The organism is Nocardiopsis codii (assembly GCF_036327455.1).
Lineage (GTDB): Bacteria > Actinomycetota > Actinomycetes > Streptosporangiales > Streptosporangiaceae > Nocardiopsis > Nocardiopsis codii.
Genome location: NZ_JAUZMY010000040.1, coordinates 1 through 49,694, shown reverse-complemented (window position 1 = coordinate 49,694; position 49,694 = coordinate 1). Strand labels below are relative to the sequence as shown.

The 49,694-nt window shown below is 72.7% G+C and carries 47 protein-coding genes and 1 pseudogene; 15 read left to right on the top strand and 33 right to left on the bottom strand.

Features of this window, described 5'->3' with window-relative positions:
* Positions 1 to 157 precede the first annotated feature (157 nt).
* Complete coding sequence (gene wecB / locus Q8791_RS28080) at positions 158 to 1,270, bottom strand: non-hydrolyzing UDP-N-acetylglucosamine 2-epimerase (RefSeq protein ID WP_330094845.1); 1,113 nt, start codon at positions 1,268 to 1,270, stop codon at positions 158 to 160.
* A gap of 232 nt (positions 1,271 to 1,502) precedes the next feature.
* Here wecB and Q8791_RS28075 point away from each other — a divergent pair, with 232 nt between their 5' ends.
* From Q8791_RS28075 to Q8791_RS28060, 4 genes are all read left to right on the top strand, one after another.
* Positions 1,503 to 3,254 (top strand): glycosyltransferase family 4 protein, encoded by a 1,752-nt coding sequence (locus tag Q8791_RS28075; protein WP_330094844.1) that lies wholly within the window; start codon positions 1,503 to 1,505, stop codon positions 3,252 to 3,254.
* Positions 3,255 to 3,358: 104 nt separating this feature from the next.
* Positions 3,359 to 4,726 (top strand): nucleotide sugar dehydrogenase, encoded by a 1,368-nt coding sequence (locus tag Q8791_RS28070; protein WP_330094843.1) that lies wholly within the window; start codon positions 3,359 to 3,361, stop codon positions 4,724 to 4,726.
* A 274-nt stretch (positions 4,727 to 5,000) separates the two neighbouring features.
* Positions 5,001 to 6,173, top strand: a complete 1,173-nt coding sequence (locus Q8791_RS28065) for a glycosyltransferase (protein ID WP_330094842.1) — start codon at positions 5,001 to 5,003, stop codon at positions 6,171 to 6,173.
* 90 nt (positions 6,174 to 6,263) lie between these two features.
* Positions 6,264 to 6,869 (top strand): malonic semialdehyde reductase, encoded by a 606-nt coding sequence (locus Q8791_RS28060; RefSeq protein ID WP_330094841.1) that lies wholly within the window; start codon positions 6,264 to 6,266, stop codon positions 6,867 to 6,869.
* Positions 6,870 to 6,987: 118 nt separating this feature from the next.
* Here the strand turns inward: Q8791_RS28060 and Q8791_RS28055 are convergent, their stop codons facing one another.
* From Q8791_RS28055 to Q8791_RS28030, 6 genes are all read right to left on the bottom strand, one after another.
* Positions 6,988 to 8,670, bottom strand: coding sequence for a PP2C family protein-serine/threonine phosphatase (locus Q8791_RS28055; RefSeq protein ID WP_330094840.1), 1,683 nt, complete (start codon positions 8,668 to 8,670; stop codon positions 6,988 to 6,990).
* Entirely contained in the window at positions 8,667 to 9,713 is a 1,047-nt protein-coding gene (locus Q8791_RS28050; protein ID WP_330094839.1) for a SpoIIE family protein phosphatase, read from the bottom strand. Before Q8791_RS28050 ends, Q8791_RS28055 begins: the two co-directional genes overlap by 4 nt.
* Positions 9,710 to 10,150 (bottom strand): anti-sigma regulatory factor, encoded by a 441-nt coding sequence (locus tag Q8791_RS28045; RefSeq protein ID WP_330094838.1) that lies wholly within the window; start codon positions 10,148 to 10,150, stop codon positions 9,710 to 9,712. Before Q8791_RS28045 ends, Q8791_RS28050 begins: the two co-directional genes overlap by 4 nt.
* Entirely contained in the window at positions 10,147 to 10,542 is a 396-nt protein-coding gene (locus Q8791_RS28040) for an STAS domain-containing protein (RefSeq protein WP_330094837.1), read from the bottom strand. The genes Q8791_RS28045 and Q8791_RS28040 overlap by 4 nt, the downstream gene beginning before the upstream one ends.
* On the bottom strand, positions 10,539 to 11,450 hold the full coding sequence (locus Q8791_RS28035; protein WP_330094836.1) for an STAS domain-containing protein: 912 nt from the start codon (positions 11,448 to 11,450) through the stop codon (positions 10,539 to 10,541). The genes Q8791_RS28040 and Q8791_RS28035 overlap by 4 nt, the downstream gene beginning before the upstream one ends.
* Positions 11,451 to 11,598: 148 nt before the next feature.
* Positions 11,599 to 12,768 carry a PP2C family protein-serine/threonine phosphatase gene (locus Q8791_RS28030; RefSeq protein ID WP_330094835.1) on the bottom strand — a complete coding sequence of 390 codons (1,170 nt, stop codon included), beginning with the start codon at positions 12,766 to 12,768 and terminating at the stop codon, positions 11,599 to 11,601.
* 161 nt (positions 12,769 to 12,929) lie between these two features.
* Here Q8791_RS28030 and Q8791_RS28025 point away from each other — a divergent pair, with 161 nt between their 5' ends.
* Entirely contained in the window at positions 12,930 to 13,415 is a 486-nt protein-coding gene (locus tag Q8791_RS28025) for a MarR family winged helix-turn-helix transcriptional regulator (protein WP_330094834.1), read from the top strand.
* A 192-nt stretch (positions 13,416 to 13,607) separates the two neighbouring features.
* On the opposite strand, the gene Q8791_RS28020 is transcribed toward Q8791_RS28025, so the two are convergent.
* The 8 genes from Q8791_RS28020 to Q8791_RS27985 form a co-directional block, all read right to left on the bottom strand.
* The gene (locus tag Q8791_RS28020) at positions 13,608 to 14,438 is read right to left on the bottom strand and encodes a glycosyltransferase family 2 protein (protein WP_330094848.1); all 831 of its coding nucleotides are present in this window, start codon (positions 14,436 to 14,438) and stop codon (positions 13,608 to 13,610) included.
* 314 nt (positions 14,439 to 14,752) lie between these two features.
* On the bottom strand, positions 14,753 to 15,523 hold the full coding sequence (locus Q8791_RS28015) for a CDP-alcohol phosphatidyltransferase family protein (RefSeq protein WP_330094833.1): 771 nt from the start codon (positions 15,521 to 15,523) through the stop codon (positions 14,753 to 14,755).
* Positions 15,501 to 16,550: an iron-containing alcohol dehydrogenase family protein gene (locus tag Q8791_RS28010; protein ID WP_330094847.1), complete on the bottom strand. Its 1,050-nt coding sequence runs from the start codon at positions 16,548 to 16,550 to the stop codon at positions 15,501 to 15,503. Before Q8791_RS28010 ends, Q8791_RS28015 begins: the two co-directional genes overlap by 23 nt.
* A 5-nt stretch (positions 16,551 to 16,555) precedes the next feature.
* Positions 16,556 to 17,287: a phosphocholine cytidylyltransferase family protein gene (locus Q8791_RS28005; protein ID WP_330094832.1), complete on the bottom strand. Its 732-nt coding sequence runs from the start codon at positions 17,285 to 17,287 to the stop codon at positions 16,556 to 16,558.
* Between the two features lie 33 nt (positions 17,288 to 17,320).
* A complete protein-coding gene (locus Q8791_RS28000; protein ID WP_330094831.1) occupies positions 17,321 to 18,064 on the bottom strand; it encodes a DUF5941 domain-containing protein in 744 nt (247 codons plus the stop codon).
* On the bottom strand, positions 18,061 to 18,993 hold the full coding sequence (locus Q8791_RS27995) for a hypothetical protein (protein WP_407942065.1): 933 nt from the start codon (positions 18,991 to 18,993) through the stop codon (positions 18,061 to 18,063). Before Q8791_RS27995 ends, Q8791_RS28000 begins: the two co-directional genes overlap by 4 nt.
* 213 nt (positions 18,994 to 19,206) lie before the next feature.
* On the bottom strand, positions 19,207 to 20,103 hold the full coding sequence (locus Q8791_RS27990; protein ID WP_330094829.1) for an ABC transporter ATP-binding protein: 897 nt from the start codon (positions 20,101 to 20,103) through the stop codon (positions 19,207 to 19,209).
* Positions 20,103 to 20,948: an ABC transporter permease gene (locus Q8791_RS27985; protein WP_330094828.1), complete on the bottom strand. Its 846-nt coding sequence runs from the start codon at positions 20,946 to 20,948 to the stop codon at positions 20,103 to 20,105. Before Q8791_RS27985 ends, Q8791_RS27990 begins: the two co-directional genes overlap by 1 nt.
* Positions 20,949 to 21,445: 497 nt before the next feature.
* Between Q8791_RS27985 and Q8791_RS27980 the strand changes: the two genes are divergently transcribed.
* On the top strand, positions 21,446 to 22,195 hold the full coding sequence (locus tag Q8791_RS27980; RefSeq protein ID WP_330094827.1) for an IspD/TarI family cytidylyltransferase: 750 nt from the start codon (positions 21,446 to 21,448) through the stop codon (positions 22,193 to 22,195).
* Entirely contained in the window at positions 22,192 to 22,974 is a 783-nt protein-coding gene (locus Q8791_RS27975) for a glycerophosphodiester phosphodiesterase (protein ID WP_330094826.1), read from the top strand. The genes Q8791_RS27980 and Q8791_RS27975 overlap by 4 nt, the downstream gene beginning before the upstream one ends.
* Positions 22,975 to 23,021: 47 nt before the next feature.
* Here the strand turns inward: Q8791_RS27975 and Q8791_RS27970 are convergent, their stop codons facing one another.
* The 3 genes from Q8791_RS27970 to Q8791_RS27960 form a co-directional block, all read right to left on the bottom strand.
* Positions 23,022 to 24,089: a DUF4429 domain-containing protein gene (locus Q8791_RS27970; protein ID WP_330094825.1), complete on the bottom strand. Its 1,068-nt coding sequence runs from the start codon at positions 24,087 to 24,089 to the stop codon at positions 23,022 to 23,024.
* 118 nt (positions 24,090 to 24,207) lie between these two features.
* Positions 24,208 to 25,203, bottom strand: a complete 996-nt coding sequence (locus Q8791_RS27965) for a glycosyltransferase family 2 protein (protein ID WP_330094824.1) — start codon at positions 25,201 to 25,203, stop codon at positions 24,208 to 24,210.
* A gap of 137 nt (positions 25,204 to 25,340) precedes the next feature.
* Complete coding sequence (locus tag Q8791_RS27960) at positions 25,341 to 25,580, bottom strand: TM2 domain-containing protein (RefSeq protein ID WP_330094823.1); 240 nt, start codon at positions 25,578 to 25,580, stop codon at positions 25,341 to 25,343.
* Positions 25,581 to 25,915: 335 nt separating this feature from the next.
* Between Q8791_RS27960 and Q8791_RS27955 the strand changes: the two genes are divergently transcribed.
* From Q8791_RS27955 to Q8791_RS27940, 4 genes are all read left to right on the top strand, one after another.
* The gene (locus tag Q8791_RS27955) at positions 25,916 to 27,427 is read left to right on the top strand and encodes an LCP family protein (RefSeq protein WP_330094822.1); all 1,512 of its coding nucleotides are present in this window, start codon (positions 25,916 to 25,918) and stop codon (positions 27,425 to 27,427) included.
* A 22-nt stretch (positions 27,428 to 27,449) separates the two neighbouring features.
* Complete coding sequence (locus tag Q8791_RS27950) at positions 27,450 to 28,145, top strand: YIP1 family protein (protein ID WP_330094821.1); 696 nt, start codon at positions 27,450 to 27,452, stop codon at positions 28,143 to 28,145.
* A gap of 234 nt (positions 28,146 to 28,379) precedes the next feature.
* Positions 28,380 to 29,711 carry a UDP-glucose dehydrogenase family protein gene (locus Q8791_RS27945; RefSeq protein WP_330094820.1) on the top strand — a complete coding sequence of 444 codons (1,332 nt, stop codon included), beginning with the start codon at positions 28,380 to 28,382 and terminating at the stop codon, positions 29,709 to 29,711.
* A 359-nt stretch (positions 29,712 to 30,070) separates the two neighbouring features.
* Complete coding sequence (locus tag Q8791_RS27940) at positions 30,071 to 30,802, top strand: TNT domain-containing protein (RefSeq protein WP_330094819.1); 732 nt, start codon at positions 30,071 to 30,073, stop codon at positions 30,800 to 30,802.
* On the opposite strand, the gene Q8791_RS27935 is transcribed toward Q8791_RS27940, so the two are convergent.
* Positions 30,784 to 32,394, bottom strand: a complete 1,611-nt coding sequence (locus Q8791_RS27935; protein ID WP_330094818.1) for an MFS transporter — start codon at positions 32,392 to 32,394, stop codon at positions 30,784 to 30,786. The genes Q8791_RS27940 and Q8791_RS27935 overlap by 19 nt on opposite strands.
* A gap of 70 nt (positions 32,395 to 32,464) precedes the next feature.
* Between Q8791_RS27935 and Q8791_RS27930 the strand changes: the two genes are divergently transcribed.
* On the top strand, positions 32,465 to 33,037 hold the full coding sequence (locus Q8791_RS27930) for a TetR/AcrR family transcriptional regulator (RefSeq protein WP_330094817.1): 573 nt from the start codon (positions 32,465 to 32,467) through the stop codon (positions 33,035 to 33,037).
* Between the two features lie 213 nt (positions 33,038 to 33,250).
* Here Q8791_RS27930 and purE read toward each other — a convergent pair whose 3' ends face one another.
* Positions 33,251 to 33,751 (bottom strand): 5-(carboxyamino)imidazole ribonucleotide mutase, encoded by a 501-nt coding sequence (purE, locus tag Q8791_RS27925; protein WP_407942064.1) that lies wholly within the window; start codon positions 33,749 to 33,751, stop codon positions 33,251 to 33,253.
* A 29-nt stretch (positions 33,752 to 33,780) separates the two neighbouring features.
* On the bottom strand, positions 33,781 to 34,956 hold the full coding sequence (locus Q8791_RS27920; protein WP_330094815.1) for a 5-(carboxyamino)imidazole ribonucleotide synthase: 1,176 nt from the start codon (positions 34,954 to 34,956) through the stop codon (positions 33,781 to 33,783).
* A gap of 215 nt (positions 34,957 to 35,171) precedes the next feature.
* Between Q8791_RS27920 and Q8791_RS27915 the strand changes: the two genes are divergently transcribed.
* A complete protein-coding gene (locus Q8791_RS27915) occupies positions 35,172 to 35,642 on the top strand; it encodes a GtrA family protein (RefSeq protein WP_330094814.1) in 471 nt (156 codons plus the stop codon).
* Positions 35,643 to 35,675: 33 nt separating this feature from the next.
* On the opposite strand, the gene Q8791_RS27910 is transcribed toward Q8791_RS27915, so the two are convergent.
* A complete protein-coding gene (locus tag Q8791_RS27910; RefSeq protein WP_330094813.1) occupies positions 35,676 to 36,686 on the bottom strand; it encodes a CPBP family intramembrane glutamic endopeptidase in 1,011 nt (336 codons plus the stop codon).
* A 396-nt stretch (positions 36,687 to 37,082) separates the two neighbouring features.
* Here Q8791_RS27910 and Q8791_RS27905 point away from each other — a divergent pair, with 396 nt between their 5' ends.
* The gene (locus tag Q8791_RS27905; RefSeq protein WP_330094812.1) at positions 37,083 to 38,222 is read left to right on the top strand and encodes an Mrp/NBP35 family ATP-binding protein; all 1,140 of its coding nucleotides are present in this window, start codon (positions 37,083 to 37,085) and stop codon (positions 38,220 to 38,222) included.
* 118 nt (positions 38,223 to 38,340) lie between these two features.
* On the opposite strand, the gene Q8791_RS27900 is transcribed toward Q8791_RS27905, so the two are convergent.
* The 4 genes from Q8791_RS27900 to sigE all read right to left on the bottom strand — a co-directional run bounded on the left by Q8791_RS27900 (position 38,341) and on the right by sigE (position 42,658).
* Positions 38,341 to 39,879, bottom strand: coding sequence for a trypsin-like peptidase domain-containing protein (locus Q8791_RS27900; RefSeq protein ID WP_330094811.1), 1,539 nt, complete (start codon positions 39,877 to 39,879; stop codon positions 38,341 to 38,343).
* Positions 39,880 to 40,254: 375 nt separating this feature from the next.
* Complete coding sequence (locus tag Q8791_RS27895; protein ID WP_330094810.1) at positions 40,255 to 41,319, bottom strand: transcriptional regulator; 1,065 nt, start codon at positions 41,317 to 41,319, stop codon at positions 40,255 to 40,257.
* Positions 41,316 to 42,038: a zf-HC2 domain-containing protein gene (locus tag Q8791_RS27890; protein WP_330094846.1), complete on the bottom strand. Its 723-nt coding sequence runs from the start codon at positions 42,036 to 42,038 to the stop codon at positions 41,316 to 41,318. The genes Q8791_RS27895 and Q8791_RS27890 overlap by 4 nt, the downstream gene beginning before the upstream one ends.
* A 2-nt stretch (positions 42,039 to 42,040) precedes the next feature.
* The gene (sigE, locus tag Q8791_RS27885; protein ID WP_330094809.1) at positions 42,041 to 42,658 is read right to left on the bottom strand and encodes an RNA polymerase sigma factor SigE; all 618 of its coding nucleotides are present in this window, start codon (positions 42,656 to 42,658) and stop codon (positions 42,041 to 42,043) included.
* 317 nt (positions 42,659 to 42,975) lie between these two features.
* Here sigE and Q8791_RS27880 point away from each other — a divergent pair, with 317 nt between their 5' ends.
* Positions 42,976 to 43,563, top strand: coding sequence for an O-methyltransferase (locus tag Q8791_RS27880; protein ID WP_330094808.1), 588 nt, complete (start codon positions 42,976 to 42,978; stop codon positions 43,561 to 43,563).
* A gap of 103 nt (positions 43,564 to 43,666) precedes the next feature.
* Here the strand turns inward: Q8791_RS27880 and Q8791_RS27875 are convergent, their stop codons facing one another.
* From Q8791_RS27875 to Q8791_RS27845, 7 genes and pseudogenes are all read right to left on the bottom strand, one after another.
* Positions 43,667 to 45,166: a leucyl aminopeptidase gene (locus tag Q8791_RS27875; RefSeq protein ID WP_330094807.1), complete on the bottom strand. Its 1,500-nt coding sequence runs from the start codon at positions 45,164 to 45,166 to the stop codon at positions 43,667 to 43,669.
* A gap of 92 nt (positions 45,167 to 45,258) precedes the next feature.
* Positions 45,259 to 45,426: a DUF3117 domain-containing protein gene (locus tag Q8791_RS27870; protein ID WP_267948190.1), complete on the bottom strand. Its 168-nt coding sequence runs from the start codon at positions 45,424 to 45,426 to the stop codon at positions 45,259 to 45,261.
* 385 nt (positions 45,427 to 45,811) lie between these two features.
* Positions 45,812 to 46,408 (bottom strand): hypothetical protein, encoded by a 597-nt coding sequence (locus tag Q8791_RS27865; RefSeq protein WP_330094806.1) that lies wholly within the window; start codon positions 46,406 to 46,408, stop codon positions 45,812 to 45,814.
* Between the two features lie 244 nt (positions 46,409 to 46,652).
* Positions 46,653 to 47,240, bottom strand: a complete 588-nt coding sequence (locus Q8791_RS27860) for a hypothetical protein (RefSeq protein WP_330094805.1) — start codon at positions 47,238 to 47,240, stop codon at positions 46,653 to 46,655.
* A 187-nt stretch (positions 47,241 to 47,427) separates the two neighbouring features.
* Positions 47,428 to 48,213, bottom strand: a complete 786-nt coding sequence (locus Q8791_RS27855; protein ID WP_330094804.1) for an LOG family protein — start codon at positions 48,211 to 48,213, stop codon at positions 47,428 to 47,430.
* Positions 48,214 to 48,399: 186 nt separating this feature from the next.
* Positions 48,400 to 49,464: a succinyl-diaminopimelate desuccinylase gene (gene dapE / locus Q8791_RS27850; RefSeq protein WP_330094803.1), complete on the bottom strand. Its 1,065-nt coding sequence runs from the start codon at positions 49,462 to 49,464 to the stop codon at positions 48,400 to 48,402.
* A 103-nt stretch (positions 49,465 to 49,567) separates the two neighbouring features.
* Positions 49,568 to 49,694, bottom strand: a pseudogene (locus Q8791_RS27845) (IS481 family transposase); the annotation flags it as partial.

Below are 49,694 nucleotides of genomic sequence, written 5' to 3'. Positions count from 1 at the left end.
GGTGTGTGCCATGGGGGTCACCCGGACCGCTGTGCGGGTACCCGGACGACTCGGCGGTCGTCCCGGCGGTGTCGCGGGCACGGGATCGGGGCGGCGCCCTCCCGGTGCTCCCTCGGGGAGGGGACCGGGCTCGGCTGTCGTGCGTACGGCATCGGCGTCACCTGGACCACTGGGTGAGGACGGACGCGATGCGCTCCCCGGCCCGGCCGTCCCAGAGGGGCGGGGTGTCGTCGCCGAGCCTGTCGGGGGTCTGCCCCTGCAGGACCTTGGTGACGGTGGGGAGGAGGTCGGCCTCCGTGACGAGCTGGTTGGTGCCGTGGGTGATGGTGACCGGCCGTTCGGTGTTGGGGCGCAGGGTGAGGCAGGGGACCCCGAGCATGGTGGTCTCCTCCTGCACACCGCCGGAGTCGGTGACGACGGCGGCGGCGCCGCGGGTGAGGGCGACGAAGTCGAGGTAGCCGAGGGGTTCGAGGAGGCGCACCCGCGGGTGGTCGCCGAGTCCGGCGCGGTCGAAGGCGGCCCTGCCGCGCGGGTGCACGGGCATGACCACGTCGGCGAGGTCGGCGATCTCGTGGATGCGCTCGGTGAGGCGGGCGACGCTGTCGGGGTCGTCCACGTTGGCGGGCCGGTGCAGGGTGGCGGCGACGTAGCGTTCCGGCAGGTCGAGGCGGGCGCGCAGGGCGTCGGCGTCGAAGCGGTCGAGGTTGGCCAGGAGGGTGTCGATCATCGGGTTGCCGACCAGGTGGACGCGGTCGGGTGAGATCCCCTCCGCGGCGAGGTGCCCGATGGCCTCGGGGCTGGTGGCGAAGCAGAGGTCGCTGAGCTGGTCGGTGACCCTGCGGTTGATCTCCTCGGGCATCGTGTTGTCGAAGGAGCGCAGGCCCGCCTCCACGTGGGCGACCGGGATGTGCAGCTTGGCGGCCACCAGGGCGGCGGCGACGGTGGAGTTGATGTCGCCGTAGACGACCACCATCCCGGGCTCGCGCCGGACGAACTCCTCCTCCAGGCCCACCATGAGCGCGGCGGTCTGCGCCGCGTGCGACCCGGAGCCGACGCCCAGGTCGACGTCCGGGGTGGGCAGGCCGAGGTCGCGGAAGAACACGGCCGACATGCGGTCGTCGTAGTGCTGCCCGGTGTGGACTACCGCCTGGTGGGCTCCGCGCCCGCGCAGGGCGGAGACGACGGGCGCGGCCTTGACGAAGTTGGGACGTGCGCCGACGACGTGCACGATCCCGGTGTCCTGGCTCCCAAGAGGGGCGCTCGTTGCCACGACTCTCACGTTTCCTTCTGTTGGGGTGGTGTTCTCATCGTTGCCGAAGGGGCGGTATGCCGGAACCGGTGGTGTTCCTTGCCCGAGCCGTCCCGTCCGTGTCGCCGTGGTGTCACCACGTGGTCACGTCCGCATGGTTATGTGACTGACCGTGCATGACACCCAGACTTCCGAATCCCAGGTTCCCCGTCCGCGTACCCGCTGGCCGCGGGCGGTGACGTTCACCGTGTCGTTGGCCTGGCGACACCTGCGCTCCGACCCGGCGCGTCTGCCGCTGCTGGCGCTGCGGCTGGCGCCCGGTCCGCCCCGCCGGGCGGCGCGCTCCCTGGCCACCCGCCTGGGGGGCCGGGCCCGCGCCTACGCCCTGTGGGACCAGGGACGGCGCGAGGACGCCCGTGAGGCGGTGTTCGAGGCCGCGGACGGCGCGTCGCCCCGCCGGGTGGGCCGCCTGGTGGCCGCCTGCCTGGCTGCGGGTGATGCTGATACCGCCCGTGAACTGGTCGAACGCCTCCCCCGGGGTGCGGCCCGGGAGGCCGCTGAGCACCGGACGGCGTTGGCGACGGGACGCGCTGTTCCCGTGTCTCCGTCCCCGTCGGCTGACCATCACGGGATCACGTTAACCCGAGGTGCCCGAACGCGACCCGACGACACGGTGAACGCTGGGCGACCGGAGGCGCGAACAGGTGAACCCGGGGTCCTGGCAGGTGAACGTCGGCGCGCCTCGGGCGCCCCTCCGGCGCCCGGGACCGGTCCGAGGGTGCTCCACCTGGTGACGAACGCGCTGCCGCACACCAACGCGGGCTACACCCAGCGCACCCACCGGATCGCGGTCGCCCAGCGCGAGGCCGGGATGGACGTGCACGTGGTCACCCGGGCCGGGTACCCGCTCACCAAGGGCGTCCGCGACCCGCGCACGCTGGTGCGGGTGGACGGCGTCGCCTACCACCGGCTGATCCCGTGGACGGCCCCCTCCGACCCGTCGGAGGAGCTGGCGGTGGGCGTTCGGATGGCGTCGGAGCTGGTGGAAGCCGTGCGTCCGGACGTGCTGCACGCGGCGAGCAACCACCACAACGCCCGGCTGGCGCTGGAGCTGGGCCGCAGGTTCGACCTGCCGGTGGTGTACGAGGTGCGGGGGTTCCTGGAGGAGTCGTGGCTGTCCCGCGACCCCTCCCGGAGCGTGGACGACGCCTTCTACCGGGCCGAGCGCGCCTCCGAGACGGAGTGCATGCTGGCCGCCGACCTGGTGGTGACCCTGGGCGAGGCGATGCGTGCCGACATCGAGGCGCGCGGGGTCGCGCGGGAACGCCTGCTGGTGGTGCCCAACGCCGTGGACGCGTCGTTCCTGGAGCCGCTGCCGTCGGGCGCCGGGGTGCGGGGCGGCCTGGGGATCGGGGCGGAGGAGTTCGTGGTGGGGACCACCACGAGCTGCTTCGGCTACGAGGGCCTGGACGTGCTGTTGGACGCCGTGGCGCTGATGCGGGAACGCGGGGAGCGGGCCCACGCGCTGATCGTCGGGGACGGGCCCGAACTGCCCTCCCTGCGCGCGCACGCGGCGTCACTGGGGCTGGAGGGCGTCGCCCACTTCCCCGGCCGGGTGGCCGCGTCGGAGGTGCGGTCGCACCACGCCGCACTGGACGTGTTCGCGGTACCGCGGAGGGACGACCGGGTGTGCCGTGTGGTGACGCCTCTGAAACCCGTGGAGGCCATGGCCGGCGGGCTTCCCGTTGTGGCGAGTGATCTTCCCGCGCTGCGAGAGATTGTGGAACCGGGAGTGACCGGAGAGTTAATTCCCGCGGGCGAATCGGCACGTCTAGCTGATGTCCTGACAAATCTCGCCTACAGTCATGAAAAGCGAGCCGCCTACGGCCTCGCAGGTCGCAGCCTCGTCGGTGCCGACCGCACGTGGGCCGAGGCCGCATACCGCTACAGCCAGGCGTATCGGGTTCTTATTCAGGAACTGTCCGAACCAGGCCAGAACCCGTAATCAGAGGCAACGCTTACCTACACTCAGACGTCCCGCGAACTGAGTAATGGCAGTCCTCGACAACTTGCGCCCGTTCACGAAATGAATGCGAGTGTGACCACGAAGTGGATGCCGCAGCCTCCAACCCAGCCCTTGTCCCTGAGCAGTCCGCCGCGGCGGTCAGCGATCTCGTCGTCCTCGGTCTCGGTTACGTCGGCCTGCCCCTGGCGGCCGAGGCCGTGTCCTCGGGCCTGAAGGTCACCGGCCTCGACGTGAGCGGTCGCGTCGTCGACGGTCTCAACGAGGCGGTCTCGCACGTCGACGACCTCTCGTCCGAAGACGTGCGCCGCATGCTGGAGAACGGGTTCACAGCGACCACGGACCCCGCCTGCCTGGCGGCGGCGCGCACCATCGTCATCTGCGTTCCCACTCCGCTGTCGCCCGAGGGCGGCCCCGACCTGGGCGCGGTGACCTCCGCGGCCAGGTCGATCGCGGCGCACCTGCAGCCCGGGACCCTGGTCATCCTGGAGTCCACCACCTACCCCGGCACCACCGACGAGGTGGTGCGGCCGCTGCTGGAGGAGTCCGGCCTGGTCGCGGGGGCCGACTTCCACCTGGCGTTCTCGCCCGAGCGGATCGACCCGGGCAACCCGACCTTCGGTGTGGCCAACACGCCCAAGGTCGTCGGCGGGCTCACGGAGGAGTGCGGGGAGGCCGCCGCAGTCTTCTACGGCAACTTCGTGGGCACGGTGGTGCGCACCCGCGGGACCCGCGAGGCCGAGATGGCCAAGCTGCTGGAGAACACCTACCGGCACGTCAACATCGCCCTGGTGAACGAGATGGCCATCTTCTGCCAGGAGCTGGGCGTCGACCTGTGGGACTCGATCGCGGCGGCGGCCACGAAGCCGTTCGGCTTCCAGGCGTTCTACCCGGGTCCGGGCGTCGGCGGGCACTGCATCCCGATCGACCCGAACTACCTGTCGTACAAGGTCAAGACCCTCGGCTACCCGTTCCGCTTCGTCGAGCTGGCCCAGGAGATCAACAGCCGGATGCCGTCCTACGTCATCCAGCGGGCCCAGGAACTCCTCAACGAGTCGGGGCTGGCGCTGTCACGGTCCAAGGTGCTGCTGCTGGGCGTCACCTACAAGGCCGACATCGCCGACCAGCGCGAGTCGCCGGCCCGTCCGGTGGCGCGCAAGCTGGCCGCCAAGGGCGCCACCCTCACCTACCACGACCCGCACGTGGAGTCGTGGCAGGTCGACGGGGTGGACGTGCCCCGGTCCACCGATCTGGACCAGGCCCTGGCCGAGGCCGACCTGACGATCCTGCTCACCGACCACAGCGAGTACCGGCCCAAGCGGCTGGAGGAGTACGCGCGGCTGCTCCTGGACACCCGGGGCGTGCTGCGCCGCCCGGACCCCGAGGCCGAGGCCGCCGCCGTGCCCGCCCAGGTGCGGCGCCACCCGAGGCGCGAGGGGATCCAGGTCCTGTGAGCCGACCCGGACGCGGCCGGGACGCCCGAACCGTTCCGGCCCGCCCGGGCCCCTGACCGGCACGCCGACGCGGACACCCACGGTGTCCACCGGCGTGCCTTCTCGTGTTCACACGGCCCTGGTGCAAGATTCACCTGATACACCCCGCCTGGCCACCGGGCTTTTCTCGGCACGTTTCCGCAGGTGAATACCGTGTCGAACAGCTCGTACCGCCATCCCAAAGCGGATCATCTTCGTAGATGGTCCCATCCGGTGACACAGGTAGGTGAAATCGATGCACGCACTTGTGGCCACGGTTGTGCACCACCCGGAGGACGCTCGGATTCTGCACCGGCAGATCCGCGCCCTGTTGGACGCGGGACACACAGTGACCTATGTGGCCCCGTTCCGGGAGTGTGGCGTGACCCCGTGGCCCGAGGTGCGCTCGGTGGACGTGCCGCGCGCCTCGGGGCGCGAACGCCTGTCCTCGCTGCGCGCGGCCCGGGCGGTGCTCGCCGAGCACGCGCCCGCGGCCGACCTGCTGCTCTTCCACGACCCCGAACTCCTGCTGGCGCTGCCCGCGAACCGGCCGGTGACGGTGTGGGACGTGCACGAGGACACGGCAGCCGCCCTGCTCACGAAGCCGTGGGTGCCCAAGCCGCTGCGCAGACCCCTGGGGGCCGTGGTGCGGTCCTTCGAGCGTCGGGCGGAGCGGCGCATGCGGCTGCTGCTGGCCGAGGAGGGGTACCGCTCCCGGTTCCGGTGCGGCCACCCGGTGGTGCCCAACACCACCGAGGTCCCGGAGGTCCCGCTGCGTGCGCCCGGCGACGACCGGGTCGTCTACCTCGGCCACGTCTCGATCGCGCGGGGCGCCCGCGAGCTGGTCGAACTCGGCCGGATGCTCCGCCCGCACGGGGTGCGGCTGGAGGTCATCGGCGGCGCCGACGTGGGCGTGCGGCCGATGCTGCGCGAGGCCCAGCAGGAGGACGTCCTGGACTGGTACGGGTTCGTGCCCAACGACCGGGCGCTGCGCATGTGCGCGGGCGCCATGGCCGGGATCAGCCTGCTGCACGACACCCCGAACTACCGGCACTCGATGCCGACCAAGGTCGTGGAGTACATGGCCCACGGGCTGCCCGTCGTGACGACGGCGAACCCGATGGCGGAGGGCCTGGTCACGGGTCGCCCGGAGGGCCCCGCCGGCCTGGTCGTCCCGTTCGGGGACGTGCCGGCCGCCGCGGAGGCGGTGCTCCGGCTGCGGCGCGACCAGGAGCTGCGCGAGCGCCTGGCCCGCACGGGGCACGAGATCGCGCAGTCGTCCTACCACTGGCCGGTGCAGGCCAGGGTGTTCGTGAAGCAGCTGGAGGCGTGGGTGGACGAGGCGACCGGCCCGATCCCCGTCGTCCCCCTCCCGAGAGGGGCGCAGCACACAGAGGTCCATGAGGGAAGCCACACTTACCAGTCCTAAGAAATATCTTCCCCGTCAACCATGTTTGTGCTCGTGCCGGAGCGAGTTTCGGCATTTTCCCTGATCACGAGCACGACCGAGGTATGACGTATGAGTGAGACGCTGGTTCTCGACAAGGCCGCGCAGGACCTTCTGTTCCGCGACGCCCGCACCGCCAACTCCTTCACCGACGAGCCGGTGAGCGAGGACCAGGTGCGCGCGATCCACGACCTCGTCAAGTACGGGCCGACCGCCATGAACAACCAGCCCCTCCGGGTCACCGTCGTGCGCTCGCCGGAGGCCCGTGAGCGCCTCGTCCAGCACATGGCGGGCAACAACGCCCCGAAAACCTCCTCGGCCCCGCTCGCGCTGATCCTGTCCGCGGACACCGACTTCCACGAGCACTTCCCGAAGACGTTCCCCGTGAACCCGGGCGCCCGTGACAACTTCGCCGGGATGCCCGTCGAGGCCCGCGAGACCATGGCCGCCCAGAACGCGCTCCTCCAGGTCGCGTACCTGATCATCGGGGTCCGCGCCGCGGGTCTGGCCGCCGGGCCCATGACCGGCTTCGACGCCGAGGGAGTGCGCCGGGAGTTCTTCGGCGAGGACTCCGCGCTCCGCCCGCTGGTCGTCATGAACGTCGGCCGCCCCGGACCGGACGCCTGGTTCGACCGCCTCCCCCGCCTGGACTTCGAAGACGCCGTCACCGAGATCTGATCCGTGTGGCGAGGGGCCGGACACCGTCGGGTGTCCGGCCCCTCGCCGTCGTGCTCCGCCGGCCCCCGGAACCGCGGTGCGGAAGCCCGGTGGACGCGGGCCGGAAGAGGGCCGCGGCCTAGCCCGGCGGCCCGGCGTCCGGGCCCCCGTCCGCGTCCGGTGCGAGGAAGACGAGGAGGCACACGTCGTCGTCGCAGTCCTCGTGGTCCAGCATGGTGTCCAACAGCTCGTCGGCCCCCACCTCCGGAGCGCTCGGCCAGTGGGGCGAACCGCCGAAGCTCTCCGCGAGCCGGCCGATGCCGTCGTCGATCAGCTCTCCCCGCCGCTCCACCAGGCCGTCCGTGTACAACAGCAGCGCCGTCCCCGGGGGCAGCTCGACGGCGTGGTCGGTGAAGGTGAGGTCGACGGGGAGGCCGAGCATCCCTCCGGAGCCGAGATCGACGGTGCGCACCGCGCCGGCGCCGTCGCGCCGCAGCGGGGACGGGTGTCCCGCCCCGGCCATCACCACCGCGGAGTCCCCAGGGCGGAAGCGGACGATGACGGCGGTGGCGAAGAGGTCCGGTTCCAGGTGGTCCAGGAACCGGTGGAGGCGCCCCAGCAGAACGGCCGGGCTGCGCTCCTCCAGCGCGTAGGCGCGCAGGGCCGTCCGCAACTGCCCCATCATGACCGCGGCGTGGATACCGTGGCCGGTCACGTCCCCCACCACCCCGATGAACTCGCCGTCCGGCGTCGGGAAGACGTCGTACCAGTCGCCGCCCACGTTCATGCCCCTCGTGGCGGGAAGGTAGCGGGCGGTCAGGTCCATCGCCGGTGTGGCGGGGAGTTCGGTGAGCATGGCCCGCTGGAGTGCGGTGGCGGTGTCGCGCTCCCGCTCGAAGCGGCGCGCGTTGTCCAGGGAGGCCGCCACCCTCCGGGAGAGCTCGACGAGCACGACCTCGTCGTCGGGGTACACCGGCCCCTCCCGCGAGAGCTCCAGGACGCCGAGCAGCTCCGACCCCGCCAGGAGCGGGAGTGCGAGCTCCCCCCTCCCGGCCGAATCGTCCACCGGCCGTCGGCGGGCCGAGGCCAGGAGCGCGGTCGGGGACACCGGGACGCCGTGGGCGTCGGGCCCGCCGAGGTTCCCGTCCTCACCGGAGAGCCACATGCGGACGCCGTCGGCGTGCCGGGGGATGAGGAGGCCGTGGAGCGTGGCGAGGATCTCCGTCCGCGTCAGCGACGTCATGAGCCGGGCGCCGGCCGCGGAGAGGAACGTCAACCTGTTGCGGGCCGCCTCCGCCTCGTCCCGGGCCTCGCGTTCGGCCACGAGCAGGCGCTGCTGCTCGTCGCTCGCCTCGGCGAGTTCGGCGTGGAGGGCGAGGACGCCCTGGTTGGTGTCCTCCAGTTCGCGCTGGTGCCACTCCAGTTCCCGTGAGCGCTCCGCCGCCAGCGCGGCGACGGCCCCGGCACGGCCGGAGGTACGGAGGAACTCCGCGGACAGGACCTCGACCTCGCGGCCGGGAGGCACCGCCCCCACCGGGGGCGACGACCCGGAGAGCCCGATCGAGGCGGACCACAGGGTGGCGCCGGAGCCGTCGGCGACGGTGGCCCTCAGCGCGGTCCCGTCCTCGGCGCGCTCCACCACCACCTCGGCCGTACCGTGCCCCTCGACCTCGCTCAGGGCATGGGCCGCGGCGCCCTCGAGGAACTGGAGGACGTCCTCGTCCGACGCCTCGGCGGGTTCGAGCACGCGTGCCAGGGCGGCCCGCGCCAGCGCGACGTCCACCACGGTGCCGACGCGGAATCGGAGCAGCGGTTCTGTCATGGTCCTTCTCCGTCGGCGGGCGGGCTGTGCGTGACGACCGCGACAGTGGTGTCGTCCCTCAGCGGGCGGGCCGCGCTGCTCGCGTCCCGGAACACCGTCCCGGCGACGACCGCGGCGTCGTGGCCCCGGAGGCGCTCGACGCCCTCCGGGCTCCAGCGGCTCGGCAGGCCGTCGCTGTACAGGACGAGCATGTCCCCCGGCCCCCAGTCGCGCCCGACCGGGGCCGGCGTGCGCATCGCGAAGGCCCCGACGATGCCCGGCCTGGACAGCAGGGCCTCCCACCGGCCGCCGCGGTACAGACGGGCCTCGACGTTCCCCACACCGCAGAACGTGATCCGGTGCCTCGACTCGTCGATGTCCGCGAGGGCCACGGCGGCGCCCCGGGTGTGCCGCAGCGCCCCGTGGAGTCCGCGCAGCAGCGCCGCGGGAGCCTCTCCCCCGTTCGCGCGGACGAAGCGGGCCGCCAGGGTGGAGGCCTCCGCCGCCGCGTCGCCGTGGCCGAGGCCGTCCGCGAGCATGACCGTGCGGCGGCCGGACCCGCTCCGGAAGGCGAGGGCGTCCCCGGAGTTCGCATAGCCGCCCAGGGGGATGTGGATGCCGCCGGTGACGGCCCGGCCGTCGAACAGCGCCCGATCACCGGGCGGGGCGAACCGGGCCACCGCCACGGTCCCCGCGCCGGGACGGCTGTGGACCTCGAAGAAGTCCGCCGCCCGGGCGCAGGCCCCCAGGCCGGCGCCCAGCGAGTTCCACGACGAGAACCCGTCCTCCCTCGCGCGGGGCAGGTCGGCGATGCCCGGACCGTGGTCCACCGCCAGCATCTGCACCGCACGGGCGCCTCCCCACGCTTCCTGCGCCACCTCGACCACGAACCGGCCGCCTCCGGCGTACCGGTGCATGTTGGTGGCCAGTTCGGAGGCGGTGAGGGCCGCCGCCGCCGTGCGGGAGCCGTCCAGTCCGACACTGCGCGCGGCGGCGGTGGCCGCGCGCGCCGCCTCGGGCACGCGCGTGGCGTCGCCGACCGTCAGCTCCCAGACCCTGGTCACCGCACTCCCCGGCGCGCGGCGAACGGGTCGCTCCAGGCGGTGATCGTGACCCTGGTCCCCTGCTCGGCGCTGCTGTCGATGGCGAAGTCCTGGACGAGCCGCTTGGAACCGCTCAGCCCCATGCCCAGTCCGCCCGCCGTGGAGTAGCCGTCCGTCAGTGCCATGCCCACGTCGGGGATCCCGGGCCCGGAGTCCACGAAGCTGACCGACAGCCCCGGGCCGGACTCGCCGTGCAGGACACGGATCTCGGCCTCCCCGCCGCCTCCGTGCAGGAGGGTGTTGCGGGCGAGCTCGCTGGCCGCGGTCACGACCTTCGTCTGCTGTACCAGGCCGAAACCGAGCCGTTGGGCCGCGGAGCGCACATGCTGGCGCACGACGGTCAGGTCGGTGTCCCTGCGGATGGGCAGGCGCAGCGGCTCCTCGGTGGCCCGGGTCATGGGCTGCCCTGTTCCGCCGCGTCGGCCGCCGTGAGGGTGACCCCGAAGCCGGCTGCCGCGTCGACGACCGTCCGCGCGGTCGTCATGCCCTCCAAGGCCAGACCGAGTTCGACCAGGGTGATCGCCACCGCCGGACGCATGCCGACCAGGACCGTCCGCGCGGCGAGGAGGCGTGAGGCCAGGGCCACCTCGGCGAGCACGCGGGCGAGGAACGAGTCGACGACGTCGAGCGCGCTGATGTCGATGATGAGGCCCCGTGAGCCCGTGCGTGCGACGGCGTCGGTGACGTCGGTCTGGAGGACGACGGCCTCGTCGTCCTCCAGTTCGCCCCTGACGCTGATGAGCAGCAGTCCGCCCAGGTCGATCACGGGAATGGGGGATGTCCCTGTCACGTACCGGTCCGATGCGCGCTCGACCGGGCCGCGGGAGCCGGCAGTTCACCGCGCCGGTCCCGTTCGAGAGCCCACTGGAGGGCGTCCGCGATGGTGGCCCTGGTGGTGACGGGCCCGAGGTCGAGCCCGAGCTGGACGATGGTCTGGGCGATGGCCGGGCGGATACCGGAGATCACGCACTCGGCGCCCATGAGGCGGGCGGAGGCCACGGTCTTCATCAGGTGCTGGGCGACGAGCGAGTCCACCGTCGGCACGCCCGTGATGTCCAGGATCGCCACGGTGGCGTTGTGCTCGACGATGGCCTCCAGGAGGTTCTCCATCACCACCTGGCTGCGCGCGCTGTCGAGCATGCCGATGAGCGGCACCGCGACGAGCCGGTCCCAGAGCTTGATGACCGGCGTCGCCATCTCCAGCAGCTGCTGGCGCTGCCGGGCGACGATCTCCTGGTTCTCCTGGAGCATGGTCTCGATGACGACGACCCGGAGGGTGGCCAGGAGCGTGACCATGTACACGCGGGCCTCGGCGACGTCCTCCGCGTCGAGGTCGGCGGACTCGGCTCCCAGGAGTTCGAGGACGGCGTCGCGCAGCGCGCCGACCTCCCGGTCGACTTGGCCGATGGAGAGGCCGGACCTGCCGCGCGAGGCGGTCATGGAGACGAGCTGTTCGCGGATGGGGTGGAAGCCGGGGGCCTCCAGGTCGTCGACGCGCCCGCTCTCCCCGACCTCGACCAGGGAGTCGACGACCGCGTGGCATGCCTCCACGGCCTCGTCACGGGTCACCGTGAAGACGGCCAGGAACAGGGGGAGGTCCGCCCACCGTTGCGCGATCTGCTCCCGCCGGCGCCGCAGGAGGCCGATGACGACCCGGCTCCCGGGCCTGGTCGGGTGATCGGGCGGGCCGTCGCTCATGTCTTCTCCCTGGCGCCGTGCGCGCGCCACCCGGCTGGTGGCGCGTGATGATCATTTGCCGCACGACAATTGTCTACCAGAGAAAGAGTACTTTCCCGGTCCCGGTCACGGCCTCGGAACCGGGGGCCGCGGCGGAGCGGCCACCCCGTCACGCCCTGCCGCGCCAGTCGAGGCAGACGACGAGGGCGTCGTCGATGGCCTCGTTACCCTCCTGGTGCGCGAACAGGTGGCGCAGCACCTCCTGGGGCACCGAGGCAGCCGGCAGCAGCCTGGTGGCCAGGATCGCCCGGGCCAGGGCCTTCTCCCCGAACGCCTCCCCGAGTCGCATGCCGGAGTCGAACACCCCGTCGCTGACGAAGACCAGCCGGTCCCCGGGCTCGACGTCGAAGTGCTGCGTGTCGTACACGCTGTCCTCGGCCATCCCGAGGGGGAGCTGGGCCTCGAAGGGCGTCTGGAAGACGCGGCCCCCGCGCAGGACGTAGAGGCGGGGGGAGCCCGCGTCGACCACCTCCACCCGCCCCGTCGCCAGGTCGAAGCCGAGCAGCAGGACGTCCAGGTAGCGCTCTCCGCCGTGCATGGCGTAGACCGCCTTGTCCGCGAGGGCGATCTGGTCGGCCAGGGGCACCCCTCCCCTGCGGGCGTTGCGCAGGGCGTTGACCGCCAGACTGGTGAGGAGCGACGCCTCGACCCCCTCCCCCATCCCGTTGGTGACGGCGAGGATGAGGCGGTCGGTGCCCGCCGCCCAGTCGAAGTTGTCGCCGTGGACGGCGTAGGCGGGTTCGAGCTGGGCCCCGATGCTGTACTCGGCGCACTCGTAGGCCCGCCCCGGGAGCAGGTCCCACTGCATCTCCGCCGCCAGGGTCAGGCGGTCGCTGCGTCGCAGGACGCGGTAGAGGTCGGTGTCCCGCTCGGCCACGAGGAGGGCGTGGCCGAGGATGTCCGCGATCCACCTGAGCTCGCGGAGGTCGTCCTCGGCCCGCTCGGCGTCCTCCGTCTCGACGGTCAGCACGCCGAGGCGGTCCCCGCGCACGGACACCGGAACGTGGACGGCCACGAGGCCGGGTGCCGCCCGCCTCTCGACGTAGGGTTCCTGGGACCCGAACACCCGGCCCACGACACTGTTGAACACGGAGAACTGACCGACCCCCTCCCTGTCGGAGTCGGTCACGTGGCAGAGCACGGTGAGCCCGTAGTCTGCAAGGAGGAGCTCGGCGGAGACCGCTCCGTAGTGCTCGGCGAGCGAGGCGCGAAGGACGGCCAGGAGCCGGTGCGGATCGGCTTCGCGCAGGGACCGCGCGACGGCCTCGGATCTGTTCACTGTGGTCGACCTGTGTTCTCTGTGGGGGACGCGGGATGCCCGCGAACCGTCACGGGTACGGTCGTCGGACATCGGAGGCGGGTTCCGTTATCGTCATAGGAATACCTGATTGCCGACAACGGCCAGGAATGACTCACAGACGCGATTTGTGAGAGTGGGCAGTGAGTACTGATTCGCGGCAGAACACGGTGGAGACGGCCCTGGCCGCCTCCACCGTCACCGAACTGATGGAAGTGCTCTGGGGGCGCGGACGCGCGGTCGCCTCGGCCCCGGTCTCCCCCTCACAGCTCAAGGTCCTCTTCGTCCTGGAGGAGGAGGACGGTGTGAGCCTGCGCAACGTGACCGAGCGCCTGGGATCGACGCCGCCGTCCACCAGCAGGCTATGCGACCGTTTGCAGGCGGTCGGCTTCATCAACAGGACGGCGAGCCCGAACAGCCGCCGGGAGCTGAGGCTCTGGCTGAGCGAGAGCGGCCGGCTGTTCCTCCGGGAACTCCGCAGTCGCAGGGAGTTCGAGCTCCACCGAGTCATCGACCAGATGTCCCCGCGCTCGAGGGCGATGCTCCTGGAGGGGCTGACGGCCTTCCGCGATGCGGCGGAGCACACACGGGCGGACAGCGCCGAACTGCCGCCCTCCCGCACGGCCTGAGGGCACACGCCCGGGCCGCGCCCGGCGGGGCGGGTGCTCCCGGGGGCGGCCCCGGTCGGCCGCCCGGGTGCGGGGGCGGCGCCGGCCGGCGCCGCTTCCGCGGGGGGCGCGGCGGTGAACAGCGGGACGCGGAGGACATCCGCGTCCGGGGAGCGGCACGGTCGGCCCCCGGCGCCGGGGGCCGACCCGGGGTCAGATGATCGGCGGGCGTCCGGCGCGGGTCATCCGCCAGGCGGTGGACCAGCGGATCGGGGTGCGCGGACCGGCGTCCTCGCGCCAGCCCTCGCGGAACCCGGCGAACCACGAGCGCAGCGCGGCGCGGTCGCGCTCGCGCAGCACCGTCAGCCCCACCCAGGTGCCGAGGTAGGCGAAGGCGAGGGGCCACGGCAGGTTGCGGCGGGCCAGCCACACCCGGTTGCGGGCGTTGAGCCGGTAGAAGTTCTCGTGCCGGGTCGGCGCCACGGCCGGGTGGTACATGACCGCGTCGGCGTCGTACTCGATCGTGTAGCCGGAGTCCATGATGCGCCAGGCGAGGTCGGTCTCCTCGTGGGCGTAGAAGAAGTCGCCGGGCAGCCCGCCCCCTGCCTCGAAGGCGGTGCGGCGGATGGCGCAGGCCCCGCCGAGGAACGTGGTGACCACGCTCGACTCGCGGGAGTCGCCCACCCTCAGGCGCGGCACGTGGCGCCGCTGGTCGGGGCCGCCGTCGGGGTCCGCGATGCGGAAGGACAGGGCGCCCAGCGACGTGTCCGCGGCGAAGCGCTCGCGCACGTGGCGGGCCAGGTCGGTGGAGCGGTACCAGCCGTCGTCGTCCAGGAAGAGGATGACGTCGCCCTCGGTGGCCCTGACCCCGTGGTTGCGCCCCTCGGGGATGCCGACGTTCTCCGGGAGGAGCACGGTGGTCACGCCCTCGGGCAGCTCGGGCAGCTCCGCGCCGTTGCTGACGACCACGACCTCGACGTCCGCGTCCTCCTGCTCGAACACGCTGGTGATCGCGCGGCGCAGCTCGGCGGGGCGGGTGCCCATCGTCAGCAGGACGCAGGACAGTGTGGGCTTGCTGCTACCGGACACCTGGGAGCGGCTCCGTTCGGCTCTGGGCGCTCGGGAGACCTCGGCCGCGGACGTCGCGGTGTCCGACGCGGGTGGAATCACGGGTGTGGCCATGGTTGCGACCGTTCAGTGGACGACAGGCTGCTGGCAGGTTGACATTCGCCAACATTCGCAGAAACAGACTAACGAAAGAATAAAAGAGAGGTGTACGGGGCCGTGGACGGGGTAGCGCCCCCGGCCCCGTGGGCAGAGGTGGTGTCCCCGGCGCGTCGACCGCGCCGGGGAGCGGGTCACTCCAGGCGCCGGGAGGCGAGAACGCTCACGAAGTGGGCGAAGCTCATCAGCACGGCGACGGCCGCGCACGCGACCACCAGGAAGCGGGTCGCCGCCAGGTCGCCGAGGAAGGCGTCCACCACGGCGACCACCACGATGATCAGGGACAGCTCCACCGCCTGGATGAGGCGGTGGACCTTGAGGGCGGAGGCCAGGCGGCGCGCCAGGCTCAGCCCGGAGGACTTCGGGCGCATCGCCTCGTCCGAGACCTTCTCGGGCAGCCCCGCCTTGGCGCGGGCGACCACCACGTTGTCGGTCTCGGCCTTGATCAGCGCGACGCCGATCGCCGCGGCCATGCCCAGGACCACCCAGCCGCCCGCCTCCCACTCGCCCTGGGCACGGATGCCCAGGCCGATGAGGAGCGCGATCTCGGACACGTAGTGCCCGATCCGGTCCAGGTAGATCCCCGCGACGCTGGTACGCCCCGTGTACCGGGCCACCTCGCCGTCGGAGCAGTCCAACAGCAGGTAGACCTGGATGAACACGGCCGCGACGATCGCCGACCACAGGCCGCCGAACGCGACGACGACGCCGGCCAGCACCCCGAACACCATCATGAGGTAGGTGATGGGGTTGGGCGGGACGCGGAGCCGGACGAAGAACGTCGTCAGGTACGGGGAGACGTCCCGCATGTAGAGGCGGCCCGCCCAGTGCTCCTCGTTGGTCCGCTCCTTGATACCGGCGGGCTGGCCCCCTGCGCGGACCTCAGCGACCGACGGCTTCGACATAGTCCTTGACGCTCCGTCCGATCTCGTCCTCGGAGAGGTTCAGGTGTTCCAGGATGGTGAACCGTCCCGGACGGGTGGCCGGCGCGTGCGCCACCGCCCGTGCGAACGCCGCCTCGTCGAGACCGACGTCGGAGGGCACGACGGGCAGCTCGTGGCGGACCAGGCAGTCGCGGATCTCGTTCATCCGCGACTCGGACCAGCCCAGGTGCCGCACCCGCAGGAAGGACGCGTACAGCGCGCCCAGCCCGGCCAGCTCGCCGTGGTTGCTGACGCCCGGGTGGAACTGGGTGACCGCGTGCAGGATCTCGTGGCACGCGCCGCTGGCCGGACGGCTGGACCCTGCCACCGACATGGCCATCCCGGAGAGCACCAGGCCCTCGGCGAGGACGGTGACGAACGCGTCGGACTCCACGGAGTCGGGGCGGTGCAGGACCGCCTCCGCCGCGACGCGGGCGAAGGTGACGGCCATGCCGTCCACGGGCTCGCCGTTGACGCGGCCGGCCAGCTCCCAGTCCTCGATGGCCGAGATGTTGCTGACCACGTCGCCGATGCCCGAGCGCACCAGGTGCGAGGGCGCGGCGTGGACGTAGTCGACGTCGATGACGACGGCGATGGGCATGGTGACGCCGATGGACGGCTTGCCGCCCTCGTGCTCCAGGGAGCTGACCGGGGAGGCGATGCCGTCGTGGGCCAGGTTCGTGGCCACGGCCACCATGGGGATGCCCGCCATCGTCGCGGCGAACTTGGTGACGTCGATGGTCTTGCCGCCGCCGATGCCGGCGACCGCCTCGTACGCGCCGGAGCGGAGCTTCCTGCCCAGCTCGTTGGCGGCGTCGACGGTGCCCTGCTCGACGTGGAAGACCTCGCAGTTGGGCAGGTCCAGGTCAGCGGCGATCTGCGCGCCCTGCCCCGGGCCGACCGCCACGGCGATGCGGCCCTCGGTGGCGATCCGCCGGTCGGCGAGCAGTGTTCCGAGGGAGGAGACCGCCCCCCGCCGCACGTCGATCGCCAGCGGGGAGGGAAGCATGCGGGCTAGTAGTGGCACGCGATCTCCCTGGCCTTGGCGAGGTCGTCGTGGTTGTCGACCTCGACCCAGTCCACCTTGCCGATGGGCGCCACGGCGATCTTCTCGCCGCGGTTGACGAGCTCCTGGTAGCCGTCCTCGTAGTACAGCTGCGGGTCGCGCTCCCAGGTGGCCTTGAGGGCGTCGGCGAGGCGGGAGGCCAGGGTGCTCTCGATGAGGGTGGCGCCGATGTACTCGCCCGCCGCGGTGGCCGGGTCCATGAGCTTGGTGATGTTCCTGAGGTGGCCGCCCTCGTCGAGGGTCACCTTCATCTCCTCGTCGGCGAGGCTTTTCACGTTGTCCACCGCGAGGAGGAGCTCCGGTCCCCGGGCGGCGAGTAGCGTTTCCTCGACGCTCACCGGGTGGACGGTGTCGCCGTTGACCAGGAGGACGCCCTCGGAGAAGAACTCACGCGCGGTCCACAGGGAGTACGCGTTGTTCCACTCCTCGGCCTTGTCGTTGTAGCTGAGGGTGAGCTTGACGCCGTGGCGCTCCTCCAGGGCCTCCTTGCGCGCCTCGACGGCCTCCGCGCGGTAGCCGACCACGACGACGACGTCGGTGAGCCCGGCGGCGGCCAGGTTGCGCAGCGAGATGTCCATGATGGTCGTGTCGCCGTCGACTGGCACCAGGGCCTTGGGCAGGGTGTCGGTGTAAGGACGCAGCCGGCGCCCCGCGCCTGCGGCGAGAACCATTCCGAGCATGAGGGCGTGTTCCTCCTTGTGTCGAGGAGGCTGTCACGCCTCCCCGTTCGTTCCGGCGGCCGGTTGGCCCCCGTCTCCGTGGCCAGGTCGGGAGATCCGGGGATCTCCAGGGTCCGTGTCACCACCGCCGGGGGTAGCGGTGGTCCTGGCGCGCACGTCGGTCACCGGTGTCGCACTCCAGGTGCGCACGGCCTCCCGTACGAGCAGCACCGCCAGGTATCCGGCGAGTATGCCGTAGGCGGGGGTGAGCGCGTGGAGCGCGCCCCCGACGGCGACGACGAGCATGCGGCCGTCCCACCCGAGAGCCGCGCCGCGCACCCACTCCGGTCTGGCCATGCCGACCGCGGGGCGTGCCGCGTCGTCGCGGTGGTGGCAGACGACTGCCACCAAGAGTACGAACACCAGGGGACCTGGTACGCCGGACGCCAGTCCCAGCACCGCCAGGAAGGTGTACTCGGTGGCACGGAGGACGGGTGGTACGAGCCAGTCGAAACGTCCGTCGTGGGGGTGGCCCGAGGCCAGTCCGGACAGTAGCAGGGCAGCGACCGGTGCGAACAGGGTAATGCCTGCCAACTGTCCTCGCTCTGCCGCGAGGAGCGTCCCGACGACCAGCGCCCCGGTGAGCGCGGGCAGCAGGGGAGGCACGGCGCCCTGCACGATCCGGCCGAACAGGACCGCCGTGTGACCGTCATCACGAAGGAATCGCAGGTCCGGGGTGGTGGCGACTCTCTGTTCCCTCGGGTGCGGCCGGGTCCCGCCGTACCCGTTCGCGCTCACCGGCGCACCTCGCGCGCGGTGGGGTCGACGAGTTCTCCGGTGACCGCGATCGTGCAGCCGACGATGAGGGTGACGAAGGCGACCCGGGCGTCCCAGAGCGTGGCGGTCACCGCGATCACCAGGAACCGCGTCGGCTGGGAGAAGACCATGAGGCGCCGGGCCAGGGCGGGCAGGGCCGGGGCCGCCCCGGGGGTGCGGGCGGCGCCGGGCGCGCGGTGCGGCCCCGACCCGGCGGCGGGCCGGTCCCTGTCGGGTCCGGCCTCGCGCGGTCCGGGCGGGGCACCGTCGGCGCGGACCCCGGCGGGGGCCGCGCCCCCGGCCCCCGCGGCGGAGGCCACGTTCGCACCGGGTCCGCGCCGGGGGGCCTTCCCGTCCCCCGGGGCGGAGGCCCCGAGCAGCCGGCCGGTCAGCGCGGGATCGCTGTCGCGCGGATCACGGACGGGGCGGCGGGGCACCAGGCCGCCCAGGAGGCTCCCAGTGCGTTCCTGAGAGGGCGGCGGGGCGCTTTTCATGTTCTGCCCTGGGAAGGAGCCGAGCGGGGCCGCGTGGGCCACCAGGAGCGAGTCCCGCAGCGCGAGCGCGACGAGCGCGCCCGCCGCCCATCCCCACGCTCCGCCGAGGTCGGCGAGGACGGCGCCGACCGCCAGTCCGAGGTAGACGACGTACTCCCGCAACTGCGACAGCATCGCCGCGAGCCACCGGGTGAGGGCGTCCCTGCGGTCGGCCCGCATGCGCACGCGCACGGCGTCGCAGAACAGCACGGAGGCCAGGAACGCCGATCCGGCCAGGCCTCCGACCATGTCGGCCCGGGAGAACCAGACCGCGCCGCCGACGGCCCCCAGGACACTGATCCGGGTCACCCCGGCCCGGGTGACGCGCCTGCGTTCCAACATCCGCGCGGTCGACCGCGCCACCGTGCCGTAGACCATGGGTGCCCTCTCACACTTGGTGAGAGACACGGTTACTTACGGTGTGTAGTCAATCAAACACTGACACGCACCTTGTGTCCGGTGGGCCCGGGGGCGGAACCCCGCGCGGGCCTGCGGACGGACAAGGAAAAGTGCGCACCGCCGGAAGACACCGGCGGTGCGCACCACGGGGTCGCGGGGGACGGCGGCCGGGGCCGGTCCGCGTGGAGCGGCTCAGGCGGCCGGGCCGCCGTCGCCCCCGCCGTCCTCGCGCTTCTCCTCGTCGATCTTCTGCTCGGCCTGCTCCGCGCGCTTCTTCTTGGCGGCGTCGCGCTTCTTGCGCTCCTCGATCTCCGCCTTGGTGTCCTCGTCGTACGCGGCCAGTGCGGCGTCGATGTCGGTGTCCAGGGCGAGCCCGCCGCCCTTGACGTACAGGCCGCGGTTGCAGAACCGGCGCAGGTCCCTCTCGCTGTGCGAGACGAGCACCATCGTGCGCTGGTTGGCCAGCATCCGGTCGATGGCCTCGTAGCACTTGCGCTTGAAGGCCTTGTCACCGACCGCGAGGACCTCGTCCACCAGCATGATCGGGTGCTCCAGCTGGGAGATCAGCGCGAACCCGAGGCGCACCTTCATACCGCTGGAGTAGTGGCGCACCGGGGTGTCGATGAACTTCGACTTGATCTCGGCGAAGTCGACGATCTCGTCGAAGCGCTCGTCGATCTGCTTCTCGGTCATCCCGTGCAGGGACCCGACCAGGTACACGTTCTCGCGTCCGGTCAGGTTGTCGTTGAACCCCGCCCGCAGCTCCAGGAGCGGCGCCACCTTGCCGTGGACCTGCACCTGGCCCTCGTCGGGCATGAGAACCCCGGCGATGAGCTTGAGCAGCGTGGACTTGCCGGTGCCGTTCTTGCCGACGATGCCGACGCACTCGCCCCGGTTGATCTCGAACGAGACGTCGCGCAGCGGCCAGAACTCGTCACCCTCGGCGTTGGGGTCGCGCTTGGTGCCGTGGATGAACATCTCCCGCAGGCTGCGCTTGCGGCGGCGGTTCACGGCGAAGCGGACACCGAGCCCCTTGGCCTCGATGACCGGCCCGCTGGTCAGCCCGGCGCCGTAGTCGGTCTGCGCCATCACAACTCCTTCAGGACGGACATCTCCAGGCGGCGGAACGTCCAGTATCCGATGATGAGCATCAGGACCGAACCGACCACCGAAGAGGTCAACGCGAGTGCGCTCGGCGTTAGTTCCGCGAACTCAGGGAACCATACGGCGCGGTGCATCTGGAAGATGCCCATCAGCGGGTTGAGCTGGTACAGGGTCTTCACCCACTCCGGGATGCCGGAGCCGAGCACCATGGACGCCGGGAACAGGATCGCCGATCCGTAGAACAGCAGGCGCGTGAGGATGCGCACGAGGCGCTCCACGTCGCGCAGCAGCACGTTCACCGAGGACAGGAACAGGGTCACACCGAGGCCGAACATGAACGTCAGCAGCACCGCGAGCGGCAGCCAGACAAGCAGGCCCATGGCGGTGAAGTGACCGCCCAGTGCGAAGACGAAGACCAGCAGGACCGGCCAGGTGAGGAGGTACTCGACGAACTTCGTGCCCACCGTGGCCATCGGGAAGATCTCCCGGGGCACCTTCATCGTGGTGATCAGCTTGGAGTGCGTGAGCATCGCCCGCGGAGCCTCGCTGAGGATCGCGCCGAAGGTGGTCCACGGCAGGATCCCGGCCACGAGGAACAGCACGAAGCCGCCGTAGGCCTGCGCCTCCTCGGGCATGCCGCGATCAGCGTTGAGGATGACGCCGAAGACGAAGAAGTAGACCATCGTCAGAGCCAGGGGCTCCAACATCGTCCACGCGTACCCCAGTACGGACTGCTGGTACTTGACCTTCAGGTCGCGCCGGACCAGGAGGCCGACGACCTTCCGGTGCTCCCAGACGGCCAGCGCCCTTGACGCCACCGCCACCTCCAAGGGTTGTTTTCTCGTCCGGTCAACGAGGTGCCGGACAGGCGTGTTCGTGTCTCGCCTGTGCGCACCGGTCGACACGCGCGGTCCACCCCGAGCCGGGGGTGACCGGAAACGGGGGAGCGTGTCCGGGCGACCGGGGGATGTCACGGACCGCGCCCGGTTCCCACCGCGTCTGAGGAGGTCTGGACCGGGCACGCCATACAGGCGTCCATAGGTTACCGCTGCGAACGACGGGCCGCGCCAACCAGCCCGCCGCGATCGCGCGGCGCGCGCCGTCACCCCCCGTGTCTCCGGGACCGTCCGCTAGCCTCAGCCGGAGGGCGGAAATCATGTCCCTTATGGGGTACAACCGGGCGCGCGTCCTGTTCGCGCGGGGCATCGGGAGGCCGACGGCCCTCCGCTCCCGCGGGCGCCGGCGGCCCGGACAGGCCCTGTGACGAGTGCCGCGGCGAGTGCGGCCGAGGGAACGGCCACGAGCCGTGGACGGAAGAGGTGGGGCCATGCGCCCGCGTGTGATCGCGGCGGTTCTGGCCGGAGGGGTCGGCGCCCGCATGGGCGCCCCCTCCCCCAAACAGCTGCTGCCCCTGGAGGGGCGGCCCATCATCGAGCACTCGATCGCCGCGTTCGAGGCGTGCCCGGAGGTGGACGAGGTCGTCGTCCTCATGGTGCGCGAGTACGTGGAGCGGGTGGAGGACATCGTCTCCTCGGCCGGGTTCTCGAAGGTCACCGCGGTGCTCCCCGGCGGGGAGACCCGCACCGACACCTCGTACGCCGCCCTGTCCGCGATGGAGGGCGCCGCCGACACCGACCTGGCCCTGCTGCACGACGCCGCCCGGCCGCTCGTACGGCCCGCGACGATCGGCGCGTGCGTGTCGGCTCTGGGCGAGGCGGGCGCCGTCGGGGTGGCGGTTCCCAGCGGCGACACGGTGGTCAGGGTGGCCCCCGGACGGACCGGCGGCGAGGCCGTCGCCCAGGTGCCCCCGCGCGCGGAACTGCGCCGCATGCAGACCCCGCAGGGGTTCCGGCTGGGTGTGCTCCGCCGCGCCTACGCCCTGGCGATGGCCGACCCCGGCCTGGTCGCCACGGACGACTGCGGGGTGGTGCTGCGCTACCTGCCCGAGGAGGAGGTGCGGATCGTGCCCGGCGAGGAGACGAACATCAAGGTGACGAACCCGGGGGACGTGGAGGTCGCCGAGACGCTGCTGCGCCGGGCGCGTGCCCGCGCCGTCCTGGCGGAGGTGGACGCGTGAGCCGGGTCTTCGAGGCGACCGAGGTCATCGGGCACCGCGGCGCGGGGCGCGGCGTGGTGGACGGCGCCCGGGAGAACTCGGCGGAGTCGTACGCGGCGGCCGTCGCGGCGGGGGCGCACTGGGTCGAGATCGACGTGCGCCGCACCGCCGACGACGCCCTGGTGCTCCACCACAACGCCGCCTTGGACGACGGCCGGGCGATCGTGGACCTGACCGCCGAGGAGTGCGCCGGGGCGGGGCTGACCGGTCTGGACGAGGGCCTGGCGGCGATCCCGGCCGGGGTCGGCCTCGACGTGGACGTCAAGTCGGTCATGGAGGACGCCGTCGACGCTCCGTCACGGCGGACGGCGTCCCTGCTGCTCCCGTACCTGCGCCGCGAGGCGAAACGTCGCCGTGTGTTCGTCTGCTCGTTCGATCCCGGTGTCCTGGTGTCCGTGCACGAAGGGGCACCGGGGGTGCCGACGGCGTGGATGCCGTTCGTGCGCAACCCCCTGGACCAGGCGGTGGCGGGCGCCGCGGGCCTGGGGTGCCCGATCGTGGCCGTGGACGCCCGCTCGTTCGGGCTGACCGGGGACGCGCCCCGTCCGGGGCGCCGGCCGGTGCGGTACACCGTGGACCTGGCGCACCGGGCGGGGCTCGAGGTGGTCTCCTGGTGCCCGGACCCGGTGGACGCCGCCCGGTTCGCGGAGGCGGGGATGGACGCGGTCGTGGTGGACGACGTGCCGGGCGCGGTCTCCGCCCTCAAGGCGCTGGGGGCCGGGGGCGGCGCGAGGCCCTGAGCGGGCGGGCGCCCGGCGGGATCCGCCGGGCGGGCCGCGCCGCCGGGTCAGATCCGCCCGAGGAGTTCCGCCTTCTTCGCGGCGAACTCCTCGTCGGTGAGGATCCCCTTGGCGTGCAGCTCCCCGAGGCGTTCGATCTGCTCGAAGATCCACGCGGTGTCGGCGGGGCCGGCCTCCGAGCCGGTCGCGGCCGTCCGCCGCTCCCCCGCCCCTGCCGGCGCGTCCTCGGCCCCGTCCGGGCCGTCCCCGGCGTTCCCGCCGACGAGGAGGCTCAGGGGGGACCCGGGGCGGCGGACGGCGTCCAGCGCGCCCCTGGCGGTGCCCCTCCACCAGGCCTGGCCGTCCGACGGCTGTCGGCGGCCGTCCGCGGCCTGCCCGGATCCGAGCGCGAGCCGGTCGGCCGCTGCCCCGGCCCACACGTGTGCGGTGACGGTGGCGGCGAGGAGGAACACCTGGTGGATCTCGTTGCCGTCCTCGCCCGCCCTCAGCACGTCGAGGTCGTTCCTGGGTTTGGCCCCGGCCTCCTCCGCGCCCGGGGAGGTGCGGATCCGGACGAAGCCCCGGCCCCAGTCGTCGAGGGGCGACCACTCCACGCCGGTGATGTCGGCCAGGTCGTACTCGCGGCGCTTCTGCTTCTTCTTGTAACCGCTCGCCTCCCCGCCCCACATCAGCGACAGGCGGTCGGAGTCCAGGTGGGCGGTGCCCTCGAAGGTCCGGACGTGCAGGGGCAGCGGCGGGACGAGCCCGGTCGGGGTCGCACCGTCGGGCGGCCCGGCCTGCTCCGCGGCGAACCGCATCTGGTCGACCAGGTACTCGGCGACCAGTTCCGTCGACGCGGGCCCGGTCAGCCGGAAGGGCTGGGCCCTGTCGTCGAGCATCGCGCCGACCGCGGCGTAGGGGTCCATGCGCTCCCTCAGCCGCAGGTTCATGACCCAGCCGCCCTTGCGCGCCGCCCCGGGGCGGAAGTCCACCCCCTCCACCGCGGCGACCGGCACGTCCAGGCCTCCGAGGAGTTTGAGGAGGGGGCTCTTGAACCAGCCCTTCGTCTCGTAGGTGATCGCGATCGACTCTCCGTCGAACCGCCACTCGGCCTGGTCTCCGCGCAACTCGTCCATGGGTTCCCCTCCGTGTCACTGTCCCCTGACTAACAGAGGGGGCCGCCCTCCGCGAGGGCGGCCCCTGGCCGGATCCGGCCGTGCGCCGGGGCCGGGTGACCTGACCGGCACAGGAACGTCAGGCGCTGGCGCCCTGCGCGGTGCGCGAGTCCGAGCCGAGTCCGGGCGGGCTGGTGAGGAAGCCGGCGCCCCACGACATGTGCATGGTGGCCAGGGCGAGCGGGATCAGCGGCAGGCCGGCGGCGGGCAGACCCCGGCCGAGCGGCACGGACGCGGCGGTGACCAGCGCCAGGTAGGCGGCGGGAACCAGGAACAGCGGCCAGAACACGAACCCGCCGACCAGGCCAGCGACCACGCCGACCAGGGCGACCGGCGGCGCCAGGTAGCGCAGGTTGATGGTGCCCTTGTGCTGGCGGGCGACCACCCTCCGCCAGCGGCCGTAGTGGAAGTACTGCTTGGCGAGCAGCCGCACGTTGCGGCGCGGGCGGTAGGAGACCGTCATGCGCGGCTGGAACCACACGGTGCCGCCCGTGGTGCGGATGCGGTGGTTCATCTCCCAGTCCTGGGCGCGCAGGAAGGCCTCGTCGTAGCCGCCGACCCGTTCCAGGGCCGAACGCCGGAAGACGCCCAGGTAGACGGTGTCGGCCGGGCCGCCCTCGCCTCCGGTGTGGAAGCGCGCGTTGCCGACGCCGATCTTGGAGGTCATGGCGGCCGCGACGGCCTTCTCCCACGGGGTGGTGCCCTCGGCCGCCATGATCCCGCCGACGTTGTCGGCGCCGGTCTCACGCAGGGTCTCGACGGCCACCCGGAGGTAGTCGGAGGGCATCATGGCGTGCCCGTCGATGCGGGCGACGATGTCGTGCGAGGAGGCGCCGATGGCGGCGTTGAGGCCGGCCGGGGTCTTGCCGGTGGGGTTGTCGACCACCTTGACACGCGGGTCCGCGGCGGCGAGCCCGTCGGCGACCTCGCGGGTGCGGTCGGAGGAGGGGCCCACGCCGAGCACGACCTCCAGTTCGCCCGGGTACTCCTGGGCGAGGACGTGCTCCACCGCGGCGGCGAGGTGGCGTTCTTCGTTGAGTACGGGCATGACGACGGAGACAGGCGGCCAGGACACGGGCACTTCCCAAGGTCAAGACGTGTCGGGGACTGCGTGGGGGCTTCCCTCACGCGCGTCAACGGTACTGCACCCGTACGGCCCGGACGGCCCCGTGCGCCCGGCGGGATCGCCGCCGGGCCGGGTCGCCGCGAGGCTCAGGCCTGGTTCTTGACGGGCAGGCCGTCGGAGTCCTTGAAGTTGCCCATGATGACCACGATCAGGTCGATGATCGCCCAGACACCGAGACCGCCGCAGGTCAGCAGCATGAGGATGCCGGTGCCGATCTTGCCGACGTAGAAGCGGTGGCCTCCGAGGCCCCCGGTGAGGAGGCTGAGCAGGAGCGTGACGACCCAGCTCTTCGGGGACACGGCTTCGTACTGGGGCTGCTGGTACATGGTTGCGCTCCGGGATGGGGAGAGGAAAGGCGGTCGGATCGATCCGCGGCGGGTAGGCCGTACGGAACTCCCCTGGACCGGGGGTTCGTCGTGCGCGTACCGGGAGCGATCATTTTTACGCGTAAGTCGGGCCATGACCATGGATTTCGGTCACACAGTGATACCGGATACGCCTCAGCATGGCTCCGGTACCCGGCGGAACCCCGGTGGCATCGGCGGCGTCTCACCCAAAGCGGAGGACAACACGCCGAGCGTTGACATCCCGCGCCCTTCGGCGGATCGGGTGACAACCTAGGGATAAGGACACCGTTGGTCGGGTGGGGACGGGGAAGCCGATGAGCGACGACAGCTCGGGAACGCAGGGGCCGGGGGACGGCTTCCGGCGAGAGCGTTCCCAGCCGCTCCCGCCCGAGAGCCGCCGGTCCCCCCGGTCCGGACGTGTGACGGTGCCCAGCCGGGCCGCGCGGCGGCGCCGCACCGGCCTGCTGCTGATGGGCGTCCTCTCCGTGCTGGTGCTGTTCGCCTCGGGTACCTCGTGGGCGCTCACCGGGTGGATGTCCGGCTCCCTCAACCGGTTCGACGTGTTCTCCGGCCTGTCCGACGGCGACCGCCCGGAGCAGACGGGCGGCCTGACCTTCCTGGTGATCGGCTCCGACAGCCGCGAGGCGGTCAACCAGGAGGACCGGAACGAGCTGAGCGTGGGCTCCACCCCCGGCCAGCGCTCCGACAGCATGATGCTGGTGCGGCTCAACCACGAGCGCGACCGCGTGACCGTCGTCGGCATCCCCCGCGACCTGTGGGTGGACATCCCCGGCGAGGGGGAGGACAAGATCAACGCCGCCTACGCCTACGGCGGACCCCAGCTGGCCGTCCGGACCGTCGAGTCGGTCACGGACGTGCGGGTCGACCACTACGTCGAGGTGGACTTCACCGGCTTCGTCGACGTGGTCGACGCCCTGGACGGCATCCGGGTGTGCCTGCCCGAGCCCGTCGACGACCCCAAGGCCCACCTGGACATGGCGGCGGGCACGCACCGGGTGGACGGGACCGAGGCCCTGGCGTTCGCCCGCACGCGCGCCACCGCGCGCGGCGACCTGGACCGGATCGACCGCCAGCAGCAGGTGCTGTCCGCGATGCTCGACCAGGCGCTCAGCAGCGAGACCCTGTCCGACCCCGCGAAACTGACCGCGTTCCTGGACAGCGCCCTGTCGTCGGTGACGGTGGACTCCGGCCTGGACACCAGCACGATCAACGAGCTCGCCTACCAGATGCGCAACCTGGACATGGGCTCCGTCACCTTCACCCAGATCCCCATCGCCGACATGAACCACTGGACGCCGCGCGGCGACGTCGCCCTGCTGTGGGACGAGCCGGCCTCTCGGGAGCTGTTCGCCGACGTCCGCGCCGACCGGCCGATCACGGAGCCCGAGGAGGAGCCCTCGCCCGAGGAGGGCGGCCGCCCGGCCCCCGACGACATCCGGGTCCGGGTGTTCAACGGGATCGGCACCCCCGGCCTCGGCGCGCAGGTGGACACCGGTCTGACGGGGGCGGGGTTCGAGGTGACCGACCCCGCGGAGAACTGGAGCAGCAGCGACGTCCCGACGACAGAGGTCAGGTACGGGCCGGGCGACGGCACCGACGCCGCGTACGTGGCCGAGATGATCCCCGGTTCGGAGGCCGTCGAGGACGACACCCTGGACGGCGAACTCCAGATCGTGATCGGATTCAACTACACCGAGTTCCACGCCCCGGACACCGAGGAGGCCCCCGAGCCGGAACCCGAGGCGGAGCCCTCCGCCGACGACGGCCTCGCCACCTCGACCGCCCGGGACAACATCTGCGGGTGATCCCCGCGAAGGAAGGTCTCCCGTGCTCCGCCACCTGGTCGGTCTGCTCGCCGGTATCGCCCTCGCCCCCGTGCTGTGGGTCGCCGCCGCCTGGTCGGCCGGTCTGCTCCCGCAACTCGCCGACGGCGACGTGAACGTCGCGACGGTGTTGTCCGCGGTGGTGCTGTGCCTGACGGGGGGCGTGTGCGCCTACCTGGTCGCGTCCCGGGTGTCGCCGCTCGTGGCGGGGGCGGCGGGGTCGCTGCTGGCCGCGCTGTCCCTGTGGCCGATCGTGCACCCCTCCTCGATGGGGCCCGCGCTGTCCTGGCTGAACGACGAGAGCTTCCTGTACCCCGGGGGCGCGGGACTCGCGGTCGGACTGCTGCTCGGAACACTGCTGCTGGTCTCCGCGACCATGCCGCTCCGGTGGCGGGCGGCGGCCGACCCCGGGCTTCCCCTCCCCGGCCGGATCGTGGCCGGCACCAGCCGGGACCGGTACCGCGCCGCCGTCCGCGAGGACGGGCCGGACGAGGCCCCCTGGAGCGACCGGGGTCCCGTCGGGGACACCGTTCCGGACGCCGTCCCGGAACCGCCCCCCGCGCGCGATCCGGACGACGCCTTCGACGGCGACCCGGACCGGACCACGACCCCCTTCAGACGGGGCGAGACCGGCGCGACCTGGACCCCCCTGGACGACGAGGGCGGTGGTGCGGGACCCTTCCGGGGGCGCCGCCGCTGAGTCCCCGCCCCTGTGAACGAGGGGCCGCACCCACCGGTAACCTGAGCGCCTGACTGTTCACGCGGTGTTCGGTCATGCGCCACAGCTCGGCGCGTAAGGTGATGCATCGCGCCCCCGGGGCACCCCCGTCGGCCGAACCATGTCCGTTTTCTGCCCTCAACCGGGGTGTTGACCGCCTCCAACGGGAACAACCACCGGCACAGGAGCGGACGAAAGCGAGGAAGGACTCAACCAGTGGTCGAAGCGGACCGTATGCGCGTCTCCGTCATCGGTACCGGTTACCTGGGCGCCACCACCGCGGCCTGCCTGGCCGAGATGGGGTTCGAGGTTCTGGGACTCGACGTCGACGAGGCCAAGATCGAGATGCTCCGCTCCGGCAGGGTGCCCTTCTTCGAGCCCGGCCTCGACGAGCTCCTCGGCAAGAGCCTGAAATCCGGCCGCCTCAACTTCACGACCTCGTTCAGCGAGGTCGCCGAGTTCGCCGACCTGCACCTGATCTGTGTGGGCACCCCCCAGCGTGACGAGTCCGGCGCGGCCGACCTGCGCTACGTCAACGCCGCGGTCGAGCAGCTCGCCCCGCACCTGAACCGCCCCGCCGTGGTCGTGGGCCGCTCCACCGTCCCGGTGGGCACCGCCGCGACGATGGCCTCGCGGCTGGCCGCGCTCGCCCCCGTCGGCGAGGAGGCGGAGCTGGGGTGGAGCCCCGAGTTCCTGCGCGAGGGCTTCGGCGTGGAGGACACGCTGCGCCCCAACCGGATCGTGATCGGCACCGACTCCCCCCGGGTCGAGAAGGCCGTGCGCGCCCTGTGGCAGCAGCAGGTCGACGAGGGAGTCCCGTTCCTCGTGACCGACCTCCAGACCGCCGAGCTGGTCAAGGTGTCGGCCAACGCGTTCCTGGCGACGAAGATCTCCTTCATCAACGCGATGGCTGAGGTGTCCGAGGTCGCGGGCGCCGACGTGATCCAGCTGGCCGAGGCCCTGTCGTACGACGACCGGATCGGCGGCAAGTTCCTGGGCCCCGGTCTGGGCTTCGGCGGCGGCTGCCTGCCCAAGGACATCCGCGCGTTCATGGCGCGGGCCGACGAGCTGGGCGTGGAGCCCGCCCTGTCGTTCCTGCGCGAGGTGGACGCGATCAACCAGCGTCGCCGCGCGCGCACCATCGACCTCGCCCGCCAGCTGATCGGCGGCAGCTTCGCCGGCCGCACGGTCACCGTCCTGGGGGCGGCGTTCAAGCCCAACTCCGACGACATCCGCGACTCGCCCGCGCTGGACGTGGCCTCGACCATCGCGTCGCTGGGCGCGCAGGTGACGGTGTACGACCCGGTGGCGCTGGAGCGGGCGCGCGCGGAGCACCCGCAGTTGAACTACGCCGACTCCATGCTGGAGGCGGCGCGCGGCGCCGACGTGGTCCTGCTGCTGACCGAGTGGACCGAGTTCCGCGAGGCCAACCCGGATGAGCTGGCCGCCGTGGTGGCGCAGAAGCGGATCGTCGACGGCCGCAACGCCCTCGACCCCACGTTCTGGCGCGCCTCGGGGTGGACCTACCGCGCACTCGGCCGCCAGTAGGCCCCTCGCCCGTTTCCGACGGCCGGCCCCTTCCGGGGGCCGGCCGTCGGCGTTCCGGGCACGGACCGGGGCAGCGGGCCGGGACGGCCCCGACGACGCGGTGGCGCGCTCCGGGCGGGGCGGCGCCACGTGGACGCTGGGCCGTCCCGTCCCGGCCGCACGGGCGGCGCGGGTAACGCGAGCCGTGCGACCAGCAGGCCTCTCGCGGGCTTTTCCGCCGTGCGACCAGCAGGCCTCTCGCGGGCTTTTCCGGCGAATCCCGGGCGGTGACCCCGGGTTCATGCTTCACTGCACTCCGTGGTTGATCGCAGGCGCCCGGCACAGGGCCGGGCGGCCCAGGAACGAACGGAGTCCGATCGGTGAAGCTCTCCGCTGTGGCAGGCACAGCTCTGGCCCTGCTCCTGGTGGCTCCCCCCGTCCACGCCGACGTGCGCCCCGTGCCCGCGGCGCCGTCAGCCGACGCGGTGGCCCCCGCCGACTGCCCGGTGCTCGACCCCCCGCCCAGCGAGGAGGACCTGGCCGCGTACCTGTGCGGTGACCGCCGGCTCGGACCCGCCGAGCTCCCCTCGGACGGGCCCGTCGGCTCACTGGTTCGGTCCTACGACCGGCTCGGCGGGCTCACCCCCGTGGAGTTCCTGGACCGGTGGGCCACACCTGAGGGCTGGGACTACCCCGAGCACATGGGGTTCGTGGTGGAGAACGGCGAGCCGGTGAACGACCTCCGGTCCCTTCCCGAGGGGCGGATGCTGGACCGGTTCGGGTCGCCCCGGGGCACCTTCCTTGCCCCGGCGGGGGCGCGGTACGAGCGGCGGGCCCTGCCCCCGGACTCCCTCAACACCTGGCCGGGCGGGCCCGAGCACAACTACAACTGCTACGAGGTGGCCACGGAGTTCACGGCCCTGGTGGGCCCGATCGCGCCGCACTTCGAGCAGCCGGGGGGCGGTGAGCAGGTCCTCGCCCCCGCCGGGGAGATCCCCGAGGCCGGGACCGGCGAGTTCGTTCCGGTGAACGACCTCCTGGAATGGGGCTACCTGGAGCAGAGGCCCGTCGAGGAGTGCGTGACCGCCCCCCGCTACGCCCTCGGGGCCTGACCCCGGTCCGAGACCACCCGGGTGTCCAGGGCTGGGGCACCCGGGTCCCCGGCACTCCTCCCGGCGCCGGTGTGCCCCTCCCCCGCGCCCGGAGGCAGCTCGCGGAGGGCCACGGCGACCAGGAGCGCCACGGCCGCGAGCACGGCCGCGCCGGTGAGGGCCGCGGTGCCGACCCCCGCCGTGTAGGCGGTGAAGGCCGCGTCGAGCAGGGCCCCTGGGTCCTCCGCCCCCGGTGCCGCGGCCACGGCCCCGGCGACGGTCTCCCCCGCGGGCCCCTCCGCTCCCGACGGCCCGTCCTCCATGGCCCTGCGGTAGACCGTGGTGGCGGCGGTGCCGAGGACCGCGATGCCCAGGGCCGCACCGAGCTCCGTGCTCGTCTCGGAGACCCCGGCGGCGGCCCCGGCGCGCTCGGGCGGGGCGGTGGCCAGGACGAGGCCGTTGGCCAGGGTCCCGACGATGCCGACGCCGAAGGTCAGCACCGTGTACCCGCCGATGAGCACGGGCAGCGGGGTGCCCACCTCCAGGGACCCCACCACGGAGAACCCAGCGGCGCCGGACAGCAGGCCCGAGGCCATCAGGAGTCCGGGGCGTACCCGGGAGGAGGCGGCGCCGGCCAGGACGACGCCGAGGACGGTGCCGACGAGCACGGGCAGGGACCACAGCGCGGCCTGGAGCGGGCTGAGGCCGTGCACGGTCTGGAGGAAGGTGAAGGCCAGGAGGCCGAGGCCGGCGGAGGCGAAGGCCACCGCGGTGTTGCTGGCGACCGCGGCGGTGAACGCGGGGCGGGCGAAGAGCGTGATGTCGACGAGCGGGTGCGCGGCGCTGCGCTGACGGAGCACGAACAGCACCAGGAACGCCGCGCCGACGAGGAGCGCGATGACTCCCTGGGCCTCGACGCCGTGCTCGGCGAGGCGTTTGGCGGCGTAGACCGGGCCGAGGACGGCGACGAGCGAGGTGCCCGCGCCGATCAGGTCGAAGCCCGCCGCGTCGGGGTCGCGCGACTCCGGGACGAGGAACGGCGCGACGACGGTCAGCAGCACCATGAACGGGAGGTTGACCAGGAAGGCCGACCCCCACCAGAAGAACTCCAGGAGGAGCCCGCCGAGGATCGGCCCGGCGACGGCGCCCCCGGTGAAGGCGACGGTCCAGGCGCCGACCGCGGTCCCGCGCTGCCGGGGGTCGGTGAACATGTCACGGATGAGGGACAGCGTGGAGGGGGCGAGGGTCGCCCCGGCGAGGCCGAGCAGGGCGCGGCCCGCGATGAAGAGCTCGGCGCTGGGGGCGAAGGCCAGGAGGGCGGAGGCTGCGCCGAAGAGGACGGCTCCGGTCAGGAGCAGCCTCCGGCGACCGACGAGGTCTCCGAGGCCGCCCATGGTGACGAGGAGCCCGGCCAGGACGAAGCCGTAGACGTCCATCATCCACAGCCACTGGGTGGCGCCGGGTTCGAGTGCCTCGGCGATGGCGGGCGCGGCCACGAACAGCACCGAGATGTCCATGGACACCAGCAGCGCGGGGATCAGGAGGACGACGAGTCCGGCCCAGGTGCGGGCCGTGGCCCGCCGGGGCGTGCGGGGTGGGGAGGGCGTTCGCATGGCCATGATCGTACGTACGTTCAAAACAGGCGTCAATATGTACGTACGTACAAAATGCTAGGCTCCCGGCATGAGCCAACGAGACGACCTGCTGGCGGGCGCCAAGAGGTGCCTGGTCGACAAGGGATACGGCAAGACCACGGCCCGCGACATCGCCGCCGCCTCCGGGGCGCACCTGGCGTCCATCGGCTACCACTTCGGGTCGAAGGACAACCTGATGAACACGGCGGTGATGGAGGCGTCAGGCGACTGGGCCGACTCCTTCCAGGCCGCCGTCAGCGCCTCCAGGGCCCAGGCGCCCGAACAGCGGATGCGCGCCCTCGTCGGCTCGATCCTCGAGACCCTGCCCAGGGAGCGCGACCTGCTGGTGGCCAGCGTCCAGGCCTACTCCCAGGCCCAGTTCGACGGCGGCATCCGCGAGATGCTCGCGACCAACATCGGCGTGGGCCGCCGTGAGCTGGCCGCGCTGATCCTGGGCAGGGAACCCGACGACGTCGACCCGGAGACCGCCGCCGGCCTGGGGTCGATGGTCTACAACGTCATCAGCGGTTTCGTCATCCAGTTCCTCGTGGACCCGGACGCGCTGCCCACCGTCGACCAGGCGATGGACGGTCTGCGCGCGCTCACGACCGCCTCCGACTGACCCGACGGGCCCGGCCGGCACGCGTCGCGGGCGGCCGGCACGCGGCTCCCGGGGGCAGGTCACCGGTCGGCCCCGAGCACGGCCCGGCCCCGGCCCCCTCGCGAGGGGGCCGGGGCGCGCGTCGTCGGAGCCCGCCTCCGGGCGTCCACCGCGTGGAGCGGCGGCGGGCCGAGCCCGGCGGACGCGAGCCCGGAAGGGTGCAGAAAACACGGCCTAGAGGCCGAAACCGGTGGGCCTCCCGCCCTCGGCGACCTCGCGGCGCAGGCGCTCGCCCTTGGCGTGGGCCTGGTCCCGGAGCTCCCCCTGGAACTTCGCCATCCGCCGGGACAGCTCCGGATCGTGCGCCGCCAGCATCCGCACGGCCAGCAGGCCCGCGTTGCGGGCCGCGCCCACCGCCACCGTCGCCACCGGGACCCCGGCGGGCATCTGGACGATGGACAGCAGCGAGTCCATGCCGTCGAGGTACTTGAGCGGCACCGGGACGCCGATCACGGGCAGGGTGGTCACGGAGGCGAGCATGCCGGGCAGGTGGGCGGCGCCCCCCGCACCGGCGATGACCGCCTTCAGGCCGCGCCCGGCGGCCTCCTCGCCGTAGGAGATCATCTCGTGCGGCATGCGGTGCGCGGACACCACGTCGGCCTCGAACGGCACGTCGAACTCGCGCAGCGCCTCGGCGGCCTCGCGCATCACCGGCCAGTCCGAGTCCGAACCCATCACGATGCCCACGACGGGGGCCTGGTTGCTCACTGGTCGTCTCCTCGCAGGTAGGCGGCAGCGTCACGGGCGCGCTCCAGGAGGTCCTGGTGGTCGTCGCCCATCACCGTGACGTGCCCGATCTTGCGGCCCGGACGCACGTCCTTGCCGTAGAAGTGCACCTTCACGTCGGGGTCCTTGGCCATCACGTGCAGGTAGCGGCTGTAGACGTCGGGGTCCGCACCGCCCAGCAGGTTGGCCATGACGGTGAAGGGGGCGTTGGTGCGCGGCGAACCCAGGGGCAGGTTGAGAACGGCGCGCAGGTGCTGTTCGAACTGGGAGGTGCGGGCGCCCTCGATGCTCCAGTGGCCGGAGTTGTGCGGCCGCATGGCGAGTTCGTTCACGACCACTCCGTCGGCGGTCTCGAACAGCTCCACCGCCAGGATGCCGGTGACGTCGAGCGCCTGGGCGATCTCGATGGCGAGCTCCTGCGCCCGGGTGGCCTTCTCGTCCGGGAGGCCGGGGGCGGGGGCGACGACCTCGTGGCAGATGCCCCCGCGCTGCACGGTCTCCACGACCGGGTAGACGGCGACCTGCCCGTGCGGGGAGCGGGCCACCTGCACCGCGAGCTCGCGGGAGAAGGCGACCTTCTCCTCCACCAGGAGGGGGACGTCCTCGGCGGCGGCGCGGTCCACGACCGCGCGGGCCTCCTCCGCGTCGTCGACGACCCACACGCCCTTGCCGTCGTAACCGCCGCGCGCGGCCTTGAGGACGACGGGCCAGCCGGTGCCCTCCGTGCCGCCCGCGCCGTCGGCGAAACCGGTGACGTGGTCCAGGACGGTGACGGATCTCCAACGCGGGGAGGGGGCGCCGAGTTCGGCCATGCGGGTGCGCATGCGCAGCTTGTCCTGGGCGAAGCGGAGGGCGTCGCGGCCGGGGCGCAGCAGCCCTCCGGCCTCCTCGACGGCGCGCAGGACCGGTTCGGGGACGTGTTCGTGGTCGAAGGTCACCACGTCGTTGGCCTTGGCGAAGGCCAGGACGTCGTCCAGGCCGCGGTCGTCGCCCAGCGTGACGTCGCCGCAGACCAGGGCGGCGCTGTCGGTGGGGGAGGCGGCCAGGACGGAGAAGTGGACGCCCAGTCCGATGCCCGCCTGGTGGGTCATCCTGGAGAGTTGGCCACCTCCGACCATTCCCACGCGGGGGATGGTGCGGTTACGCTCGCTCACAGTTCCTCAACTCACATGCTCGTCAACCGCGGTGACGGGACGGCTCCCCCGTGGGGCAACCTGGCCTGTTCGGCTCGGAACCCGCGGCCGGGGCCCTGCTCAAGTCCCCGGGCTAGAGTCTAGAGCGTGCGCGCACGGCGGCCGGAAGCCCCTCTCGCCCCCAGGTCGGCGGTCCGCCCGGCGCGCCCCCGATCACACGACTGGAGGCGACGGCCGTGCGCGACTTCTCCGCCCGCCATCCCGAGCTCGCGAAACTCGCCGCGGAGGTGGGCAAGTTCGGTTCCGTCGGCGCCGCGGCCTACGTGGTCCAGCTGGGCGCCACCAACCTGCTGTGGGGGGTGGCGGGCATGGGGCCGCTGTCCGGGCAGGTGGTCGGGACCCTGGCGTCGATCGCGGTGGCGTTCGTCGGCAACCGGTTCTGGACGTTCAGCGACCGGGCCCGCACCGGCTACGGGCGGGAGACGCTGCTGTTCCTCGTGATGAACGGGATCGGCCTGGCCATCCAGCTGGTCTGCCAGGGCTTCTCCGTGTACGTGCTCGGCTTGGACGGCGCCCTCGCGCAGAACATCGCGGGCAACGTGGTGGGCGTGGGGTTCGGCACGCTGTTCCGGTTCTTCGCCTACCGGACGTGGGTGTTTCCCGAACAGCCGGAGGCCGTGCGGGAGCGCACCGTCCGGGAGCCGTGACCCGACCGCCCGGCCGTCCGCGCCGGGACCGGCTCAGCGCCGGGCGCCGGCGCTCTCGCGGCGGACCCGGCGGCGGGCCAGCCATGCCACGCCCAGCGTGTACAGGCCCACCTGGGCCGTGGTGAGGAGCAGGACGAGCGGCGTGCCCGCGCCCAGGGGCAGCCCGGCGCCGACGATGGCGCCCGTGCCGATCTCCGACATGCGGCCCTCGAAGACGCACAGTGTGAACTGCACCAGGCTGTTGACCACGTGGAGCGCTATCGCGGCCTCCAGGCCGCCGGTCCGCCAGGTCAGCCAGGCCGCTCCCAGGCCCATGACGGCGAGGGCGGCCGTCGTCCAGACGTCGCCGGGGTGGGTGGCCAGGTAGAGCGCGGCGAACAGGGTCCCGCCCGCCAGGACCGCCGGCCAGGGCGAGCGCAGGACACGCGCCACCGCGGAGTCCCCGCCCCGTTCGCCGCGGCGCGCCCCGAGAGCGCCGACCATCTGCATGACCAGGCCGCGCAGGGTGATCTCCTCCGCCGCGGACTGGAAGGGGACCAGGAGGAGGATGACGACCATCGCCGCGGCGAACACCTCGGTCCCGCCGGTCCCCTGGTGGGGCACCAGGCCGGGCTGGAGGACGCGGGCCAGCGGCAGGAACGCCGCCACCCCGAGGGCGACCGGCAGGACCGCCACGGCCGTGCAGGTCGCCATCCAGCCCCAGCGGACCCGGCCCTCGACCGACAGCAGGGAGCCGACACGGCGCCACTGGATCACGCGGACGACGAACAGGACGATGGGGATCAGCAGCGCCGACGACAGCAGTCCGAAGGCCAGCTGGGCGATCTCGCTGATGCGCACGGAGTCGGGGGCCAGCCCGCTGCCGCCGACGATCGCGACGATCGTCACCGCCAGGAGGATGGCCAGCCACAGGAAGAACAGCAGCACGGCGAAGCAGAACAGGGCCAGGGGCGTCGTCCACCAGCGGAAGCTGGAGGTCCGCCCCAGCCTGTGATAGGCCTCACCCGGGGGCAGCTCCGCGCAGGCGAACGCGTTCGTGCGCACGGGCCTCGGCGGTGGCCAAGCCCACACGCCCGGATCGGCGTTGACCGCCGGGTGGCCGCCGGGCGGTGTCAGCCGCCCCCCGCCGGGGGGTCCGGCCCAGGTCTGCTCCTGGGCGTAGGACCCAGAAGCCCACCCCTCCGGCCCTTCGGGCGCGGCGGGCCAGGACGAACCAGGCGGTGGCGGCACATTTCCCATCGTGCGCCGAGACTACTATCCGGCCATGTATTGCCAGTGTTAAGGCCACGCCGTTATCACCTGGTCACAGTATGAACAGGAGATGGCGCAATGCCCCTCGGCGCAAGGAATGGCGGGCGCTCCCGCCTCGTTGAACACGGTGGTGCGTACGGGCGACACCGCAGACCAACCATCCCGCCCCGCTGACCTACGATTGAGCACATGTCCTCCACAGCAACCACCGAGCAGGTGCAGAAAGCCCTCGCCACGGTGCAAGACCCGGAGATCCACCGTCCCATCACCGACCTCGGCATGGTCAAGAGCATCGACATCGCCGACGACGGTACCGTGAGCGTCGGGATCTACCTCACGGTGGCCGGCTGCCCCATGAAGGGCCGCATCGAGAAGGACGTGACCGCAGCGGTGACCAAGGTCGCCGGGGTCACCTCCGTCCGCGTCGAGCTCGACGTGATGAGCGACGAGCAGCGCAAGGAACTCCAGACCAAGCTCCGCGGCGGCCAGGCGGAGAAGGAGATCCCCTTCGCCAAGCCCAACTCCCTGACCAAGGTCTTCGCGGTCGCCTCCGGCAAGGGCGGTGTCGGCAAGTCGTCCGTCACCGTCAACCTCGCCGCGGCGCTGGCGGCCCAGGGCCACAAGGTCGGCGTCGTGGACGCCGACATCTACGGCCACTCGGTGCCGCGCATGCTCGGCGCGTCGGACTTCCCGACCAAGGTCGAGGACATGATCCTCCCGCCCACCGCGCACGGCATCAAGGTCATCTCGGTGGGCATGTTCACGCAGGGCAACCAGCCCGTGGTGTGGCGCGGACCGATGCTGCACCGCGCCCTCCAGCAGTTCCTGGCGGACGTGTTCTGGGGTGACCTGGACGTCCTGCTGATGGACCTGCCCCCGGGCACCGGCGACATCGCCATCTCCACCGCGCAGCTGCTGCCGAGCGCCGAGCTGCTCATCGTGACCACCCCGCAGATGGCCGCCGCCGAGGTGGCCGAGCGCGCGGGCGCGATCACCGCGCAGACGCACCAGCGCATCGCGGGCGTCATCGAGAACATGTCGTACTTCCTGCCGCCGGGCGGCGGGGAGCCCCTGCACCTGTTCGGCGAGGGCGGTGGCCAGACGGTCGCCGACGCCCTGACCAAGACGCTGGGGACCACCATCCCGCTGCTGGGCCAGGTTCCGCTGGACACCCGCCTGCGCGAGGGCGGCGACGAGGGCAACCCCCTGGTCCTGTCCGACCCGGACACCGAGGCGAGCAAGGTCATCTCCGGGATCGCCGAGTCCCTGGTCGGCAAGCCGCGCGGTCTGGCGGGGATGCAGCTGGGCATCTCCCCTGCCGGACGCTGACACCCCTCCTCCGGGGCCGCGGGCGGCCCGCCGGAGGGAGAAGCGACGAGGGCCCCCGGGCGACCGGGGGCCCTCGCGCGTCCGGGGCGCCCCGTCCCCGTGGGGGCGGGCGCCGCGGTCAGTCGTCGGTCGAGCCGAGGACGATCGTGGTGCTCTCGCGCTCGCCGTCGCGCTCGAACTCGATGTCGACCTCGTCGCCGGGGGTGCGGCTGCGCAGCATGGCGAGCAGGTCCTGGCCCGAGCCGACCGGGCGGGAGTCCAGGGAGACGATCACGTCACCGGGCTCCAGTCCCGCCGCGTCGGCCGGGCCCCCGCTCTCGATCGCGCCCGCGCCCTCGGCGATGACGGCGCCCGCGAGGGGGCTGTCCTCGTCGATGTCGGCGCCGATGTCCGCGTACGTGGCCTCACCGTCCTCCATGAGCCGGTTCACCACCCGTTCCGCCTCCGTGGAGGGGATCGCGAAGCCCAGGCCGATGTTGCCGGTGGCCTCGCCCATGTAGCCCATGGTCACGATCATCGAGTTGACGCCGATGACCCGGCCCTGGGTGTCGACCAGCGGCCCCCCGGAGTTGCCGGGGTTGATGGCGGCGTCGGTCTGGAGCGCGTAGAAGCGCCCCTCGTTCCCGCCCTCGCCGGAGCTGACGGGCCGGTTGACGGCGCTGATGATGCCCTGGGTGACGGTCCCGGTGAAGCCGAGGGGCGCGCCGATGGCGATCACCTCGTCGCCCACGATGACCTCCTCGGAGTCGCCGAACTGGAGCGGCTCGACGTCGTGGGGGTCCGCGATCGACAGGACCGCGAGGTCCGAACTGGGGTCGGCGCCGACCACGGAGGCGTCCGAGAGGGTGCCGTCGCTGTACTCGATGACGATGCCGTCCGCCTCCAGTCCGCTGGAGACGTGGTCGTTGGTGACCACGTAGTCGCCGTCGATGACGAACCCGGAGCCGCCGCCCGCGCTGCGCGGGTCGGCGCTGCTGAGCGAGACGACGCTGGGGCTGACCCGCTGGGCCACCCCCGCGATGCTGTCGGGGTCGCGCTGGGGGGCCTCGGGCGGAGGCTCGTTCATGACCGGGCCGTCGTCCTCGGGCGCCGCGTCGGAGGCGGCGGAGCCGTTGAGGAGCCCGCCCGCGACACCGCCCGCTCCCCCGGCGATGAGCGCGACGACGAGCATGCCGGACAGGGCCATCCACGCGGGGACGCCGCGCCCGCGCGGCTTGGGCGCGGCGGTCGGCGGGATGCCGTAGGCGACGGCCTGCACGGAGTGCGGCACGTGAGGCCCGGAGAAGCCGGGGGTGTCCGCGGGACCGTGCGGGCCGGGTCTGCTCGCCTGGCCCGAGGGGTCGGCGGGGTCCGCCTGCTGGAAGGAGGCCGTGTACCCGGTGGGGTGGTCGGGCCCCGGGGGGACGGGTGGCCCGGGCGGGCCCGCGGGACCCCGGCCTCCGGGCGCGCCGTGGCCGACGGGACCCCCGTGGGCAGGGGGACCCTGGCCGGGCGCGCCGGGGGGAGCCCCCCGCCCCTGTGGGTTCTGGGGGTCACCCGGAACGGGCGCCCCGCCGTAGGCCGCGTCGCGGCCCGTCGGGCTGCCGGGGTTCGGCGGGACACCGGGGTCGGAGGGGGCACCGGGCTGCCCGCCCTGGCCGGGAGGGGTGTGGTTCATGGGATCTCCACTGTGGGGAGAGGCGGGTGAGGACGGACCGGGGGTGGAACCGTGGCCGACGGCGGGGGACGGGGGGCGTCCAGGGCCCTGGGGTTCCGGGGCGGACCACCGGAGGTAGGGCTGGTGTTCCGCGGGCGCCCGACCCGGGCGGGCCGCGTCCGGGGACGTTCCGCCGTCCGGCGGGGACGCCCGGCCGGGCCCTCCCCCGTGGCCCGAACGGCCGTTTTCCTCAGTCAAGACCTGCTCCGTGGGTCGCTCTGTCGCTTGGCTCGCGGTCGACACACGGCCCGGACGGGAACGCCGCGGCGTGCACCCCGGGCCGCTGCGGGCCGCCCGCCGGGCGGCGGGCCCGCCTCGATCGTCCGAGGGACACCCCTAGAGGAACCCCAACCGGGACATGCCCCGATGCACTCTGGCCCAGAAGCCGGAACCCTCGGGTCCGGGCAACGCGGTCACAGCCGACGAGGCGATTCCGACGGGGGCGTCGGCCAACACCGTGTAGACGAAGCCGTCCGCCTGCCACATGCTCTGGTACTGGCCCACGTCTCCGCCGAAGATCGTGTCATGTTGTGTTGTGACGCCCCTTCCCCCCATATCGGTTCCGGCGTATCCGTCACGGAGTGAGGGGGAGTGTTCCGCCCCCAGCTTCCCACGTTGGGCGAAAACCGACACCTGCGACAAACCGTCCGAATAGACGGCGTGCACGACGCGGTGCCCGCTGTGCTCGGTGGAGCGCGCGTCGACCAGCCTCAGGTTCCAGTCGAGGTGCTCGGGGAGCGTCCAGCCCTCGTCCCGGAGCGCGGTGCGCTCCTCCCCGGTCAGGGCGTCGCCCCAGGGCGCGCCTCCGACGGCGCCCTCGGGCCAGTCGCCCTCACCCTGTTCGAGGCCGGTGAGTCGGACGCTGAGCGCGGACTCCCCCGTCGCCTCGTAGACCGTGCTCCCCACCAGCAGGCCGGTCCCGGTGTCGACCCAGAACCGTCCGGCGACGGTGCCGTCGGCGCGTCCGGCCTCCACCACCCGGGCCCGCCTGCCGTCCAGGACGGCGGTGCCCGCGTCCGTCACCTCATAGGTGTCCTCCAGCATGTGCAGCAGGCGCTCGTCCAGGGACTCCAGGGCCGAGGACGCCCGCACCACGAAGGCGGACTCCTCCTCGCCGACCGGAGCCAGCGCGAGGCCGTCACCGGGCCGGTGCACCACGCGCACGTGGGACGGCGAGCCGTCCCCCTCCGGTCCGGTCACCTCGCGCACGGCGGAGTAGGCCGTCTCCTTGCCCGCCACGGCGGCTCGGCGCAACACGGGCATACCGTCATCGGACCCCTCGGCGGGGACCTGGTCGGCGTCCGGGCACGCGGCTCCGGTCAGCAGTGCCACGCAGAGCGCCAGGACGGCGACGAGGGTGGCCGGACCGGAGGTGGCGGAGGAGTGTCCCCCCGCGCTCACCGTGTCGTTTCGGTGGAGCCGTACCCGATCGGGTTCTCGGTCCCCACAGGACGGGCTTCCGACGGCTGGGTCTGCACGACGGGTATCTGACGGCTGGTCACCGCGTGCTCGACCGCGTAGTCGGACAGGCGGGGCTCCACCACCGGCGCGTCCTGCGCGTCGCCGCCCGCGACGAACGCGGTGCCCAGGAGGGCCGTGGCGACCGCGAAGCCCGCGACCGCGTAGCGCCCTCCGGGGAAGGCGGGGATCAGGTGGGAGAGGCGGTCGCCGCCGCGGCGCCGGGCGGGCCGGTCCGATCGCTGCGACCGGACCGGTCCGGTCAGTGTCGTGGCGGCGGGCGCCCCCGTCACCCCGGGTCCGGACCGTGCGGCGGCCACCGCGGACTCCGCGGTCAGCGCGCCTCCTCCGGGAAAGCCGCCGAGGGGGCGGGAGGACCCCAGAGGCGGGCGGACTCCGAAGCCCGCGCCTCCGGGCGGCGGCTCAGAAGGGCCCCGGCCTCCCGGGCCCGGGTCGCGGGACAGGCTCGTGAGCCGCCCCATGAAGTCCAGGTCGGGCTCGGGTTCGCGCAGGCCGTTGAGGCGCCGTTTCAGACGGCGCGTCATGTCGGCCTCGAACCGGCACGACTCGCACTTGGCCAGGTGGATGAGGGCGCTCTCGTGCTCGACGGCGCCCAGTTCGCCGTCGACGAGCGCGGAGAGGCGCTCCCCGAGGTGGTCCATGCTCACTGCGCCTCCCCGTTGATGACGTTTCCGCCGTTGCGCGCCCCGTGCTCCTCCGCTGCCAGGGACCGCCGGTGCTCCAGGGCCCGCCGCAGCTGGGCGCGGCCCCGGTGGATGCGGCTGCGGACGGTGCCGAGCTTGACGTCCAGCGTCGCCGCGATCTCCTCGTAGGAGAGACCCTCGATGTCGCACAGGACCACGGGGGCCCGGAACTCGGCCGGCAGCGCGTCGAGCGCGGACTGGATGTCGGCGTCGAAGTGGCGGTCGTCGTAGCGCTGGGCGGGTGAGGGCTCACGCCCCTCCAACCGCTCGTCCGCGTTGTCGGCCAGGCCCTCGAACCGGATACGGGCCTTGCGTCGGGCCATGTCGAGGAAGAGGTTGGTGGTGATGCGGTGCAGCCACCCCTCGAAGGTGCCGGGGGTGTAGTTGGCCAGGGAGCGGAACACCCTGATGAAGACCTCCTGTGTGAGGTCCTCCGCGTCGTGCTTGTTGCCGGTCAGCCGATAGGCGAGCCGGTAGACGCGCGGCGAGTGGGTCCGGACGACCTCATCCCAGCTCGGGGGTTCCCATGCCTCGAATTCCACGGCAGGGCCGGTCTCTGGCACCGCTGCTCCCTTCATCCCGTCGATTCGCCGACTGGCTGGTCGGGGGGAGTTTGCTTCGTGGCGATCAACGTACGTTCATCCCGATTCAACGCCGGGAGGAGTGGATTAAGTTCCCGCCGCCACGCTCGGAGTTGGGCCGGGATCAGGCTACTCTTTTGCCAGGTGCACGACCTGGTCGCGACCATCATTCCACGGTGGGTGACGGCCTCCTGGTCAGGCCCATGACACGTTCGTGACCACGGCAGCGGGAGGCCGTCATCGCCAGTCCGGAGGAGACAGCGGCCCGAATCACCTGGGTCCGCACCGAGCAGGCCCGGTTCGAGCGGGACGCCATGGAGGACGAGCCCCTGGCCGACGCGTACGACGCGGGCCTGCGCTCGACGGCGCCGCCCGTCGACCCGGCCACGGGCGGAGCCCTGCGCTTCCTGGCCGCCTCCCTCCACGCGCGGTCCGTGGTCGAGATCGGCACGGGGTGCGGGTCCTCGGGGATCTGGCTGCTGCGCGGCATGACGCCCGACGGCATCCTGACCACGGTCGACACGAACGCCGCCTACCAGGACTACGCGCGGTCCGCGTTCGCGAGGGCGGGGTTCGGCGCCGGTCGGGCGCGGCTGATCCGCGGGGCCGCGCTGGACGTGCTGCCGAGGCTGACGGACGGCGGGTACGACCTGGTGTTCGTGGACGCCGACACCGAGTCCTACCCCCTGTACCTGGAGGAGGCGCTGCGCCTGCTGCGTCCGGGCGGCATGGTGGTGTTCAACGGCGCCATGGTGGGCTCCTCCGAGCCGGACGGCCCGCTGCGCATGCCGGACCCGCGTGAGACCGCCGTGCGCGGCGTCATCAGCCGCATGCGTGACGAGGACGGGTTCATCCCGCTGCTCATGCCGGTGGGCGAGGGGCTCCTGGCCGCCATCCGGTAGCCGCCGTCCGCCACGGAGCGGGACGGGGCGAGGCGAGGCGAGGAGCGCGCCCGGGGGTGCGCCCCTCGCCGGTGACGGCGGCACGGCCGCCGTCCGGTACGGGTCAGCGGCCGGCGAGCCAGCGCAGCAGGGTGCGGGTCGCGAACGCGGTGCCGCCCTTGCTGAGCAGACCGCTCTCCTTCATGGACCTGCCGGGCCCGGCGATGTCCAGGTGCGCCCACGGGACGTCACCGGTGAACTCGCGCAGGAACAGGGCCGCGTCGGTGGCCCCCGCCGGACCGAAGTCGCGTCCGCGGGTGCCGATGTTGGCCAGGTCCGCCACCCGCGACTTCGTGGTCGGCACGTACTCCTCGGTGAGCGGCATCCGCCACAGGGGTTCGCCGGAGTCGCGGCCCGCGCCCTCCAGTTCGGCGGCGAGCGCCTCGTGGTTGCTGTACAGCGCGCCCATGCCGGTGCCGAGCGCCACCTTGGCCGCGCCGGTCAGGGTCGCCACGTCCACCAGGACGTCCGGGGCCAGCTCGCCGACCGCGTAGCCCATGGCGTCGGCGAGGACCAGGCGGCCCTCCGCGTCGGAGTTGAGCACCTCGACGGTCGTACCGGAGTAGGTGGTGAGCACGTCGCCGATGCGGGTGGAGTCACCGGAGAAGGCGTTCTCCGCCAGGGCCAGCAGGCCCGTCACGCGGACCGTGGCGCCCACGGCGGCCAGGGCCGACAGCACCGCCAGCACGATCGCCGAGCCGCTCATGTCGGTCTTCATGAGCGACATGTTGTCGTTGGGCTTGAGCGAGAGCCCGCCGGTGTCGAAGGTGATGCCCTTGCCCACCAGGACGACGTGCTCGGTGGGGTTCTCGGGCGTGTAGGAGAGCTGGACCAGCCGCGGCGGGCGCGAGGAGCCCTGTCCGACGCCGAGGATCGCGCCGAAGCCCTCGTCCTCCAGGTCCCCCTCGTCCCACACCCGCACCTGGAGGCCGTTGTCCGCCGCGGCCTCGCGGGCGCGCTCGGCCATCCACTCGGGGTCCTTGGACAGGGAGGGGGTGTTGATGAGGTCCCGGGCCAGGGCGGTGGCCGCGGCCAGGGCGGTGCCCCGCTCCAGGGCCCCGGCCAGGGAACCGTCGGCGCCGTCGCCCAGGACGACGTCGATCGAGGCCGCGGGGCGCCGGTCGGCCGGGGCCTCCGACGTCTTGAGGGTGAAGGTGTAGGAGGCCAGGAGCGCGCCCTCGGCGAAGGCGGTGGCGGCCTCCTCGCCGGAGCCGGGCCAGGCGAGGGCCACGCGCCCGGCCCCCCGGGCCGCCCGGGACAGGGCCGCGCCGGCCTTCCGGAGGTCGTCGGGCGAACCCGATCCGACCCCCAGAAGCGCCACGCGGACCAGGCCCTGGTCCCGGGACACCGGGAATTGGGCCAGCTCGCCGGGTTTCCCGGCGAGCGAGTAGTGCGCGAACAGATCGGTGAGCGATGCCGGTAGGACCTGTGTCAGGCCGCTCTCGGCGACCCCCTCGACCGGCGCCGGTCCGCTGTCTCCCGAAGTCAGGGGGAGGACCAGCAGGTCCGCGGTGGAATCGACGAGCTTCCCCGGTACGGGGTGGATCTCCGTGGCGAAAGGCACAGGCCGCTCACAATCGTTCACTTGGGAGGTGTACAACCTCGGGGGTCGTCAGGGCTGTCCGGCCCGGGGTGGGGGACGGTTCAACTGCCGAACTAGCCGACGACACCCTTGAGCGCGTCCCGGAGCTCGGACGCCTCGTCTGGAGTCAGCTCGACAACCAGGCGTCCGCCGCCCTCCAGCGGGACCCGCATGATGATGCCGCGACCCTCCTTGGTGACCTCCATCGGCCCGTCACTGGTCCTCGGCTTCATCGCCGCCATGCCATTCCCCTTTCTCATGTTCCTCGCGGGCGACCGGGGCCGACCCGCGGCACCGGCGCCGATTCCCGTTTCCGGTCTCGGCTCCGGAGCCGTGGTCCGTCCGGTTCCGGGTGACTCATGCCCGTGTGGCTTAAGGGGCGTGAATCACTCTTCGACCATTATCTCGGAGGTTCACCCCTCCGTGTGCGCCAGGCGACGGCCGCGCCGCCGCCACGAGCACCCACCCACGAGGAATCTTCGGTCAGTAAGGTTATATCGGTACTGACCGAAACCCGGGGAGAGCGCGGGAGCCGGAGCGGCCCGCCGATCCGGGCGGCTGTGCGGGCACCGCTCCCGGGGAGCCCGCGCGGGACGGCCCCCACCAGGGGGTTCGCGTCTCAGAGGGTCAGCCGAGGTCGCCCGTCGAGATCATCCGGGTTCCCTCCCGGGTGATGGAGGACCACTCCGCCCTCAGCCCGCCGTCGGCGGCCGACCACACGGTCAGCTCGGCCTCGTCGACGCAGCGGTCCTCGGGATCGGCGGTCTCGGTGTAGGCGTAGACGCGGCGGTCGTTGTCGCCCGCCGACAGGACCAGGGTCCCCGAACAGGCGAAGGTCGTCCAGGCGGTGCTGCCGCGCTCGGCGCCCTCCTCGATCCGGACCTCCGCGTGCCAGTCGGCGACGTGCTCGCCCTCGGTGTCCACCTGGCTCATCTCACCGGACCACGCTCCGACGAAGGCCTCGGCGGGGACGGTCGGACCGGCCTCCTCCTCACCGGGGCCCCCGAGCACGGCCCACGCGGCGGCGCCGCCCCCGACGAGCAGGACGGCCGCCGCGGCCAGGGCCAGAACGGCCACCTGGCGGCGGCGCTTCCCGCTGTGCCGGGTCGACCTGGGCGGCGGCCACAGGGACAGCTGTTGCACAGGGTGGGCCGGGGCCACCGGGGAGGCGGGCGCGTCGCGCCTGTCCCCAGCTCCCGACTCCAGTTGGGCTGCTGTGTCCATCCTCGCCATCCTCAACAACGCTGCACCCGCTCCGGCGGAACGGGGGTACCGGGTACAGCGATCGAGGATAGAGCACACCAACGCACCGGATTCGCCCGAGAACGGCGCCTCGGCTGTGATGCACGGCATAGCGGCCGACGGAGCGGCAGGTCGGACCGGTGGGCGGGAGCGGCCGATAGGGCGGGCGCCCCGGCCGCCGGCCCCGGCGGTGCGGGCGACCCGGTGACCGGGCGCCCGCCCCCGGTCAGCGCTGGTTGCCGCCGACCGCGGCGTCGTCCGTGTCGGTGCGGTGCTCCGCGTCACCGTCGGCCCGGGGGTCCCGCTCGGAGTCGTCCTCCGCACCGGCCCCGCCTCGGCTCCCGGGCCCGTCGTCGGCCGCGTACCCGTCCCCGGGCACGCGGGCGTCCTCGGGGGTGGGGACGTCCTCGGTCGTGGAGGTCTCCTCCGGGGCGTAGGAGCTCTCGGGGGCGTAGGCGTCACCGGGCAGGCGCGTGTCCGGGTCGGGCCCGGTCCCCTCCGGTACGTAGGAGGGGTCGAGTCGGGACAGGCGCCACTCCAGGTCACCGATCCGCTCGTCGCGTTCGCGCAGTGTGACGGTGAGGCGCAGCAGCAGCTCGTCCACGGCTCGCACGTGGTAGCCCCACAGGGCGAGGGGCAGCATCACACGGCCGAGGTCGTGCGCCCCGACCGGACGGTCGTCCGGCAGCGGCAGCGGGGGGTAGTCGGCCTCGAACCGGGCGAGCTGGCCGCCCTTGCCGAGCACCACGTAGACCACGCCGACGAGCACGGCCAACGCGGCCACGGCAACCAGGATCATGATGAAAACAGGCACGGACCCGATCGTGCCACACCCCGGACGCCGGGGGGAGGGCCGCGGGCCCGCGGCCGGGCGCCGGATCCGCGGCGCCCCCGGCCCGGAGGGGCCGGGACCCGGGGTCCCACCGGTCCCCGCGCCGCCGTCCCCCTCCCCGTCGCCCCGGGCGGCGGGGAGGGCCTCCGGGGGGCGCGTGCGCGCCCTCCTACTGCTCGGGGCCGGCCTCGCTCCGTTCCAGCTCCTCCTGCTCGCGCGCGATGTGCAGGTGGGACTTGCGGATGATGTCGACGACCTCCTGGGGGTCGTCGACGATCTGGACCAGCTCCATGTCGTTCGGCTTGATCAGCTCGTTCTCCAGGAGGCTGGTGCGGACCCACTCCTCCAGCCCGCCCCAGAAGTCGCGGCCGACCAGGATCACCGGGAACCGGGTGACCTTGTTGGTCTGCACGAGGGTGGCGGCCTCGAACAGCTCGTCGAGGGTGCCGAAGCCGCCGGGCAGCACCACGAAGGCCTGCGAGTACTTCACGAACATGGTCTTGCGGACGAAGAAGTACCGGAAGGTCATCCCCATGTCGATGTAGGGGTTGAGGGACTGCTCGAAGGGCAGCTCGATGCCGAGCCCCACGGAGAGCCCTCCCGCGCCCTGGGCGCCCTTGTTCGCCGCCTCCATCATGCCGGGGCCGCCGCCGGTGATCGTGGCGTAGCCCGCCTCCGCGAGCCTGGCGCCGACGTCGACGCCCAGGTTGTAGTAGCGGGTCCCGGGCTTGATCCTGGCCGATCCGAACACGCTCACCGCGGAGGGGAGTTCGGACAGCAGCCCGAACCCCTCCACGAACTCCGACTGGATGCGCAGGACCCGCCACGGGTCGGTGTGCACCCAGTCGGAGGGGCCGCGCCGGTCGAGGAGGCGCTGGTCGGTGGTGGTGCTGGGGATGGAGCTGCCCCTGTAGGTGAGGGGGCCGGCCCGTCGTACCTTGTCGTCTTCCGTCATGACGTAAAGCTATCCGTGTACGACGGGCTCACACCTGAACCACACGTGACCCGGCGGTGGCCGCAAGCGGCAGGTTTGCCGCGTGGCCGCCGTCGGGGCCGGTCACGGCCGCCCGGCGGCGGCCCGGCCCGCCCGGAACGGCGCTCCGGGCGGGCCCGGGACCCTGCCGCCGGCACGGGGTCCGGGTCACCTGGCTCCGGTCAGCCAGGCCACCATGCGCTCCTCGGCCTCGCGGATCTTCGCGATCTCCGCGTACTCGTCCTTCGTGTGCGCGAGAACGGGGTCGCCGGGGCCGTAGTTGACGGCGGGCACACCCAGCTCGGAGAAGCGCGACACGTCGGTCCACCCGAGCTTGGCCCGGGCCCGCCCCTCCCCCACCGCGCTGACGAACGCCGCCGCCGAGGGGTCGTCCAGTCCCGGGCGGGCGGGCGCCGCGGCGTCCACCACGCGCACCTCGAACCCGTCGAAGACCTCCCGCAGGTGGGCCTCCGCGTCCGCGACGGACAGGTCGGGGGCGAACCGGTAGTTGACCTTGACCACGCACTCGTCCGGGATGACGTTGCCCGCGACCCCGCCCTCGATGAACACGGCGTTGAGGCCCTCGTGGAAGCGCAGCCCCTCCACCTCCGGCTCGCGGGGGGTGTAGGCGCGCAGCACGTCCAGGACGGCCCCGGCGCCGTGGATCGCGTTCTCCCCCATCCACGACCGGGCGCTGTGCGCGCGCCTGCCCCTGGTCACGACCTCCACCCGCATGGTCCCCTGGCAGCCGCCCTCGATCACGCCGTCCGTGGGCTCCATCAGAATCGCGAAGTCCCCGGCCAGCCACTCCGGGTGGCTCCGGGCGAGGCGGAGGAGGCCGTTGCGGGATGCGTCGACCTCCTCGTTGTCGTAGAAGACGTAGGTGACGTCGTGCACGGGCTCGGTCACGAGGGCGGCCAGCTTGAGCTGGACCGCGACCCCGGCCTTCATGTCGGTGGTGCCGCACCCGTAGAGGCGCCCGCCCTCGACGTGCGAGGGGACGTTGTCCACGATGGGGACGGTGTCGATGTGCCCGGCGACGACGACGCGGCGCGGACGGCCCAGTTCGGTCCGGGCGACCACGGCGTCGCCGTCACGGGTGACGGTGAGGTGCGGGAGTGCCTTCAGGGCCGACTCGACCGCGTCGGCGAGGATCCTCTCGTCACCGCTCTCGGAACGGATGTCCACGAGTGCGGCGGTCAGTTCCGCCGCGTCCGAGGTCAGGTCCAGCATGGTGTCGCCCCGTTTCTGAGCTGTGTTCGGCCGTCGTGCCGCGGGCACCCGACCATGGTCCCGCACCCCGCGGGTACGCGGACGGGGCACGCGTACGGCCACCCTAGGTGTACTGACCTGAGAGGTTGGTGACGCGGGAGGCGGGAGGGCCGCCTATGGCGGTGTGGAACCGGTGGTGATTGTAGTGGTACAGCCATCCGGTGAACGCCTCCCGCTTTTCGGCCTCGGAC

Bases quoted from the DNA above. Each gene is read 5' to 3' on its own strand.
- Q8791_RS28065 (WP_330094842.1), top strand. From the start codon at position 5,001: ATGCACGCACTTGTGGCCACGGTTGTGCACCACCCGGAGGACGCTCGG.
- Q8791_RS28060 (WP_330094841.1), top strand. From the start codon at position 6,264: ATGAGTGAGACGCTGGTTCTCGACAAGGCCGCGCAGGACCTTCTGTTC.
- Q8791_RS28055 (WP_330094840.1), bottom strand. From the start codon at position 8,670: ATGACAGAACCGCTGCTCCGATTCCGCGTCGGCACCGTGGTGGACGTC.
- Q8791_RS28045 (WP_330094838.1), bottom strand. From the start codon at position 10,150: ATGACCCGGGCCACCGAGGAGCCGCTGCGCCTGCCCATCCGCAGGGAC.
- Q8791_RS28035 (WP_330094836.1), bottom strand. From the start codon at position 11,450: ATGAGCGACGGCCCGCCCGATCACCCGACCAGGCCCGGGAGCCGGGTC.
- Q8791_RS28020 (WP_330094848.1), bottom strand. From the start codon at position 14,438: ATGGGCACCCGCCCCGCCGAGCTGCGCCGCGCGATCACCAGCGTGTTC.
- Q8791_RS28015 (WP_330094833.1), bottom strand. From the start codon at position 15,523: ATGTCGAAGCCGTCGGTCGCTGAGGTCCGCGCAGGGGGCCAGCCCGCC.
- Q8791_RS28010 (WP_330094847.1), bottom strand. From the start codon at position 16,550: ATGCTTCCCTCCCCGCTGGCGATCGACGTGCGGCGGGGGGCGGTCTCC.
- Q8791_RS28005 (WP_330094832.1), bottom strand. From the start codon at position 17,287: ATGCTCGGAATGGTTCTCGCCGCAGGCGCGGGGCGCCGGCTGCGTCCT.
- Q8791_RS27995 (WP_407942065.1), bottom strand. From the start codon at position 18,993: ATGGTCTACGGCACGGTGGCGCGGTCGACCGCGCGGATGTTGGAACGC.
- Q8791_RS27990 (WP_330094829.1), bottom strand. From the start codon at position 20,103: ATGGCGCAGACCGACTACGGCGCCGGGCTGACCAGCGGGCCGGTCATC.
- Q8791_RS27980 (WP_330094827.1), top strand. From the start codon at position 21,446: ATGCGCCCGCGTGTGATCGCGGCGGTTCTGGCCGGAGGGGTCGGCGCC.
- Q8791_RS27970 (WP_330094825.1), bottom strand. From the start codon at position 24,089: ATGGACGAGTTGCGCGGAGACCAGGCCGAGTGGCGGTTCGACGGAGAG.
- Q8791_RS27960 (WP_330094823.1), bottom strand. From the start codon at position 25,580: ATGTACCAGCAGCCCCAGTACGAAGCCGTGTCCCCGAAGAGCTGGGTC.
- Q8791_RS27955 (WP_330094822.1), top strand. From the start codon at position 25,916: ATGAGCGACGACAGCTCGGGAACGCAGGGGCCGGGGGACGGCTTCCGG.
- Q8791_RS27935 (WP_330094818.1), bottom strand. From the start codon at position 32,394: ATGCGAACGCCCTCCCCACCCCGCACGCCCCGGCGGGCCACGGCCCGC.
- Q8791_RS27930 (WP_330094817.1), top strand. From the start codon at position 32,465: ATGAGCCAACGAGACGACCTGCTGGCGGGCGCCAAGAGGTGCCTGGTC.
- purE (WP_407942064.1), bottom strand. From the start codon at position 33,751: ATGGGTTCGGACTCGGACTGGCCGGTGATGCGCGAGGCCGCCGAGGCG.
- Q8791_RS27905 (WP_330094812.1), top strand. From the start codon at position 37,083: ATGTCCTCCACAGCAACCACCGAGCAGGTGCAGAAAGCCCTCGCCACG.
- Q8791_RS27900 (WP_330094811.1), bottom strand. From the start codon at position 39,879: ATGAACCACACCCCTCCCGGCCAGGGCGGGCAGCCCGGTGCCCCCTCC.
- Q8791_RS27890 (WP_330094846.1), bottom strand. From the start codon at position 42,038: ATGGACCACCTCGGGGAGCGCCTCTCCGCGCTCGTCGACGGCGAACTG.
- sigE (WP_330094809.1), bottom strand. From the start codon at position 42,658: ATGAAGGGAGCAGCGGTGCCAGAGACCGGCCCTGCCGTGGAATTCGAG.
- Q8791_RS27880 (WP_330094808.1), top strand. From the start codon at position 42,976: ATGGAGGACGAGCCCCTGGCCGACGCGTACGACGCGGGCCTGCGCTCG.
- Q8791_RS27870 (WP_267948190.1), bottom strand. From the start codon at position 45,426: ATGGCGGCGATGAAGCCGAGGACCAGTGACGGGCCGATGGAGGTCACC.
- Q8791_RS27865 (WP_330094806.1), bottom strand. From the start codon at position 46,408: ATGGACACAGCAGCCCAACTGGAGTCGGGAGCTGGGGACAGGCGCGAC.
- Q8791_RS27855 (WP_330094804.1), bottom strand. From the start codon at position 48,213: ATGACGGAAGACGACAAGGTACGACGGGCCGGCCCCCTCACCTACAGG.
- dapE (WP_330094803.1), bottom strand. From the start codon at position 49,464: ATGCTGGACCTGACCTCGGACGCGGCGGAACTGACCGCCGCACTCGTG.